This window comes from Streptomyces sp. NPDC054783, assembly GCF_053611725.1.
Map to the genome: position 1 here is coordinate 112,490 of NZ_JBSHAY010000003.1, position 57,671 is coordinate 170,160.

The 57,671-nt window shown below is 71.2% G+C and carries 48 protein-coding genes, 1 tRNA gene and 2 pseudogenes (1 of these 51 cut by a window edge); 22 read left to right on the forward strand and 29 right to left on the reverse strand.

Going from position 1 to position 57,671, the window contains the following annotated elements:
• A protein-coding gene (locus ACWGJ5_RS07445) for an antibiotic biosynthesis monooxygenase family protein (RefSeq protein ID WP_453308820.1) crosses the window boundary here: on the reverse strand, positions 1-258 show its 5' portion. 69 nt of this gene lie to the left of the window's left edge; the window shows 258 of its 327 coding nt (coding positions 1-258); the start codon lies at positions 256-258; the stop codon falls past the left edge of the window.
• A gap of 157 nt (positions 259-415) precedes the next feature.
• On the opposite strand from ACWGJ5_RS07445, the gene ACWGJ5_RS07450 reads away from it, so the two are divergent.
• Complete coding sequence (locus ACWGJ5_RS07450) at positions 416-1,486, forward strand: YIP1 family protein (protein ID WP_453308821.1); 1,071 nt, start codon at positions 416-418, stop codon at positions 1,484-1,486.
• Between the two features lie 418 nt (positions 1,487-1,904).
• Here the strand turns inward: ACWGJ5_RS07450 and ACWGJ5_RS07455 are convergent, their stop codons facing one another.
• Together ACWGJ5_RS07455 and dcd are read right to left on the reverse strand one after the other, a co-directional pair.
• Positions 1,905-2,414 (reverse strand): phosphoribosyltransferase, encoded by a 510-nt coding sequence (locus tag ACWGJ5_RS07455; RefSeq protein WP_453308822.1) that lies wholly within the window; start codon positions 2,412-2,414, stop codon positions 1,905-1,907.
• A 14-nt stretch (positions 2,415-2,428) separates the two neighbouring features.
• Positions 2,429-3,004: a dCTP deaminase gene (dcd, locus tag ACWGJ5_RS07460; RefSeq protein WP_055705140.1), complete on the reverse strand. Its 576-nt coding sequence runs from the start codon at positions 3,002-3,004 to the stop codon at positions 2,429-2,431.
• A 598-nt stretch (positions 3,005-3,602) separates the two neighbouring features.
• Between dcd and ACWGJ5_RS07465 the strand changes: the two genes are divergently transcribed.
• Positions 3,603-3,676, forward strand: a tRNA-Gly gene (locus ACWGJ5_RS07465).
• A 52-nt stretch (positions 3,677-3,728) separates the two neighbouring features.
• Here the strand turns inward: ACWGJ5_RS07465 and ACWGJ5_RS07470 are convergent.
• The 7 genes and pseudogenes from ACWGJ5_RS07470 to ACWGJ5_RS07500 form a co-directional block, all read right to left on the reverse strand.
• Complete coding sequence (locus tag ACWGJ5_RS07470; protein ID WP_453308823.1) at positions 3,729-4,334, reverse strand: FMN-binding protein; 606 nt, start codon at positions 4,332-4,334, stop codon at positions 3,729-3,731.
• A 44-nt stretch (positions 4,335-4,378) separates the two neighbouring features.
• Positions 4,379-4,651 (reverse strand): annotated as a pseudogene (locus tag ACWGJ5_RS07475) (ferric reductase); the annotation flags it as partial.
• Positions 4,652-5,023: 372 nt separating this feature from the next.
• Complete coding sequence (locus ACWGJ5_RS07480; protein ID WP_453308824.1) at positions 5,024-6,418, reverse strand: cryptochrome/photolyase family protein; 1,395 nt, start codon at positions 6,416-6,418, stop codon at positions 5,024-5,026.
• Between the two features lie 16 nt (positions 6,419-6,434).
• A complete protein-coding gene (locus tag ACWGJ5_RS07485) occupies positions 6,435-7,946 on the reverse strand; it encodes an SDR family oxidoreductase (protein WP_453309162.1) in 1,512 nt (503 codons plus the stop codon).
• 550 nt (positions 7,947-8,496) lie between these two features.
• Positions 8,497-8,691 (reverse strand): annotated as a pseudogene (locus tag ACWGJ5_RS07490) (tyrosine-type recombinase/integrase); the annotation flags it as partial.
• 154 nt (positions 8,692-8,845) lie between these two features.
• Complete coding sequence (locus ACWGJ5_RS07495) at positions 8,846-9,967, reverse strand: endonuclease/exonuclease/phosphatase family protein (RefSeq protein WP_453308825.1); 1,122 nt, start codon at positions 9,965-9,967, stop codon at positions 8,846-8,848.
• 892 nt (positions 9,968-10,859) lie between these two features.
• Positions 10,860-11,393 carry a MarR family winged helix-turn-helix transcriptional regulator gene (locus ACWGJ5_RS07500; protein ID WP_453308826.1) on the reverse strand — a complete coding sequence of 178 codons (534 nt, stop codon included), beginning with the start codon at positions 11,391-11,393 and terminating at the stop codon, positions 10,860-10,862.
• 205 nt (positions 11,394-11,598) lie between these two features.
• Between ACWGJ5_RS07500 and ACWGJ5_RS07505 the strand changes: the two genes are divergently transcribed.
• From ACWGJ5_RS07505 to ACWGJ5_RS07515, 3 genes are all read left to right on the forward strand, one after another.
• Positions 11,599-12,669 (forward strand): alkene reductase, encoded by a 1,071-nt coding sequence (locus ACWGJ5_RS07505; protein WP_453308827.1) that lies wholly within the window; start codon positions 11,599-11,601, stop codon positions 12,667-12,669.
• 87 nt (positions 12,670-12,756) lie between these two features.
• Positions 12,757-13,662, forward strand: a complete 906-nt coding sequence (locus tag ACWGJ5_RS07510; protein WP_453308828.1) for an NADP-dependent oxidoreductase — start codon at positions 12,757-12,759, stop codon at positions 13,660-13,662.
• Between the two features lie 81 nt (positions 13,663-13,743).
• Positions 13,744-14,535 (forward strand): alpha/beta fold hydrolase, encoded by a 792-nt coding sequence (locus ACWGJ5_RS07515; RefSeq protein WP_453308829.1) that lies wholly within the window; start codon positions 13,744-13,746, stop codon positions 14,533-14,535.
• 292 nt (positions 14,536-14,827) lie between these two features.
• Here ACWGJ5_RS07515 and ACWGJ5_RS07520 read toward each other — a convergent pair whose 3' ends face one another.
• The 13 genes from ACWGJ5_RS07520 to ACWGJ5_RS07580 all read right to left on the reverse strand — a co-directional run bounded on the left by ACWGJ5_RS07520 (position 14,828) and on the right by ACWGJ5_RS07580 (position 32,371).
• Positions 14,828-15,646, reverse strand: coding sequence for a phosphate ABC transporter ATP-binding protein (locus tag ACWGJ5_RS07520; RefSeq protein ID WP_453309163.1), 819 nt, complete (start codon positions 15,644-15,646; stop codon positions 14,828-14,830).
• An 87-nt stretch (positions 15,647-15,733) separates the two neighbouring features.
• Positions 15,734-16,663: a sortase domain-containing protein gene (locus ACWGJ5_RS07525; protein WP_453308830.1), complete on the reverse strand. Its 930-nt coding sequence runs from the start codon at positions 16,661-16,663 to the stop codon at positions 15,734-15,736.
• On the reverse strand, positions 16,660-17,985 hold the full coding sequence (locus tag ACWGJ5_RS07530; RefSeq protein ID WP_453308831.1) for an Ig-like domain repeat protein: 1,326 nt from the start codon (positions 17,983-17,985) through the stop codon (positions 16,660-16,662). Before ACWGJ5_RS07530 ends, ACWGJ5_RS07525 begins: the two co-directional genes overlap by 4 nt.
• Before the next feature lie 39 nt (positions 17,986-18,024).
• Positions 18,025-18,930, reverse strand: coding sequence for a hypothetical protein (locus tag ACWGJ5_RS07535; protein WP_453308832.1), 906 nt, complete (start codon positions 18,928-18,930; stop codon positions 18,025-18,027).
• Entirely contained in the window at positions 18,921-20,828 is a 1,908-nt protein-coding gene (locus ACWGJ5_RS07540; RefSeq protein ID WP_453308833.1) for a hypothetical protein, read from the reverse strand. Before ACWGJ5_RS07540 ends, ACWGJ5_RS07535 begins: the two co-directional genes overlap by 10 nt.
• Positions 20,829-21,005: 177 nt before the next feature.
• Positions 21,006-22,577 carry an Ig-like domain repeat protein gene (locus ACWGJ5_RS07545; protein ID WP_453308834.1) on the reverse strand — a complete coding sequence of 524 codons (1,572 nt, stop codon included), beginning with the start codon at positions 22,575-22,577 and terminating at the stop codon, positions 21,006-21,008.
• A gap of 35 nt (positions 22,578-22,612) precedes the next feature.
• Positions 22,613-23,611: a hypothetical protein gene (locus ACWGJ5_RS07550; protein ID WP_453308835.1), complete on the reverse strand. Its 999-nt coding sequence runs from the start codon at positions 23,609-23,611 to the stop codon at positions 22,613-22,615.
• 98 nt (positions 23,612-23,709) lie between these two features.
• Positions 23,710-26,265 (reverse strand): hypothetical protein, encoded by a 2,556-nt coding sequence (locus ACWGJ5_RS07555; RefSeq protein WP_453308836.1) that lies wholly within the window; start codon positions 26,263-26,265, stop codon positions 23,710-23,712.
• Positions 26,262-27,980 (reverse strand): phosphate ABC transporter substrate-binding protein PstS, encoded by a 1,719-nt coding sequence (gene pstS, locus ACWGJ5_RS07560; protein WP_453308837.1) that lies wholly within the window; start codon positions 27,978-27,980, stop codon positions 26,262-26,264. Before pstS ends, ACWGJ5_RS07555 begins: the two co-directional genes overlap by 4 nt.
• Positions 27,981-28,045: 65 nt before the next feature.
• Positions 28,046-29,299 (reverse strand): phosphate ABC transporter permease PstA, encoded by a 1,254-nt coding sequence (pstA, locus tag ACWGJ5_RS07565; RefSeq protein WP_453308838.1) that lies wholly within the window; start codon positions 29,297-29,299, stop codon positions 28,046-28,048.
• A 1-nt stretch (position 29,300) separates the two neighbouring features.
• Complete coding sequence (gene pstC / locus ACWGJ5_RS07570; protein WP_453308839.1) at positions 29,301-30,350, reverse strand: phosphate ABC transporter permease subunit PstC; 1,050 nt, start codon at positions 30,348-30,350, stop codon at positions 29,301-29,303.
• Complete coding sequence (locus tag ACWGJ5_RS07575; protein ID WP_453308840.1) at positions 30,347-30,856, reverse strand: hypothetical protein; 510 nt, start codon at positions 30,854-30,856, stop codon at positions 30,347-30,349. The genes pstC and ACWGJ5_RS07575 overlap by 4 nt, the downstream gene beginning before the upstream one ends.
• A 390-nt stretch (positions 30,857-31,246) precedes the next feature.
• On the reverse strand, positions 31,247-32,371 hold the full coding sequence (locus ACWGJ5_RS07580) for a polysaccharide deacetylase family protein (protein WP_453308841.1): 1,125 nt from the start codon (positions 32,369-32,371) through the stop codon (positions 31,247-31,249).
• Between the two features lie 1,091 nt (positions 32,372-33,462).
• Between ACWGJ5_RS07580 and ACWGJ5_RS07585 the strand changes: the two genes are divergently transcribed.
• The 3 genes from ACWGJ5_RS07585 to ACWGJ5_RS07595 all read left to right on the forward strand — a co-directional run bounded on the left by ACWGJ5_RS07585 (position 33,463) and on the right by ACWGJ5_RS07595 (position 36,367).
• A complete protein-coding gene (locus ACWGJ5_RS07585) occupies positions 33,463-34,722 on the forward strand; it encodes a nucleotide sugar dehydrogenase (protein ID WP_453308842.1) in 1,260 nt (419 codons plus the stop codon).
• Between the two features lie 164 nt (positions 34,723-34,886).
• Complete coding sequence (locus ACWGJ5_RS07590) at positions 34,887-35,060, forward strand: peptidase (RefSeq protein ID WP_107100563.1); 174 nt, start codon at positions 34,887-34,889, stop codon at positions 35,058-35,060.
• Positions 35,057-36,367, forward strand: a complete 1,311-nt coding sequence (locus ACWGJ5_RS07595) for a glycosyltransferase family 2 protein (RefSeq protein WP_453308843.1) — start codon at positions 35,057-35,059, stop codon at positions 36,365-36,367. The genes ACWGJ5_RS07590 and ACWGJ5_RS07595 overlap by 4 nt, the downstream gene beginning before the upstream one ends.
• Before the next feature lie 124 nt (positions 36,368-36,491).
• On the opposite strand, the gene ACWGJ5_RS07600 is transcribed toward ACWGJ5_RS07595, so the two are convergent.
• Positions 36,492-37,106, reverse strand: coding sequence for a TetR/AcrR family transcriptional regulator (locus tag ACWGJ5_RS07600; RefSeq protein WP_453308844.1), 615 nt, complete (start codon positions 37,104-37,106; stop codon positions 36,492-36,494).
• A 137-nt stretch (positions 37,107-37,243) separates the two neighbouring features.
• Here ACWGJ5_RS07600 and ACWGJ5_RS07605 point away from each other — a divergent pair, with 137 nt between their 5' ends.
• The 6 genes from ACWGJ5_RS07605 (at position 37,244) to ACWGJ5_RS07630 (ending at position 42,342) form a co-directional block, all read left to right on the forward strand.
• Positions 37,244-37,702 carry a cupin domain-containing protein gene (locus tag ACWGJ5_RS07605; protein ID WP_453308845.1) on the forward strand — a complete coding sequence of 153 codons (459 nt, stop codon included), beginning with the start codon at positions 37,244-37,246 and terminating at the stop codon, positions 37,700-37,702.
• A 49-nt stretch (positions 37,703-37,751) separates the two neighbouring features.
• Positions 37,752-38,570: an alpha/beta fold hydrolase gene (locus ACWGJ5_RS07610; protein WP_453308846.1), complete on the forward strand. Its 819-nt coding sequence runs from the start codon at positions 37,752-37,754 to the stop codon at positions 38,568-38,570.
• 14 nt (positions 38,571-38,584) lie between these two features.
• Positions 38,585-40,006 carry a DHA2 family efflux MFS transporter permease subunit gene (locus ACWGJ5_RS07615; protein ID WP_453308847.1) on the forward strand — a complete coding sequence of 474 codons (1,422 nt, stop codon included), beginning with the start codon at positions 38,585-38,587 and terminating at the stop codon, positions 40,004-40,006.
• 265 nt (positions 40,007-40,271) lie between these two features.
• Positions 40,272-41,648, forward strand: a complete 1,377-nt coding sequence (locus ACWGJ5_RS07620) for a hypothetical protein (RefSeq protein WP_453308848.1) — start codon at positions 40,272-40,274, stop codon at positions 41,646-41,648.
• Between the two features lie 146 nt (positions 41,649-41,794).
• Positions 41,795-41,941 (forward strand): hypothetical protein, encoded by a 147-nt coding sequence (locus tag ACWGJ5_RS07625; RefSeq protein WP_453308849.1) that lies wholly within the window; start codon positions 41,795-41,797, stop codon positions 41,939-41,941.
• 71 nt (positions 41,942-42,012) lie between these two features.
• A complete protein-coding gene (locus ACWGJ5_RS07630) occupies positions 42,013-42,342 on the forward strand; it encodes a hypothetical protein (protein ID WP_453308850.1) in 330 nt (109 codons plus the stop codon).
• A 495-nt stretch (positions 42,343-42,837) separates the two neighbouring features.
• On the opposite strand, the gene ACWGJ5_RS07635 is transcribed toward ACWGJ5_RS07630, so the two are convergent.
• Positions 42,838-43,155 carry a hypothetical protein gene (locus ACWGJ5_RS07635; RefSeq protein WP_453308851.1) on the reverse strand — a complete coding sequence of 106 codons (318 nt, stop codon included), beginning with the start codon at positions 43,153-43,155 and terminating at the stop codon, positions 42,838-42,840.
• Positions 43,156-43,370: 215 nt separating this feature from the next.
• Here ACWGJ5_RS07635 and ACWGJ5_RS07640 point away from each other — a divergent pair, with 215 nt between their 5' ends.
• The 6 genes from ACWGJ5_RS07640 to ACWGJ5_RS07665 all read left to right on the forward strand — a co-directional run bounded on the left by ACWGJ5_RS07640 (position 43,371) and on the right by ACWGJ5_RS07665 (position 52,384).
• Complete coding sequence (locus ACWGJ5_RS07640) at positions 43,371-44,747, forward strand: alpha/beta hydrolase family protein (protein WP_453308852.1); 1,377 nt, start codon at positions 43,371-43,373, stop codon at positions 44,745-44,747.
• Positions 44,748-45,052: 305 nt separating this feature from the next.
• Positions 45,053-47,305: a HAMP domain-containing protein gene (locus ACWGJ5_RS07645; protein WP_453308853.1), complete on the forward strand. Its 2,253-nt coding sequence runs from the start codon at positions 45,053-45,055 to the stop codon at positions 47,303-47,305.
• A 15-nt stretch (positions 47,306-47,320) separates the two neighbouring features.
• The gene (gene pgsB, locus ACWGJ5_RS07650; RefSeq protein WP_453308854.1) at positions 47,321-48,784 is read left to right on the forward strand and encodes a poly-gamma-glutamate synthase PgsB; all 1,464 of its coding nucleotides are present in this window, start codon (positions 47,321-47,323) and stop codon (positions 48,782-48,784) included.
• Positions 48,781-49,263 carry a poly-gamma-glutamate biosynthesis protein PgsC/CapC gene (locus ACWGJ5_RS07655; protein WP_228621430.1) on the forward strand — a complete coding sequence of 161 codons (483 nt, stop codon included), beginning with the start codon at positions 48,781-48,783 and terminating at the stop codon, positions 49,261-49,263. Before pgsB ends, ACWGJ5_RS07655 begins: the two co-directional genes overlap by 4 nt.
• Positions 49,264-49,375: 112 nt before the next feature.
• Positions 49,376-50,395, forward strand: coding sequence for an NlpC/P60 family protein (locus ACWGJ5_RS07660; protein ID WP_453308855.1), 1,020 nt, complete (start codon positions 49,376-49,378; stop codon positions 50,393-50,395).
• Positions 50,396-50,479: 84 nt separating this feature from the next.
• Positions 50,480-52,384 carry an ArnT family glycosyltransferase gene (locus ACWGJ5_RS07665; protein ID WP_453308856.1) on the forward strand — a complete coding sequence of 635 codons (1,905 nt, stop codon included), beginning with the start codon at positions 50,480-50,482 and terminating at the stop codon, positions 52,382-52,384.
• A 40-nt stretch (positions 52,385-52,424) separates the two neighbouring features.
• On the opposite strand, the gene ACWGJ5_RS07670 is transcribed toward ACWGJ5_RS07665, so the two are convergent.
• From ACWGJ5_RS07670 to ACWGJ5_RS07685, 4 genes are read right to left on the reverse strand one after another with little or no spacing between them, the layout of a single operon-like run.
• Complete coding sequence (locus ACWGJ5_RS07670) at positions 52,425-53,090, reverse strand: response regulator (protein WP_453308857.1); 666 nt, start codon at positions 53,088-53,090, stop codon at positions 52,425-52,427.
• Positions 53,087-54,370 (reverse strand): histidine kinase, encoded by a 1,284-nt coding sequence (locus ACWGJ5_RS07675; protein WP_453308858.1) that lies wholly within the window; start codon positions 54,368-54,370, stop codon positions 53,087-53,089. Before ACWGJ5_RS07675 ends, ACWGJ5_RS07670 begins: the two co-directional genes overlap by 4 nt.
• 45 nt (positions 54,371-54,415) lie before the next feature.
• Positions 54,416-55,267, reverse strand: coding sequence for an ABC transporter permease (locus tag ACWGJ5_RS07680; RefSeq protein ID WP_453308859.1), 852 nt, complete (start codon positions 55,265-55,267; stop codon positions 54,416-54,418).
• Positions 55,264-56,199, reverse strand: coding sequence for an ATP-binding cassette domain-containing protein (locus ACWGJ5_RS07685; protein ID WP_453308860.1), 936 nt, complete (start codon positions 56,197-56,199; stop codon positions 55,264-55,266). The genes ACWGJ5_RS07680 and ACWGJ5_RS07685 overlap by 4 nt, the downstream gene beginning before the upstream one ends.
• A gap of 311 nt (positions 56,200-56,510) precedes the next feature.
• On the opposite strand from ACWGJ5_RS07685, the gene ACWGJ5_RS07690 reads away from it, so the two are divergent.
• Positions 56,511-56,849: a MerR family transcriptional regulator gene (locus ACWGJ5_RS07690; protein WP_453308861.1), complete on the forward strand. Its 339-nt coding sequence runs from the start codon at positions 56,511-56,513 to the stop codon at positions 56,847-56,849.
• Between the two features lie 228 nt (positions 56,850-57,077).
• The gene (locus tag ACWGJ5_RS07695; RefSeq protein ID WP_007383480.1) at positions 57,078-57,281 is read left to right on the forward strand and encodes a cold-shock protein; all 204 of its coding nucleotides are present in this window, start codon (positions 57,078-57,080) and stop codon (positions 57,279-57,281) included.
• Positions 57,282-57,671: the final 390 nt, after the last annotated feature.

Here is a 57,671-nt window from a genome sequence, read left to right on the forward strand (position 1 = left end):
CTTCGGGCGCCCGGCGTCCTCGCCGCCGCCCTGGTGGGCGGCCTTCATCGGCCCCTCCAGCCACGCCTGGAAGGACTCGTCGTCACGCCAGCGCGTGTAGACGAGGTAGGTGTCGGTGCCCTCGACGGGACGCAGCAGCTCGAACCACTCGAAGCCGTCGGAGCTCTCCACCGCGTGGGCCCGGGAGGCGAACCGCTTCTCCAGCACCTCCCGCTGCTCGGCTGGGACGGTCAGCACATTGATCTTCACTACGCTCATGGCACCATCCTCGCCCACCACCACCGCGCTCCGCCGCCGCCCCGGGGTGTCGCGGCCTGTCGGACGCATGCATGAATGCCGGGGCCCCTGCCGGAGCGGGAAACCGGGGGAAACCCCTGAGCGCACCCTGGTCGATTCGCTGACGGTCCCTTAGGGGATGTCACAGGTCGGCCGCAAAGCCGGGCCCGGACGCCCGGGCCCGGCATGTCACTCTCCGGGACCAGGTACGTTCGATGACGTGGCTGGATTCAGGATCGGACGCGGGGGCCGGGACAACCGCACCCCCCAAGGACAGCAGGCGCCGCAGGGACCGTCGTACGGCCGGCCCGGACCGCAGCACGGGCAGCCGGGACCGTCGTACGGGCAGCCCGCGGGGCCCGCGTACGGCTACCCGCAGGCACCGCAGCGGCCGTACCCGCCGCCCGGACAGCGGTCGTACCCGCAGCAGGGGCAGCAGCCGTACGGACGGCCGGGACAGTCCTACGGCTATCCGGGCCCGGGCGACGACGGGCCGGAGTACTTCGGGGACGACGGCGGCCACCCGGGCGGCGGCGCTCCCGGTCCGGACCCCTACGCGGCCAACAACCCGGGCCACACCCAGGCGTTCTCGATCGACGAGGCCGCCGGTTACACGCAGGGCGCGACCTACCAGGCAGGCTCGACCGCGGCGCCCGCCGCCCCGCTGGGCCCGCGGCTGCACTGGAAGGAGCTGCTGAAGGGGATCATCCTCTCCCCCGACCAGACCTTCCTGCGCATGCGTGACTACACGATGTGGGCCCCGGCGCTCATCACCACCTTCCTGTACGGCCTGCTGGCCGTCTTCGGCTTCGACAACGCCCGCAAGGACGCCATCGGCGCCACGCTCGCCAACGCGGTGCCGATCGTGCTGATCACGGCGGTCGTGATGGTGCTCGGCCTGTTCGTCCTGGGCGTGGTCACCCACACCCTGGCCCGTCAGCTCGGCGGCGACGGCGCCTGGCAGCCGACGGTCGGCCTGTCCATGCTGATCACGGCCCTCACGGACGCGCCACGACTCCTGGTCGCCATGTTCTTCGGCGGCGACGCGACCTTCGTCCAGCTGCTCGGCTGGGCCACCTGGATCGGCGCGGGCGCCCTGCTGACCCTGATGGTCTCCCGCTCCCACGACCTGCCCTGGCCGCGGGCGCTGGGGGCGTCGGCGATCCAGCTGATCGCGCTGCTGTCGATCGTGAAGCTGGGCACGTTCTAGCCTTCCGCCTCACCAGCCGGAGGCAGGTGCGTCGGCAGATCGCCGGGGTGCAATGATGAGCCGCTCCGATCGGGCTTCCGGCCCCCTCGAAGCCTTCCGCGGGATGCGCCCGCGGCGAGCGGGGCCCGGATCCAGGCACCTTCCGTGGAACGTTCCCTGGACAAGGATCCCTCCGGCACGCGCCCGCGGACATCACCGAGCGGAACCGGATGGCGGTCGGCAGCGACGGCGAGAACTGCACTGACCGCCGGCGGCCGGTGCAGTGCTTCTGGTCCGGGGCGGCGCATCAGCGAAGGCTCGTCGTGCCGCCGACGGCGACCGGGTGCCGCCCCTGCTCCCCACCGGTTCACCTCGTCCCACTGCGCCGCGCCCTGGCGTACCTTGCGGCGCACCGGGCGCGAAGTGAATCGGGACCGGCTTACAGGGCCTCCTTGTTCGGCTTGGCGGCCTCCCCCGACCTACTTACCGGAGGCAGGACACTCCACGGGAAGTTGATCCAGTCGTCGGTCCGCTTCCAGACGTACTCGCACTTCACCAGGGAGTGGGACTTCTCATAGATCACCGCGGAGCGCACCTCGGCGACGGTGTCGAGGCAGAAGTCGCGCACGAGCTTCAGCGTCTTGCCGGTGTCGGCGACGTCGTCGGTGATCAGCACCTTCTTGTCGGAGAAGTCGATCACATTGGGGACGGGCGCCAGCATGACGGGCATTTCCAGGGTGGTCCCCACCCCGGTGTAGAACTCCACGTTCACGAGGTGGATGTTCTTGCAGTCGAGGGCGTACGCGAGACCACCCGCGACGAACACCCCGCCCCGGGCGATGCTGAGCACGATGTCGGGCTCGTACCCGTCGTCGGCGATGGTCTGCGCGAGGTCGCGGACGGCGGCGCCGAACCGCTCGTAGGTCAGATTCTCCCGAACGTCACTCATGTTTGTGGCTGACCTCACACCTGGGTCCGGTGGAAATTGACGTAGGACCGCGAGGCGGTGGGCCCGCGCTGCCCCTGGTACCGGGAGCCGTAGCGCTCGCTGCCGTACGGGAACTCGGCGGGCGAGCTGAGCCGGAACATGCACAGCTGGCCGATCTTCATACCGGGCCAGAGCTTGATCGGCAGAGTGGCGAGGTTGGACAGCTCAAGGGTGACGTGCCCGCTGAAGCCGGGGTCGATGAACCCGGCGGTGGAGTGCGTGACGAGCCCGAGCCGCCCGAGCGAGCTCTTCCCCTCGAGACGGGAGGCGAGATCATCGGGCAGGCTGATGACCTCGTACGTGGAGGCGAGCACGAACTCCCCGGGGTGCAGGATGAACGGCTCGTCGCCCTCCGGCTCGACCAGCCGGGTCAGATCGGGCTGCTCGACCGAGGGGTCGATGTGCGGGTACCGGTGGTTCTCGAACACCCGGAAGTAACGGTCCAGCCGAACATCGACGCTCGACGGCTGCACCATGGATTCGTCGTAGGGATCGATCCGTACCCGCCCGGCGTCGATCTCGGCCCGGATGTCCTTGTCTGAGAGAAGCACGTAGCGAGGATACGCAAGGCGCGCGGAGCCGTGACAATCGCGACGACTCCACGCGCCTGTGTTACCGCTGGCGTGTCTGTTACAGCTGGCCGTCTGTGTTAACCCTGCTGTCCATCGTTACCGCTGGTGTCTCTGGTACCGCTGCTGCGCTACCGCTTCTCCAGGGCGACCGGCACCACACTGCGGAGCCGGGCGCACCGGGGGCACCTCATGAGCCGGCCGGGGCCGAGCCGATCGGCCTGCTGCATCGGGAACGAAGCGGCGCTGAAGACGTGCCCGTCCGCACAGCGGACGACGGTGCGTTCCATCAAGTCCCTTAAGTCCCTTCCCCAAGAGCCTCGTCGGGCTTCCCGCCCTGACGACAAAAGCCACATTACGGGATCAAAGACACGACTCTCCAGGCGGCGCTCCGGCCTCCCTCGAGCCCTCCGCGAGCCTTCCGCGAGGCCTCCACGGTACGCCCCAACTCGCCCCACCCGCAGCCGGATCCCACCCCTGAAACAGGCTCAGACCCCCGGGCCCGAGCACCAGGGGTCTGCGATGATGTACAGTGAGCAAGGTCCGGACATCGACCCCGCGAGGATCATGTCCGACTTACGCGGGTGTAGTTTAATGGTAGAACATCAGCTTCCCAAGCTGAGAGCGCGAGTTCGATTCTCGTCACCCGCTCCACTGTGAACCCCCAGGCCAGTGGCCTGGGGGTTATTCGTTGTCCGGGGGCAATTCAGACGCCGGCCCGGTCCAGGGCGCTCTGCAGGGACTGCCTGTAGCCCTCGCTGGTGTACGTCGCGCCCGACACCGTGTCGATGTTCGCGCTCTGTGCCGTGAGGGCTTCCTGATTGAGCTTGGGGACGGCCGTGGAGTTGATGTCCTTGCTCCGCGCCGTCCCGTCGGGAGACTGGACAGCGGTCGCCCCGGTGATCCTGCTGCCTGTGAGGGTGATCCGTACCTGGACCGGACCGTACTTCGTCTGATCCGTGGCCCCGGTGACGGTGCGGGTGGTGGGTGCGGCCGACGTGGTCTTCGGGGCGGAGGGGACCCTACTGGTTCTGGTAGGGGCGGCCGACACCGCGTGCGAGGGCTTCGTGCTCGTCGCGGAAGGGGATGGAGTGCGCTTCTTCGTGGGCGCCTTCGACGGCGAGGGTGACGCTGACGCGGAGCGTGAAGACGCCGACGGGGAGGGGGACGCGGCGGCTCTCGACGTGATCGCCGGCTCGGCGTGGGCCAGCGACGGGTCCGTGGTCGGCTTGAGCGCGAGCAGCAGCACGATGCCGGAGACAGTGCCCACCGTGGCCAGCAGGGCGTGGCGGAACGGGTGCTTCTTCCTCACTGGGATACCAGCGCATCAGCAGTACGGGGTGTCACAGCTCCGCCTCAGAACTCGAAGGACTCGTGGTGGATGCGGCGGTGCGGGACGCCCGCCTCGCGCAGTGCGGCGTACGACTCCTCGGCCAGGCCCGGCGGCCCGCACAGGTACACGTCGTGCCGCGCGATGTCCGGCAGGATCCTGCGCAGCAGCTTCGCGGTGATCGCCGTGCGGCGGCCATCGGGTCTGTTCACGGCGTACAGCAACTGCGCCCCGCGCGCGTCCGCGATCGCCTCCAGTTCGTCCCGCAACGCCAGTTCCTCCGCCGTACGGGCCCGGTACCGTGGCGAGTTGGTGCCAGAAGGCCAGGTAGACCCCGGCATAGGTGAGCAGGTGCAGGTAGCGCGGCGCACTCGGAGCCCTCGCGACCGCCCCGGCTCCCGCCCCACAGACGCCGAAGCGGATGTGATTGACGTCACTCCGGAGAGCATGGTGTGAGCCGCTCGGTACGACGCCGGCACGCCCGTTCCCGCGAGCCCCGCGACCCGCGACCCGCGCCATTGTGTCGGCAGAATGAATCCACGCAGGTCAGCAGTCAAGCATCCGCTCACGCGCCGTCACTTCCCAGGCCGAGAAACGCGAGTTCATTCTCGTCGCCCGCTCCACGCGACACCCCGGGTCGGTGGCCTGGGGATTGCTGTTTGCGGGTTCTTCTACTTGCGTGCCGTACGTTGCCCGGCCGCTCCCCGCCCCTTCCTGAACCGGGCGGCAGCCGTCGCGAGATCCACGATGGGGGCGGGGTAGCCCAGGTCCGAACGAGCGGCGGCGTCGAGGTGCGGGACACGGTGGATCATCGGGGCGTCGAGGTTTCGGAGCTCGGGGAGCCAGCGGCGTACGTATTCTCCGTGGGGATCGAAACGACGGGCTTGGGTGAGTGGATTGAGGACCCGGTTGGGGCGGGTGTCCGTGCCGGTACCGGCCACCCACTGCCAGTTGAGCTGGTTGTCGGCGATGTCGCCGTCCACGAGGAGGCCCAGGAAGTGGCGGGCCCCCACCCGCCAGTCCACGTACAACGTCTTGACGAGGAAGCTCGCCGCCAGCAGGCGGGCCCGGCCCGGCATCCAGCCCTCGTGGCTCAGCTGTCGCAGGGCCGCGTCGACGGCGGGGTAGCCCGTGCGGCCCTCCTGCCAGGCTTCGACCTCCTCCATGGCGTGGCGCCAGCGGTCGTGCCGGGGGCGGTAGTCGTGGTCGGCGGCGTCGGGGCGGGCCGCCAGGACCTGATGGTGGAATTCCCGCCAGGCGAGTTGGCGGACGAAGGCATGCGCCCCGGGGTTGTCCTGGCCACGGGCCCGGTGCAGCAGTTCGGTCGGTGACAGGCAGCCGAAGTGGAGGTAGGGGGAGAGTCTGGAGGTGGCGTCGGCGGCCAGGTCGTCGTGGTGATCGTCGTATGCGGACAGCGGGCCCGCCAGCCATGACCGCAGCCTGCGGCGGGCCTCGGACTCCCCGCCCGCGGGCAGACCCGGCGAGGTGGGGCCCGCCGCGAGGGACTCCGCGCGCGGCAGGTCGGCCGACCGTACGTCCGGCACGGGAACCGCGTCCGGAGCCGGCAGGACGCCGCGTACGGAGAAGCCCTCCCACCGGCGGAAGTACGGGGTGAAGACCGCGAAGTGGTCCTTGTCCCCACCCGTGGGCGTCAGTGCGCCCGGCGGTACCGCCGTCAACGAGGCGGCGTGGACGCGTAGTTCACGCCTGTCGCCGCCCAGCTCCACGCGCAGCCGCTCCTCGCGCCATGCCGCGTAACGGCTGACCCCGGCCGCGATGTGAACCACCGCTGCCCCGGTCTCCGCCGCCACCCGGCAGGTCTCCTCGACCACGTCCCCGACGCGCACCACCAGCCGGCCGCCCCGAGCCCGCAGGGCCGCGTCCAGGTCGGCCAGGCTGTCGGCGAGGAACGCCGCCCGGTTGGGTACGACGAAGCCGGTGCGGCGGATGCCGGTGTCGACGACGAAGAGCGGGACCACGCGTTCCGCGTCCTTGAGGGCGGCCACCAGGACCGGGTTGTCGTGCACCCGCAGGTCGGCGGTGAACAGGGCGACCGAGACGCGCACGGTTCCTTGAGCCCCCTCAGTGACTACGGGCCGGTTCAGGGGCGGCCGATTCGGCCGCGGCGGCAATGTTGCGGGCCATGCCGCCGAAGACCGCGGCGTGGAAGGGCGCCACGCCCCACCAATACGCGTGCCCGGCCAATCCGTGTGGATGGAACAGTGCCCGCTGCCGGTACACCGTGCGCCCCTGTGGATCCCGGTCGACGGCCATCTCGAGCCAGGCCAGGCCCGGCAGCCGCATCTCCGCGCGCAATCGAAGCAGCCGGCCCGGCTCGATCTCCTCCACTCGCCAGAAGTCCAGGCTGTCGCCGACCCGCAGCCGAATCGCGTCCCGGCGGCCCCGGCGCAGACCGACACCGCCCACCAGAGTGTCCAGCCACCCTCGCAGGGACCAGGCCAGCGGTGAGGAGTACCAGCCGTTCTCGCCGCCGATCGCCTCCACCACCCGCCACAGCGCCTGCGGCGACGCCGCGACCGTGCGCTCGCGGTGATCGGTGTAGAGGCTCCCGCCCGCCCAGTCGGGGTCGGTGGGCAGCGGGTCGCTGGGGGCGCGCGGAGTCGAGGCCGAGGACCACCTGGTGGCGACGTCCGCGTCCTGCACGCGCCTCAGAGCCAGCCGGAGCGCCCGATCGAGGGTCACCGGTCCCTCCGGGGGGTCCGGCACGTACCGGACGATGTCCCGCTCGGCGCAGACCACCTCGTGCTTCAGCGACTCGACCAGCGGGCGCGCGAGGGCGCCCGGCACCGGGGTGACCAGACCGACCCAGAGGCTGGACAGTCGGGGGGTGAGCAGCGGAACGGGGACGATAACGCGCTTCGGCAGCCCGGCGACGACGGCGTACCGCCGCATCATCTCCTCGTACGTGACGGTGTCCGGTCCGCCGATGTCGAAGGTGCGGTTCACGTCGTACGGCAGCCGCGCGCACCCCACGAGGAAGCGCAGCACGTCGCGGACGGCGATCGGCTGGATGCGGGTGCGCACCCAGCTCGGAGTGACCATGACGGGCAGCCGCTCGGTCAGATATCGCAGCATCTCGAACGAGGCCGAACCCGACCCGATGATCACGGCTGCCCGCAGTACGGCGGTCGGCACGCCCGAGGCCAGGAGGATGCGGCCCACTTCGGTGCGGGAGCGCAGATGGGGCGACAGCCCGTGCTCGGGTACTCCGGACGGGGTCAGCCCGCCGAGGTAGACGATCCGACGGATTCCGGCGGCACGCGCCTGCTCACCGAAGATCCTGGCCGCACGCCGGTCGGTCTCCTCGAAGCCCCGACCGGTGCCCAGCGCGTGCACCAGGTAGTACGCGACGTCCATGCCGTCCATGGCCGCGCGCACGGCCCCCTCGTCCGTCACGTCCCCGCGCACGGCCTCCGCCTGCCCGGCCCACGGATGGTCCCGCAGCTTGCCCGGCGAGCGGGCCAGACAACGCACGGAATGCCCGCAGGCCAGCAACTCCGGCACCAGCCTGCCGCCCAGGTAACCGGTGGCACCGGTGACCAGGCAGCGCAACGGCCTGTCCTCGTCGGTCATGTCGATCGCACGCACGCCGGTCGCGTGCGCCCGGTCCGGCGACGGCCGGCGGACCGGACCGCAAGAAACGTCATGGCTCCCGTGCCTCCCCGGGGCGTGGCCCTCCCAAGGGCTCTGTCGCTGTCCGCCTGAGCCCATGTTTGGATCCGGGGACGATCGCCGCAACCTCAGCTGTTCCGGCCAGGGGCGGAAACCGGCGTCGACCCACGGACTCGTTCCCCGGAAGGGCCTTCGACATGACCAGGAGCGGAGCGCGGGCTGACCGCCGCGCCGGTTTCTTGCAGGTGCTCTGCCCACCAGTCTGCTCAGCCCGTGCCCACAGCGTGCCCGTAAGGGTGGTCAACCACGGTCATGAGCGGTGCGAGCAAGCACCTGCATCGGTGCTGCCGAACCAGCTTCCATGCAGGTCAGAGCGCATATTGTGCGGCAAGCGCCGTCGCTTCCCAAGCTGAGAGCGAGTTCGATTCTCGTCACCCGCTCCACGTAAAACCCCCAGGTCAGAGGCCCGGGGGTTCTTTGTTGTCTAGACCGGTGGGCGGGGGTTGCACCACTAGCCCGCCGATGACTCCGGCTTATGGTGCAGGCCGTTGCCCTTGCGGTGCTTCGCACGTTCGGCGCGGACCATGTCGTCCAGGCCGGCGGCGACCTCACGCTGACGCTCGTCGTCGGAGTGCTGATGGATCATGGCCGCCTTCTCGGAAGACTGTCCCGCGCGGACCTCCGTGTCTTTCAGGGTGGCGCCCGATCAAGGCCCGCACACTGCGCGGGCGCGCGCCGCCTCTGCGTCGCGCTACGTGCAGCGGGCGAGGAGGAAAATCCGCTGTGGCTGGGGCGGCCGGCTCCACGGCCTTAGGCAGCCACTTTGGCGCGAGCCCAAAGTCGTTCCACCGATTGCTATGTCAGCTAAGGCAGTGACAACTCTGCTTCTGCTTCTGCTCCTTCTCCAGACGCAGCGATACCGACACACCGGCGTGATCGGACGGCCACAGTCCATTGGGAGTTCGTTCGTTCACGCGGTCCCCGATGACTTTGGCCACTGACGCCGACAGCCGCGGGGGTTGGTAGAAGACGTAATCGATGCGGTGGTCCAGCTTGGACGGCACGTTGCGCAGATCGGGGTCCTGCTGGGCAGTGAAGCCGTCCCTGGGGCCGTGCACAACGTTCCACGCGTCGTCATAGCCGCCGGAGGTGAACGTGCCGTAGGGGCCCGTGGCATCCGTGGGCAGAGAGTTGAAGTCCCCGACAGCAGTGACCGGATACGGCGACTGGGCCAGTGAGGCGTACAGCTCCCTGCCCTGGGCGTTTCGAATGGGCGGCACCGTCGGCTCCAGATGCGTGGTAGCTACCCGTACAGTTTCCGACTGGTCCGTGTCCCGCTCATGGGCCACGTTGACGTCCACCGCCGACCAGCCGCGCGGGATGGTGAAAGTAAGGCCGGCCGGGGTGGTGACGACCAGTTTCGCCGCATAGAGATGCGACTGCGGATTCGTCACCGGGAGCCCGTCCTCCACCAGGATCGCGTCACGGTCGGTGAAGCTTGCCTTTTCGGCGGCGCTGATCGGCAGGGTGGCACTCAAGGTCGTGTCTACCGCAGCGGCATGGTAATGGAGACCGGCCGCACGCAGCTGCCGGAGCAGGATGTCCAGGAAGTCATAGGTGGTGTGGAGAGAACCATTCAGTGGTCCCTTCTTCCACAAGGCGACTTCCTGCACACCGATGACATCGGGGTGCTCCCGCCGCAGCAGGCGGGAAATTGCTTGAGCACGGGACGGGAAGTCGGTGGCCACCATTTGGTCATAGGCGATGCCGGCTCGCCTGACGAGTTCCTGAAGGTTGGGGGCAGTCAGCAGCGGCGTGAGATCGGCGCCCTGATAGACGTTGTACGTGGTGACCCTGAGTTGCCGCTGGGAATCGGCCTGAGCGGGGGCGGTCAGGCCAAGCACCATAGCCACCAGTCCCACGACGGCGAAGAGTGCCGTCATCCTGCGTGCCAATGCGCTCTCCTTCTCGTACTGATGCAAACCACTGGCATGTGTGGATATCGGCGCGTGCTTCCGAGAGGGCGACGGCCGCAACTCGCGATCACCCGTTTACTGCACAGGTCGGACAATATGTCCAAATTCTCGTATATCGATCGGCGCGGCTGATCATCAGTTCAACAGGCGCGCGGTGGTGGTTGCTGCACAGCAGCGAAATACAGCAACCGACCACGACCGACAGCCACTCTCAGGGACCAAACGATGCCCACATGACCCCCGTTGACCGATCCATGTAGAGCTACGGATCAGAAGGCGCCGTGCCCCTCCTGTGCCCGATCGAGCGGGGAACAACGGGGAACCACGGTGAAGGTGACGGGGCCCGAAAAGGCCGCATCACGACCGTTCGCCCAGCTCAGCGCCCAAACCGGCCCCGAATGATCGCAGCTTCCCAAGCTGAGAGTGCGAGTTCGGTTCTTGCAGGTGGCACGCCCTCCCGACGGGCCGCCAGGCGCGATTTACAGCCGGAAGCGCCTGGTGCCTCTCAAATGGCGAGATGGACTTTCCGCGGCCTGCGCCACGCCACACGCAAGCGCCGAGGAAGTCGCTTATGCAGAGGCCCTGTTGACACGGCGGCATGGCCCGAGCGCCGTCGAGCTCGCGCCGGTCGGCCGACCGCTTGCGGTACGTGCACGGCGCCCCCGTGTGCGAGTCCGAAGCCCTTGCGGTGGTGGGCACTTGGGAGGGAAACCCCGGGTGGCCGCCGGTGCCCTGGTCCAGAGGTGGCAGCAGATCCGGCGCCTGCCCTGAGCCGAGCGTGGCTCGGGTGCGTGATGCGCGTCTGTCTCTCCCGGCCAGGGCCGAGAGTGCCGGGGCGGTGGAGGAGCCTGCCGCTTCGGGCCCGGAGGCCGTCGGCACGCGGCCAGGCGCCGACGGTCTAGCGCTCGACGTCCACGCCCGCCGGATCGGCGGCGGCCTGTACGAGGTTCTGTTCCAGGCGTTCCAGGGTGTGCAGGGCCGCGGTGCGTTCGTCGTCCGAGAGGCCCGCCGTCGAGATGTCCTCGAGCTGGCTCCAGACCCGCTCGACCTCCCGGCGCAGGGCATGGCTGGCAACCGTGGGTTCGATGAGTGACGCGCGTCTGTCGGTGGGGTCGGGCCGGCGGCGGACGAAGCCGGCCTGCTCCAGTCGCCGGACGGTGCGCGTCATGGTGGCGGCGTCGGAGTCCATCAGCCGCACCAGGTCGGCCTGCCGCTGGGGGCCGAGCTCCCACAGGTGCATCATGACCAGCTCCTGGCCCGGATGCAGACCGATACGGCGCAGCAGCTGACCCGCGAACATGCGGTGCAGGCGGGCCAGGCGGAAGATCGCGTGGCTGACCGGCCCACCGCTTGCCGCGCCCGGCACCGGGACCGTGGCCGCCTGCCCCGCCTCCCGGGGAGCCTGCCCTGCCTCGGGTCTGGACTGTGCCATCTCTTCCTCACTTTGCTGTCTGGGCAACTTAATCCTACCTCCCTGATCAAACGCCGCCTGTTGAACGCATCTGCCCTTGGAGGCACATGGCCAGGCGGGAAGGGTGACCTGCTTCACACGCTGCCTCGGGAATGGATTGCCGGATTTACCTGTTCGGACAGGTGATTTACTTGTTCGGACAGGCATTCACTGTGAGGGAGAGACCATGACCACTGCTTTCGAACCGATCGTCCTGGGCGGCAAGCACCTGGCCAGCCGCGTCGTGATGGCGCCGATGACCCGCAGCCGTGCCTACGGACCCGGCGCGGAACCGACGGAGCTGATGGCGACGTACTACGCGCAGCGCGCCGGCGCCGGGCTGATCGTCACGGAGGGCATCCAGCCCTCGGCGGTCGGCCAGGGCTACCCCGACACCCCCGGCCTGCACACGCCCGGGCAGGTCCGGGCATGGCGGACGGTGACCGATGGCGTGCACCGCGAGGGCGGAGTGATCTTCGCTCAGCTGATGCACACCGGCCGGATCGGTCACCCGAGCCTGCTGCCCGACGGCCTGGCGCCGGTGGGGCCGTCGGCGGTGGCCGCCAAGGGCCAGGTCTACACCCACGAGGGCCCGAAGGACTTCGTGACGCCGAAGGAGCTGGGCGAGGTGGAGATCCGGCAGACGATCGCCGACTTCGCCGACGCGGCCCGCAACGCCGTCGAGGCCGGGTTCGACGGCGTGGAGATCCACGGCGCCAACGGCTACCTGATCCACCAGTTCCTCGCGCCCGGCACCAACCGTCGCACCGACGCCTGGGGCGGCGGCACCGAGGGCCGGATCCGCTTCGCCGTCGAGGTCGTCACGGCCGTGGCCGAGGCGATCGGCGGCCACCGGGTCGGTCTGCGGATCTCGCCCGGAAACCCCTACAACGACATGTCCGAGGACAACCTGGGCGAGGTCTACACCGCCCTGCTCGACCGGGTCACCGGCCTGGACCTTGCCTACCTGCACCTGATGGAAGGGCCGGACCGCGATCTGACCGCGTCGCTGCGCAGGGCCTGGCCCGGCACATTCGTCCTCAACCCGTTCACCCACCCCGACGCCACCGGCCCGGACGCGCTGAAGCTGATCGAGGACGGCAGCGCGGACATGGTGGCCTACGGGGCGCTGTTCCTGGCCAACCCCGACCTGCCCCGGCGTCTCGCCGCGGGTGGTCCGTTCAACACCCCGGACCCGGCCACCTTCTACGGCGGCGACCACCGCGGCTACACCGACTACCCCACCCTCACCGCCTGAGCGGCGGCCGGCCCCGCCGGCCCGGCCGCACAGTGAGTCAGAGCGCGTGCGGCTGTCTTCACCCCCTGCTTCTCCCTGGAGTTCCCGATGTCCAAAGCGATCACCTTCTCCGAGTACGGCACCCCCGAAGTGCTGCAGCTGTCCGAGGTCACCCCACCGGAGCCGGGTCCGGGCCAGGTCCGGATCCGGGTGCGGGCCGCCTCCGTGAACCCTCTCGACCTGAAGATCCGGTCCGGTCTGATGGCCGGCGCCGTCCCTGCGCACTTCCCCGTCATCCCCGGCCTGGACGCCGCAGGTGTCGTCGACGCCGTCGGCGAGGGAGCCAACGCATCCGTGGGCGACGAGGTCCTCGGTGCGGCCGCCGGTGGCAGCTACGGCGAGTACGCCCTGCTCGACCGGCCGGTTGCCAAGCCCGAGGCCCTGTCGTGGGAGGTCGCCGCCTCGCTGGTCACGGTCGGCCGGACTGCTTTCCGTGTCCTTGCGGAACTGGATGTGCAGGCGGGGCAGACGCTGCTCGTCCACGGCGCCGCCGGCAGCGTGGGCTTCATCGCGGTACAGCTGGCCGCCGCGCGTGGCATCACCGTCGTCGGAACGGTCGGCGAGCACGACATCGAGCGCGTCACCGCACTCGGAGCCACCGCGGTCCGCTACGGCGACGGCTGGGCGGAGCGGGTGAGGGCGGCGGCGCCGCAGGGCGTCGACCTCGTCCTCGACGCCTCCGGCGCGGGCGTGCTCACCGAGTCCGTCGCCCTGACCGGTGACAGCGCACGGGTCATCACCATCGCCGACATGTCGGCCGCGCAGCACGGTGTGCGCTTCAGCGCGGGCAGTGCGGAACAGGCCCGGGAATCCCTGCCGGAGCTGGTGCGGCTGGCCACTGCCGGCAAGCTCACCGTGCCCATCTGGCGCACCTACCCCCTGACGGAAGCGGCCCAGGCCCACACCGACCTGGAAGCCCACCGCAACCACGGCAAGGCCGTCCTGCTGCCCTGACCCCTCTCCGCCACCGACCGTCGTCACCGCGCAACGCGGCGGCGCCGGACTCACTGCACGATCCGAGAAGGACCATCCGCCATGTCGGCACGCACCCTGCCCGAAGCAACCTTCGCCCGCACCGTCCTGGGCTCCGGCCCCGGCCTCGCCCTCGCCCACGGCGCCGGCAGCAGCATCGACAACACCTACGGCCCGATCCTCCAGGGCCTCGCCGCCCACCACAAGATCGTCGGCATCGACTACCCCGGCAGCGGCGACACAGCCCGTTCCGCCACGCCGCTGTCGCTCGACGACCTGGCCGACCAGCTCGTCGCCGCCGCCGTCGCCGAGGGCCTGGACACCTTCGCGGTCTCCGGCTACTCCCTCGGCGGCACCGTCGCCGTCCGCGCGGCCGCCCGCCACCCCGAGCGCGTCACCGCCCTCGTGCTGACCGCCACCCTCCCGCACCACGACAACCGCCTCGCCCTCGCCACACCGATCTGGGCCAAGCTGGCCGAGACGGACCGCGAACTGCTGGCCAAGTTCCTGGTCATGATGGCCATGGGCGTCGACGCGCTGGAGGCCATGTCGGACGAGCAGATCCAGCAGGCCCTCGCATTCACCGCCGCCGACATCGCCGACGGCACCCCCGAACACGCCGAACTCGCCGGCCGGGTCGACGTCCGCGACGACCTGGCGGGCATCCAGGCACCCACCCTGGTCATCTCCACCACCCAGGACTGGTTCACCTCCACCCGCCTCCACGGTCAGATCGCCGGCACCATCCCAGGCGCCCAGCTCGTGGAGATCCCCACCGGCCACCTGCCCATGGTGGAACGGCCCGAGGAATGGCTGAAGCTCATCACCGACTTCCTCGACCGGCACAACGCCTGACACCGGTCGTCACCCGGCCCGGACCGCAGAACCCATCCGCGTTCCGGGCCGCTTGCCCGCGACGACCACGGCTACGTGGCCGGACCCCGCCGGCACGCGTCCGGCCACGCCTGCGCTCAAGGACGTCGTCATGCTCCCCGGCTCGGCACCGGTCGGCAGCCGACTCGTCCAGCTGCTGCCGCACCTCCGCGTCGATCCCCTGGGCCGGCCTGCGCTGGTGCTTCGCGCCAGAGAGAAACCCCAAGTCGGTGGCCTGGGGTGTGTGTTGTTCGGGTCTGATCCGCTGGGCGGGTCAGCCGAAGCGGCCCTCGACGTAGTCCGCTGTGCGGGGGTCGGCGGGGGCGGAGAACATCGTGGTGGTGGGGCCGTGTTCCACGATGGCGCCGGGGGTGCCCTGTTCGGCGAGGAAGAAGGCGCACTGGTCGGAGATGCGGGCCGCCTGCTGCATGTTGTGGGTGACGATGACGATCGTCACCTCGTGGGCCAGCTCGCGGATCGTCTGCTCGATGCGGAGGGTGGAGGTGGGGTCCAGAGCGGAGCAGGGCTCGTCCATCAGCAGGACCGCGGGGCGTACGGCCAGGGAGCGGGCGATGCACAGGCGTTGCTGCTGGCCGCCGGAGAGTGCGCCGCCGGGCTGGCGGAGGCGGGACCGAACCTCCTGCCACAAGCCCGCCTTCGCGAGGCACTCCTCGACGAGGTCGTCGCGGGCGTCGCCGTTCACGTGCGTGCCGGTGAGCTTGAGGCCCGAGGTGACGTTGTCGTAGATCGACATCGCGGGGAAGGGGTTCGGCTTCTGGAAGACCATGCCGATGCGGCGCCGGGTCTCGGTCAGACGGCGGCCCCGGGCGTAGATGTCCTCGCCGTCCAGGAGCACCTCGCCGGCCAGGGAGGCTCCCGGGATCAGCTCGTGCATGCGGTTGAGGATCCGCAGGAAGGTCGACTTGCCGCAGCCGGAGGGGCCGATGAGCGCCGTCACCTGGCCGGCCGGCATGGTCAGCGACACGCGGTCGAGGACTTTGTGGTCACCGAACCAGGCCGAGATCCGGCGCGTGTCGAGGGTGGCTCCGGCGGGGGCGGGGTGCGGCGGGAGGGGGAGAGTCGTCTCCGTCACGGTGTCACTGCTCTGTTCGGTCAACGCAAGTCCTCGATCGGTTTCGCGTCGCGTGTCGCATCACGCGTCACATCTGGGCATCTGGAGTCACATCAAGTTCGGCAGGAGCCGTGCCGCCTGGTCGGCGACCGTGAGGCCCAGCACGGCGAGCAGTGGCGCGCCGACCACCCAGGTCGGCCGGCGGCCCCAGCGGGCGTGGGTCCAGGCGACGGCCGCCGCCGCGAGCAGGAGGGCCTGCCCCCACAGCACCAGCGGCAGCCAGGCCGAGCGCTGGACGGCCATCGGCGTCTCCTCCTCGGGCAGGGCGCCCGGAGGGACGCCCGGGGCGGGTGTGGCCTGGGCCCGGGAGACCAGGTCCGCGTCCACGCGCAGGATCCCCCGGGGCATGAACGGCGTGCCGTCGGCCGTGATCAGGGTCAGGCGGCCGTGGCCCGCCGTGAGCGCCGGCGGTTGCGGGTCTCCGGCGCGGCGGAGGCCGAGCACCCGGTAGGTGTGCTTTCCCTGGCCCGTCGTCACGGTGAACTCGTCCCCCGCACGCAGCTCGCGCAGGCGCAGGAACGGGCCCCCGAACGTCGTCTGGCGGCCCATGAGGACGCTGACCCCGGCCTGCCCGGGAAGGACCGTGTCCCGGCGGTGGCCCGGACCGCGGGCCAGGTCCTGCGCCGTCGTACCCTCCCGGACGACCTCGCGCAGGTGGAGGGCGGGGATGTCCAGCAGCGCCACCGGCGTGCCGGGCCCGACCGGGCCACCGACGGGGGCGACCCCGTTGGCGAGGTCGCCCCGGAGGGCGGCGTAGTCGACCTGCCGGTCACGGACATGGCGGAGGTCGCCCAACGGGCCGACGTCCAGGACGAACCCGAGCAGCAGTGCGCCGAGAATGCTCAACGCGACCCCGAGGACGCGCACTGCGGGACCGGCCGGGCGGGGCCGGCGTACCCGGCCGGGCTCCCCCCGCGGCGGGTCGTCGGACGACCCGCCGGCGAAGGGAGCCCGCACCACGGTGGTGGGCGAGGTCATCCCACCCTCACCGAGGACGACGTGGCCGTGCCGTTGGCATATCCGGTCCGCTTCGCGACGACGGTCACCGTGATCCGGTGGCCCTTGTCCGCGCGGGTGAGGACGTAGGTGGAGTGCGTCGCGCCGCGGATCGCGTGCCCGTCGCGCTTCCACACGTAGGTGTACGTCGTGGCCGCCGGCGTCCAGCTGCCGGGCCTGGCGGTGAGCCGCTTGCCGACCCGGGCCGTCCCGGAGATCGACGGGTGCACCGTGTTCCTCAGGGCCGGGCCCAGGGCCACGGTCACCGAAGGGCTGGTCGCCGTGGTGCTGCCCGTGCTGTTGGCGGCGGTCACCCGGCACGCGAGCCTGTGGGCGTAGTCGGCGGCGACGAGGGCGCGGGTGCGACCGGTCGCGCCGCTGATCGCGGCGCCGTCCCGCAGCCAGGCGTACGTGTAGGAGGTCGCGCCGCTGAAGGTCGCGCTGCACGTCACCGTGGAGCCGACCCGCACCGTGCCCGTCACCTTCGGCGCCGTGACGACCTGCGGTGCCTTGATCTTGACGGTGTAGGACACCGCCGCCGAGGTGGAGGCTGTGTACGCCGAGGCGTCGGACGGCGTGAACACGACGGTCAGCGAGTGGCTGCCCGCGGCCAGGGCGCCCGTGGTGAGCGTCGCCGTGCCGCCGGACACGGCGACCGGGCCGCCGAGTGCCTGGGTGCCGTCCTTGAACTGCACCGTACCGGCGGCGGTGTTCGGCGCGACCGTCGCGGTGAGCTTGACGGACGTGCCCTCGACGACCGGGCTCGCCGGGGACACCGCCAGGGAGGTGGTGGTCTTCGCGGCCGGTTCGGTGTTCTGGTACGCCGTGTTGGAGGTGAACCAGATCGGGGCGCCGAAGTCGCCGTACGTCGCCGAGCCGAAGGCCCCCCGGCAGGTCAGCGTGAAGTCGTACCGCCCCTGCAGGGTCGTGAAGCCCGCCGTGTTCGCGTAGTCCCGCATCGTCTGCGTCAGCGGCACCACTATGCCGCCGTTGCTGGTCGTCTGGTACGCGCTGACCGGTGAGTTGCCGACGACGTTCTGGCCGCCGGCCGGGAACCCGGAACCGGTCACCGAGACGATGAGGTTGGTCGCCGGGCTGGGGCACGGGCCGGACGTGGTGAGGGTGATCCCGGTGGTGTCCGTGCCCGTGGCCGGACCCACGTCCAGGGTGCCGAGGGAGGCCGCTTCGGCTCCGCTCGCGCCGAGGCTGATCGCGCCCGCGACGAGTACGGCGGCCACGCCGGCCGGCACGGCGCGGCGTACTCGGCGTACGTGGCGTGCTCGGCGTACTGAAGTGAACATCATGGCTTGTGTCTTCTCCTGGCCTCAGTGGTGCAGGGGGTCTCAGTCCTGCGGGCGGTCGGTCATGTGGTGCGGGGTGTCGGCGAAGGTCAGCAGTCCGCGCCGGCGGACCGACCGGACGAGGACAGCGCCCACCAGGACGAGGGCCGCGGCGGCGGAGGAGAGCAGGGCCGCGTTGCCGCCGGTGTGGGCCAGGGTCCCGCCGCCTCCGGTGGAGCCGCCGCTGACCTTGGTGCCGACGTCCTCGGAACCGCCGGAGGTGCTGCCGCCCGAACCGCCGCCCGTGGTGGGCGAGTTGGTGGGAACGGCCGAGTCGGTGGGATTCGCGGTGTCCGTGGGCGTGGCGGTGCCGGTCGGCGACGCGGTGCCCGTCGGGCTCGCGGTGGCCGTCGGCGAGGACGACTTCGTCGGCTCGGGGGTCCCGGTGGGCGTCTTCGTGGCGGGCGGGGTGGTCGTGGACCCGCCGCTGGGGTCGGTGTTCTGGTAGTCGGTGTTGGAGGTGAACCAGATCGGCGCGGTGAAGTCACCGAGGCTGGTGCCGTTGAACGCGGTACGGCAGGTGAGGGTGAAGTCGTACCGGCCCTGGAGCGTCTTGAAGCCGGCCTCGTTCGCGTAGTCCCGCATCGTCTCCGTCAGCGGGACGACGTAGCCGCCGGCGGGCGTCGTGCCGTACGTGCCGAGCGGCGAGTTGCCGACCACGATCTTGCCCTCGGCCGGGAAGCCGGCGCCCTTCACCGACACGATCAGGTTGGTGGCGGTCGACGGGCACGCGGCCGCCGAGGTCAGCGTGACGGTCTCGGTGTCCTTGCCCTTGGCGGGGCCCACCTCCAGCTTGCCGCCGGCGGCGGCCTGCGCGCCGGGCGCGGCGACCAGGGCCGCCGCGCCGCAGGCCAGCAGCAGGGATCCGAGGCCGGCGGCGGCCGGCCGGGACAGACGTTTCATCGACACGGTGTTGTCTCCTCTGGCTCAGGTTGTGGTGTTCGGTCGCCCGATACGGCTGTGGTGGTGCGGGTCCGGCGCCCCCGGGTCCAGTAGGCGGCGCCCGCGAGCAGGGCCAGGAAGGCGACGACGAACCCGGACACCGACAGGGCGATGAGAGTGGTGTGGGAGTGCTGGACCGGGGGTTCGGCGGCCGTGTTCGTCCTCGTGCCTCCGGCCGCGCCGGTGGGCGTCTTTGAGGCGTACGGCGATGCCCCGCTGCTGCCCGGGCCGGCGGCCCCCGGCGTGGCGGTTCCGCCCGGCGCACCGGACGCGCCCGGCGCGGACGGCGGCTGCGACGACGCCCCCGTGCCCGCCCCCGCGCCCACGCCCGTCGGGGCGGCCTCGGCCTTCGTACCGTCCCGGTAGGCCGTGCCCGAGGAGAAGCGGAGCGAGCCGGTGAAGTCCCCCAGGCCGGTACGGGCGAACGCCCCCTTGAGGCAGGTGAGCGTGAAGGTGTAGGTGCCGCGCAGGGTGCGGAATCCGGCGGTGGTGGCGTAGTCCCGCATCGTGTAGATCAGCGGGATCGACGGGCCGCCTGCGGCCGCCTTCGGGTAGGTGGCGAGGGGCGCGTTGCCGACGACGATCTGTCCGCCGCGCGGGAATCCGGCGCCGGTGACACGCGCGATGACGTTCGACGTGCCCTGCGGGCAGGGTGCGGACGCGGTGAGGGTGATCGGCTGGGTGTCGCTGCCGTGCTGCGGGGAGACCGTGAGCTGCCCGGAGTCGGCTGCTCGAGCGGAGGGAGCGCTCACGAGCAGCGTCGCCGCCGTCACAGCCGTCGCCGCCGCGCGCCCGGCCGAGACCCGCCCCGGCCCGGAGGGAGCCGTGCGGCGGCTCGCGGAACCGGCGCTCCGCCGCCGGCGACGCACGAGGGCCACCGCCACGCCCGCCCCGAGGAGCAGGATCAGGCCCAGTGCCGTCCACGGCACGGCCCAGAAACCGGCGGACGCGGTGACGCGGGGCCGCACGGGGGGCGGGACGTCGCCGCGTACCGGAACCGGGTCGACGGTGACCGTCGCCGAGTCCCGCACCGTGGGCAGGACCCCCGTCGCGGTGGCGGTGACCTTCAGGGCGGAGCCGGGCAGGAGTTCGGGGATGTCGCGGAGGCCGCGCACGGTGGCGTCGCCGCCGAACAGGTCGCTCACGCGCAGCACTTGGTGTGCGGCGAGCCGGACGTTCCCCGTGTTGCGCACGGTGTACGTGACCGTGGCGGATCCGGTGCCGAAGGGGTTGAGCGTGCCGTGGTACTCGGTGTGCGGGCCGTCGACGACGAGCCGCGCGCTGAGCGTGCCGGAGACCCGCAGGTAGATGCGCGCGCCCACGCGCTGGTCGACCTTGACCTTGTCGCCCCTGGCGTCCGTGCCCGTGCCGGAGAGCGAGGCGACGATGCCGCCCGCGTGGTCGCCGGGGGTCGCGCCCGGCGGGACGGTCAGCGTGAAGGGGACGATGACGTGCGACCGGCCGGGCACTCTCACCTGCCCCCTGCCGAGCTTCACCCAGGACCCCACGAGAGTCGACTTCCTGCCCGCCGCGAGCACGTCGAAGCCGCCGTCGCCGGTGATGAAGGCGTCGCCCGCGTACAGCCGCAGGGTGAGCGGGGCGGTGCCGTAGTTCCACACGGCGACGTGGTCCCGCAGGGCCGCACCCGGGGTCACGCTGTACGAGAGGTTCGGCCGCCGGTCGGGTTTCTTCGCCGCCGACGGCTGGATGCCGAAGGTGGTGCGGCCCCGCGGGGCGGCCGCCGGAGTCGAGGGGGCGGCCCACGCGCTGCCCGCACCGGCCGGGAGGACGGCGAGGACGGCAAGGACGGCGAGGACGCAGGCGGCGAGGAGGGCGGCGAGGCGGTGGGCTGTCGTGCTGATCATGTCGGGTCGTCCGATCGGGCGCGAGCGCGGGTGAGGGACGGAGGCGGAGGTACGGCCGCCCGCCCCGGCCGGCGGTCGGGGCGTACGGCTCGCGGGGGTGAGTCCGGGGCGGGTGCGGGGCCCGCCCCGGACTCGGGGGCGACGCCGGGGGTGGCGCCGGCCCCGGCCATCCGGGGGTCAGATGGCCGTCAGGGTCAGCGTTGCGGTGTAGGTGCCGGCCACGGTCGAGGTCGGCACGTTGAGCGCGAGGTCGGCGCCGAGGTGCGCGGTGCCGAGGCCCGTGCCGGTGGCCAGCGAACGGGACGACTTCAGCCCGGCGCTGCCCGCGTCGGCCGGCGCGACACCGTTCGCCGCGGCGATGGCGGCACCGGCGGTGACGGTCTGGGCCGTGGACTTGTCGACCACGTTCGGGGTCCAGCCGAGGTTCTGGCCGTTGATGGTGTGCGTTCCGCCGTCGGAGAAGTCCGACACCTGGCCGCTCACCGACCAGCCGGGGTTGCCGGCCCGGGTGTCGGTCAGCGTGACCGGGTTGATCTTGCCGGCGGTGGTCATGAGGTCGCCGCCCGTGTCGAGCGCCGGGGACGGCAGGGTGACGTTCGGGTTGGCCACGCTGATGACCAGCGCACCCGGGTTGACGGTGGTGGTGATGTTCTCCGCGGCGGTGACGCCGGCGAACGGGCCGACCGTGTACGCGACCTGGGCCGAGGCCGACCCGGTGTACGCGGTGGTGTCCGTCGGGACGAAGACGGCGGAGAAGGAGTGGTCGCCGGGGGTCAGGCCGGAGGTGCTGTACGCCGCCTGCCCGCCGGCGACCGGCACGGTGGCCAGCGTGGTCGTGGTGGTGCCGACCGTGTCCTGGAACTTCACGGAACCGGCCGCGCCGTTCGGCGTGACGGTGGCGGTGAAGTCGACCGGGCTGTACTGGGCCGCCGTACCGGCCGGGGAGACGGCGAGCGCGGTGGTGGTCGCCCGGGCCGGGGCCGGGTCGACCGTGTAGGAGACCGCGGTGGAGGAGGACGCGGCGGAGGTGGTGTCCGTCGGCGTGAAGTCCGCGGTGAGCGAGTGGGTGCCCACGGCCAGCGCGGTCGTGCTGAACGTGGCCGTGCCGCCCGTCACCGTCGCGGGGGCGCCCAGCGCGGTGCCGTTGTCGCGGAACTGCACGGTGCCCGCGGCGGAGGCCGGGGCCACGGTCGCGGTCAGCGTGACGTTCGTGCCGGCGGTCGCGGGGCTCGCCGGGGACACCGCCACGGAGGTGGTGGTGGGGGTCTTCGCGGCCGGGTCGGTGTTCTGGTACGCCGTGTTGGAGGTGAACCAGACCGAGGCGGGGAAGTCACCGAGGCTGGTGCCGTTGAACGCCGTACGGCAGGTGACGGTGAAGTCGTACCGGCCCGACAGGGTCGTGAAACCGGCCGTGTTGGCGTAGTCCCGCATGGTCTGCGTCAGCGGGATGATGTAGCCGCCGCCGGACGTCGTGCTGTACGTGCTGATCGGCGAGTTGGCGACGACGTTCTGGCCGGCGGCCGGGAAGCCGGAGCCCGTCACCGACACGATGAGGTTGGTCGCGTTCGCGGGGCAGGGGCCCGACGTGGTCAGGCTCATGCTGGAGGTGTCGGTGCCGGTCGCCGGGGTGACGGTCGCGGTGCCGATGCCGGCGGCGGATGCCGACGGGGCCGCGAGGCCGACCGCCAGCAGCGACACGAGGCACGCGAGACCGCCTGCCATCACCCGCGAGGGTCTGAGCTTCCACACGGTAGTGCTCTCCTTCTGCGCAGGGTTCAGGGGTCTCAGGGGGTCTGCTTGGTGGTGTCGCCGCAGTTCGGGTTGGTCGCGAACCCGTAGGTGTTGATCACGTTGGCCTGCTGGCAGATGAGGGAGCCGGAGCCGACGAACACCGTGCTCCAGGGCGCGGTGCCGATCCTGCTGGTCGGGATCACGTTGTAGACGTCGCGCTTCACGCCGAAGTTGCCGTTGAGGGTGGTCGGCGCCACGTCGTCGATCGTGCCGAGGATGGCCCGGCCGCGGACGTCCGCGATGGTCTGCGAACTCTGCGCGCTGTACTGGGCGATGGAGAACGGGGCGATCGACTTGTCGTCGAGGACGCGGCCGTCGTGCTCCTCGACGGGCGAGCCGTTCTTGGTGTCCTTGATGCACGGGTAGACACCGGCGACCACGTCGGCGTCGGTGATGCCCATCGTGGACTCCCAGAACTTGCGCGTCCCGGAGCCGGCCTGCGGCAGGTACACGGTGAGGCTGTAGTTGGGCCCGGTCCCCACGTAGTTGGGGTCGCAGTGGTAGATCGCCTTGAGGTCGCCCAGGGCGAGCTTGCGCGGGACGGTACTGGTCGGCGTGATGGCGTAGCTGACCGCGTCCACGGCGAACGGGACGTAGGTCAGGCCGGGCGTCGCGGCCGACAGGTCCAGGCTGGAGGAGCGGGAGTAGTCCAGGCAGCCGTTGTTCGCCTGGAGCGAGTTCTGCAGGGCGGTGCGGCCGGCGCCCGAGCCGTTCGGCCGGGCGATGGTGCAGCCCGGCGTGGTGGCGGGGTCCTTGGTGGTGATGTTCGCCGAGCCGGTGGCGTCGTACGAGCCGAGGACCTTGGTGCCGTTGACCGTGATGGTGTTGGCGAGGCCGTTCATCACGCCCTGGGTGGTGTCGGAGCCCACACCGGCCAGCTGGCGGTAGGTCGGGGAGCCGGACGGGTCTGCGACGGCGACGCTGGCGCAGACGGTACCGGTGAGGAGACCGGCGGCGCCGAGGGCGGCGACCGCAATCTTCGTTCTGTTCACGTGGGTTTACCCCTCGGATAGGCTTGCGCCGGGTGATGCCCGGCGCCGGTTTCGGACAGTTCGTTGGCGCGGACCTGTCGAGCGTTCGGGTTCGGGCATCACCTCTCTCGGTCGTGGGGCGTTCGGCCCCTCGCGCGCCAGGCCGCGACGGCTGCCGCCAGCTGCGGTGCCACCCTCGGCAGGAGGGGGCCGCTGACGGCGGCGGCGAGCCCGACGACAAGGGCGATCAGGAGGGTGTAGCGCAGGAGGCCGAGCGCCCAGGCCGGAGTGAGCGGCAGGGGACTCGCGTTGCCCGCGGGAGTGGCCTTCGGCGCGCCGGACGGCTTCCCCGACGGCGGGGAGGACGAGGGGGACCTGCCGGACGTCCCGGACCCGCCCGCAGGGGGCCCGCCGGACGTCCCGCCGGCACCGGCCCCGCCACTCGTCGCACCGCCGTCGCCGCCGCCCGACGCCCCGGAGCCGCCCGAGTCACCCGAACCACCACTTGCGCCGCCGGATGTCGAGCCGGGGGCCGTTCCCGCCCGGGACGCGATCGAGTCCGCCGCCGCTTCGGTCTGCCGGCGCAGTGCCGTCGGCAGGGGCGCGTACCCGTCCGGGAGGGTCCCCGCGGACACGCCGGGCTGCTGCCCGCTGCCCACCGCGAACTTCAGCAGCGCGGCGAAGTCCTGGCCTTCCTTCTTGGTCAGCTTCTCCGGCACGGTCGCGGCGTAGGTGAGCAGGGTCAGCGGATAGGCGCTCGCGGATGTCGTGCGCGGGCCGGTCTCCAGCACGCCCGGGACACCGCCGGGTTTCATCGTCGCCTCGCCCGCCAGCAGCGCGGACGTGGTCGGGGCGACGAAGCGGCCTGACGCGTTCTGCAGCTTCGCCGTCACCAGCCCGTAGCGGCTCGCGGTCGCCGTGTCGGTCACGGCGAGCACGGCCCGCTGTCCCGCGGCCTGCGGCGGGTCCTTCTTGTAGACGGGCGGGACGGCGGTGTTGTCCCAGGTGGTGCGGGCCAGGGTGTCACCGCGGGCGACCGCACGGGCTGCGGCGTGCATGTCGGAGGCGTACGGGTGCTTGTCCTGCACGCACAGCGGGTTGTCCTTGTGGTCCTGGAACTGCTGGCAGAACGGGTCGCTCTTGGGGAAGTCGCTGACGGGCAGCTTGATGCCCTTGTAGGCCGGGTTGACCGTCATCCCCGAGAAGGAGGCGTCGCCGTACTTCCCCTTGGTGTCGGGGGTTCCGTCGAGGAACTCACGGGCGGCCGGGTCCTGGCCGACCCAGTTCCACAGCTGCCAGGCCGCGTCGGACAGCGCCTCGGGCACGAGGGCGTCGCCGAGGGAGCCGCCGAAGTCCAGGTCCGCGTAGTCGGGGTTGTACTTGGCGAACTCGGGGTCGTGGGCCAGGTTGAACGGGTTGTTCCGGGTGCTCGGCGCGAAGCGGGAGTTGCCGTCCTGGTACGACTCGGTGAGCAGCTTGGCGATCAGCCTCGGGGTGAGGTTGAGCGAGGTGAGGCGGGTGCCGTTGCGCGCCTTGACGCCCGCGGGGGCGTTGAAGCCCGCCCGGCTCTCGACGAAGAAGCCGAAGGTCAGCCCGGACAGCGTGACGGGTGCGTAGACGGGTCTCTGTCCCGCGGGCACCTGGTCGCCGGTGGCCGGGCGGTCGAGGAAGACCATGCCCGGGCTGCCGGAGACCAGCTTGGCGCGGGCGGTGTCGTCGGTCACCTGGGCGTAGCCGTAGATGGCCTTGCTTCCGGTCTGGCACAGGGCGGGCTGCCAGCGCAGCACCGCCTCGGCGACCGTCTCGTCGCCGAGGGTGCTGCGCTCGTCGGCGCCGATCGGGCAGAAGTTGCCGATCGGCTCGAACGACAGGGGTACGACGATGCGCTGCTTCCAGTTGGTGGCGCTGAGCGGCGACGACTGGAGCAGCCCGTTCGGCTGGGACGTGTACGCGCCGCCGTCGACCTCTTTCTCGCCGCGCGGCACGATGACCAGCCAGCACGTGCGTCCGGTGACCGGATTCCGCTGCCCCGCCGGCACCGCGCCGCAGCCGAGGCCCGGCGCCTCGAGGGACGTCTGGACCTCGAAGTACACCTGGCCCGTGCCATCGGTACCGCTGCGGGCGTACGGCACTTCGTTGGTGCTGTTCACGTCGTAGAACTCGTTCCAGTTGCCCTTCTTGACGACATCACCGGTCACCGACCGGAAGGGCATGTACGAGATGCCGGTCGGCGTCGGCGGCGGGAGCTGCTGGGCGGGGTCCTTCAGGCCGCCGTAGGTGAGCTGCCGGGTGTTGCTGTACGCGCCGGCGGCCTGGCTGCCCGCGCCGGCACCGAGCGCGGACGAGCCGCCGAACTGGCACTGCTCCGGGTCCGGGCCGTCGGCGCCGTCGCCCCAGCACTGCATGATCTGGAGGTAGTCCGCGGCGTAGTTGGTGTCCGAGACGGTGGGGGTGGCGCCCTTCCAGGAGATCTTCACCACCTGGTTGACCAGATGCGTGGTCTGACCGACCGTCACCTTCAGGTTCGCGTAGTCGCCGTGCCCGGAGACGGTGACCGGGGATCCGGATCCCGCCGCTGCACTCGGGGCCGCCGACTGGACGGCGGCGCCGGTCGCCGCGAGGGCGAGGGCGAGGGCGACGAGCAGGACGGCGAGGGACCGGCGGCGGGCGCTCATGAGCGTCCCCGCTTGGCGCGCAGCCTGGAGTTGATCAGGGGCGGCCCGACCGTGAGGGCCAGCAGCAGTACGCCCGCCAGCACCATCAGCGCCTGCTGCACGCCGTCCCCGATGCTCTTGGACGTCGCCACGGGCACGGCGTACGCGCCGCTGCCGCCACCGGCCGCCGTGCCGTTGGTCCCGATCACCTGGCCGGTGTCCGGATCGACCGACGGGCTCGCGCTGCCGCCCCCGGCACCCGTGGTGGTACCGCCCGAACTCCCGCCGCCCGCGCCGGAGGCGGGTCCGCCCGAGCCGCCTCCGGTGGCGCCCCCCGTGGCGCCGCCGGAGGCCCCGCCGGACCCGCTGGTGCCACCGGCGCCCGCGCCACCGGAGCCGCCGCCCACATTGGTCGGGGTCTTCGCGCCGCCCGTACCGGTGTCGCACTGCGTCGCGCCCTTCTTGTCACAGGCGGGCGGGTAGGGGGCGGTCTCGGCGAGGGTGTTGCCGCCGTCGCCGGAGAAGGTGGGGTTGTGGCAGTTCTTGATGTCGATCGACTGGACGTCGACCCCGGGGATCCTGCGGACCTGGTTGAGGCCGGCCTGCACGAGGTTGATGGGCAGCGGGGAGTAGCCGAGGTCGTCCACGTGCTGCTGCCCCTGGCAGAGGAAGTAGTACGCGAAGGCGCCGAGGGTCTTGCCCTTCTGGGTGTTGAAGTTCGACTCCAGCGCGGTCGGCAGGATCATGTAGCTGTAGCTGGAGAGCGGATAGGCCCGCGGGTCCTGGTCGGTGTAGACGTCGTCGAGGATCTGCGTGAGATAGCCGGGCGACGAACTGTCCTCGTTGATCCGCGCCTTCAGCAGCGACACGGCGACGTTCTTGGCGGTCGGCTCCACGTAGTACCCGGCCGAGTTGAGCACCTTGGCCACCGGGAACCCCGTGGTGTACACGGCGTACGAGTACTCGACATAGGTGATCGTGCCGACGTTGCCCGCCTGGGCGACATAGCCGGAGACGCCGTTCGAACCCGACTGGGCGACGAAGCCGCTGCCGGGTACGAGCGGGAAGTTGGAGGTCGTCCCGCACGGAGTGCTGCGTCCGGCTCTGCCGCAGTAGGCGTCCCACAGGGAGCCGTACTGCTTGCTCAGCCAGGTCGAGAACTGCGCGGTGGTGCCCGAGCCGTCCGAGCGCACCACCGGCACGATCCGGCGGGCGGGCAGCGCCGCGGCGAGGGCCGGGTTGTCGGCCTTGATCGCCGGGTCGTTCCAGGTCGTGACGGCCCCGGTGAAGATCTTGGCGATGACCTCCCCGGACAGCCGGAGGTTGGTCACCCGGCGGCCCGCGATCGTGAGGTTGTACATGAACGAGGTGCCGCCGGCCACGATCGGCATGTACGCGTAGTGGCGGGACGGCGGCGGGTCGACCACGCCCGAGTCCTTGATGCCGTACGGGATCTCGGACACCGCGTAGTCGACGGTGCCGTTGCGGAACTGGTTGCGGCCGTCGGAGGAACCGGTGCCGTTGTAGTTCACCGTCATGCCGTACTGCTTGACGTTGGCCCGCCACTGGTCGAGTGCGTTCTGGCTCCACGTGGACCCGGCCCCGGAGATCGGGACGTACGTCGCCGCGTTCGCGGGCACGAGTGCGCAGTGGAGGAATGCGACGACAAAGGCGGCAAGGGCGGTCAGGGCCCTGGCTCGGGCGCGTGCCCGGGCTGCCGGGCGTGATCCGGACATGGCGGGTTGACTCCTGGCTCCTGGTTTCCGGGTGGTGGGGTCGGTCTGGTCCTGCTCGGGCCTGGTCAGCGGTGCTTCGGGCGGGAACGGGCGGCGGACGGTCCGGTGCGGCGGGCCGCCATCCGCTCGGCGTCCCGGCGGGAGGCCAGCACCCTGCGGTGCTGCTGGGACCGGGTCAGCTCACCCGGCCCGCGCCCGCCGATGATCCGGGCCGCGACGAAGAGCAGCAGCACGAGGGCCATCAGGAGCGCGGCGGCCCCGAACCCCCGGGCGATGTAGGCGGGTTGGGGCGAGCGCACCAGATCGAAGGTGGCCAGCGGCAGCGAGATCTGCGGGTCCCTCAGCGGGTTGGCGTTCAGTCCGGCGTTGACCCCGGAGGTGAGCAGCACGGGCGAGGTCTCGCCGATCCCGCGGGCGGTCCCCAGGATCACCGCGGTGGTGAGGCCGGAGCGCGCGGTGGGCAGCACCACGGTCCACAGCGTCCGCCACTGGCTCGCACCCAGCGCGTACGACGCCTCGCGCAGCGAACCCGGCACCAGCCGGATGACCACGTCGGCTGCGCGGATGATGATCGGCAGCATCATCACGCCGAGCGCCAGCGCGGCGGCGAACCCGGACTTGTCGACGCCGAGGATGAGGATCACCGTGGCGTAGATGAACAGACCGGCCACGATCGACGGCAGCGCCGTCATCGCCTCGACGATGGTCCGTACGAAACGTGCGTAGCGTCCGGGCACTTCGTTGAGGAACACCGCGCAGGCGAGCCCGAGCGGGACGGTGACGGCCAGGGAGATGGTGATCTGCTCCAGCGTGCCGACGATCGCGTGCACCACGCCGCCGTCGGTGAGCGGCTGGAGCGGGCCCGTGCTCGACATGTCCTGGGTGAAGAAGTTGAGGTGCGCCAGCGCGCTGTGACCGCGCCACAGGGTGAAGCCGATCACGAAGACCAGGGCGGTCAGCAGCAGCACGGCCAGGCTGTGCCACAGCACCGCGGCCACCCGGTCCCGTACCGCGACGCCGTTCTCGTCGAAGGAGACGAGCACCGCGTACAGACCGAGGAAGAGCACATAGGTCACCACCACGAAGCCCAGCACCGAGTCGAACGGGGCGATGCGGACGAACAGCAGGGCCGCCAGGGCGACGGCTCCCACCGCGGCACCGGCCAACGCGAGGAGATCGGTGGCGTGGACGGTCGAGGTGCTGCGCCGCACCTCGGGTCCCCCGGATCCCTCGGGTCCTTCGAGGGGCGGGCCGGCCCTGCGGATCGGTTCCTTCTCGAGGAGGTCGCCGTCGGGGTCGCTGTTGAGGAGGTCGCTCATCTCAGGCCTCCGCCCCCGCGCCCGAGCGGCTGCGTGCCACGATCGAGGAGGCGATGAAGTTGACGACAAGGGTCATGAGGAAGAGGGCGAGTCCGGCGGCCATGAGGGCGGACATGCCGAAGTCGCTCGCGGAGCCGTAGCGCAGCGCGATCAGCGCCGACACGGAGTTGGCGCCGTTCTGCAGGATGTGCGGCTGGACGGCGAAGACCGGGGAGATGATCATGTAGACGGCGATCGTCTCGCCCAGCGCCCGGCCCAGGCCCAGCATGGTGCCGCCGATCACCCCGCCCAGGCCGAAGGGCAGCACGACCGTACGGATCACGCCCCACCTGGTCGCCCCGAGTGCGAACGCCCCCTCCCGCTCGCCCCCGGGCGCCTGGGAGAACGTCTCGCGCATCACCGAGCAGGCGATCGGGGTCACCATCAGGGCCACGACCGTCCCGGCGATGAACGTGGACGAGGTGTAGACCGTGCTCGTCGCCAGTGGGTCGTGCGGGTCGGTCCCGTCGACCCTGAAGACCGGGATCCAGCCGAAGTACGTGGAGATCCACCGGGACAGCCCCACCACCCGGCTCTGCAGGAAGAAGGCCCCCCACAGCCCGTACACCACGCTCGGTACCGCCGCCATCAGGTCCACGAGGCTGACCAGCGTCCGCCGCAGCCGGCGCGGCGCGTACTCCGAGATGTACAGGGCGGTGCCCAGCGCCAGCGGCAGGGCGATGGTGATCGCCACGACACCGATGAGCGCGGTGCCGGTCAGCACCGCGGCGATGCCGAAGTGATGGGAGTCGGGCTCCCAGGCCGACGTCGTCAGGAACGAGCCCTTGGCCACGCGCAGCGCCTGCCACGCGCGGTAGCCGAGGAAGACGCCGACCAGCAGCATGATCACCAGCACGACGCCACCACTGCCGCGCGCCGCGCCACGGAAGAGGCGGTCCGCCAGTTCTCCTCTGGCCCGGATGTCACGCGGTACGTCAGGAAGATCCGGGTCCGCCGGACCCGTCGGGTTCAACGGATTCGGCTGCCCGAAGCCGGACGTGGCAGCGCTCACGGCGTCCCCGCCCCGGCCTGGATCCGCAGGGGAACCGTGGACCCCAGCGGGTCGGCTCGCTCACCGGGGGCGTCCGGCGGCGCGGTGCCCGGGACCCCCGGCGGCACGGGCCGCACCGGGCCGGGCACGTGCAGACCGCGCAGCCGCGGCAGGCTGACCAGCCCGGAGCTGAGCTCGGCCACCGGCAGCGCGGCGAGGAACAGGCCCAGGTTGTGCTGGCACTCCCGGTGCCGCTGGTAAGGCCGTCCGGATGTGGCGACGTTCTGGCCGTCGAGCGCGACCCGCCATGTCCAGGTGCCCGCGATGTGGGCCATGGCGAGGACCGGCCGTACGTCCGCTATGCGCTCGCGGAGCTGGTTCACCGCGGCCTGACACGCGGCCAGGCTCTCGAACGTGGCGGCGCAGCGGCCGAGTTCACGGTTGTTGGCGCCGATCAACCGCCAGCCGACGGGTCTGGACCCCCCGTCCGGTCTGGCATGTCTCTGTTGGCTGAGCGACGGGGCCATGCCAAATTCCTCCGTCGGCACATACAGAAAGCGCGGGCGGACCATACGGACCGACCCCCCTCCACCTTTGCGAAAACTTCTCGCCCCTGACCGAAAGGCATCCCCCTAGCGCACCTGAGAGTCACCGGCTGTGGGGTGTCTGTGCGCACGGTCATGCGAAGGCCGAACGGAGCGAAGATGAACGGGAGATACTTGGGAACCCAACGTGACAACGATCAAGCGGTGGTCACGCTGCGCCCCGATGCCGGCATTGGCAGGGGAGGTCAGCCGGTCGGAGGCGGGTGTTCGGCCCGGTGGCGCAGGTGCTCGGCCCGGTGTCCGGACTGCGCCTTCGTGAAGACGCTGTGGAGGATCCGGGCGCCGAGAAGAGGCGGCCCGACGCGGGGCGCATTACGTGTAGTACTCGATCACCTCACCGACGGTCGCGACGGGGATGTGCCGGTCCGAGATCGCCTTCATCAGCGCCGCCAGGCCGCTCTGGCTGATCTCGGTGCTGCTGCGCGGCCGCCCGGCAACGACCCGGTGCAGACACAGGATGAGCCAGTCGCCGTTGGTGGCGCAGCGGTCGAGTCTGCCGCCCGGGCTCGTCAGCCGGGACAGAACCGTGCCGCCGATGCCGTTGCCGTCGGTGATGCCCGTCAGCGCCTTCAAGCGGTACGGCATGGCCGGTGCGAAGGACTCGGTCGTCTCCGAGATGATCGACCGGGCCGTGGTGAAGTGCCTGCCGGCCATGAGATCCACCGGTACGCCGTCCTTCGTCTTCCCGAAGGCGCCGTGCGGGTAGGCGAAGTGCTCGCTGGTGAAGCCGTTCGACACCAGCCACTCGCGCACTTTGCGGAAGTCGTCGTCGACCTGTCGGGCGGTCAGCGCGCTGTAGCCCGCCGCATGAGCACTCGACGCGTACGCGTGCCCCGCCATCTCCCATCCCGAGTGGTCCTGCAGCGACCGCATCCTGCCGATCGTCAGGGAGCCGCCGGCACCGATGGCGTCCGCGATGTTGTAACTCGTGCCCGGGAACCCGTAGGGGTCCATCACCGGCCGCGCCAGATCGTGCACCGAGCCGTGCGAGTCGTCGAAGGTGACGGAAACGACGCCCTTGGGGAAGACGGACGTGGTGTCGGGGACCAGCTCCACTGCCTGCAGCCAGTACGTCACCGGCCCACCGGCATTGTCGTACACGGCGAACGACATGTCGGTGAAGCCGGCCTTGGTGGAAGGCGCCCCCGTCGGGCCGATCGAGCAGGTCCCGGCCGCCGAGGTGACGTCGGCCCACTGCAGGTGGACCGTCACCCACTCCCCTGACTGGACATAGTTGGCTGCCGTCGCTGAGTGCGCATGGAACTGCCAGACGAAGTGGTTGGCGAACGAGTCGGTGCCCACGTAGAAGGCGAGCCTGGCCAGTTGGGTGGTGTCCTCGACACGGAAGATCAGGCGGATCATCCTGCCGGTGAGGTTCAGCTCGGTCATGCCGGTCCTGCGGACGTACGACTGCCTGCCGCTACCGTTGGTGGTCACTCGCACCGACTGGCTTCCGCGGGCGAAATCCAAGTTGTCGCCGAGGTCGGTGGACGCGGTGCCGGCTCCGGCGGCCGTCCACCCGTGACCCCGCTGGAGCTGCTGCGACCACGCGGCACGGCGGTACCGCGGGCGGCGCCCGGAAGGGGCGTGGGCCGGCGTCGTAGCGCCGTTGAGCACAGCGGCGTCCCCCAGTAGTGCGCCCCCTGCCACGAACAGGCCGGATGCTCCGGCAAGGCGCAGAGCCGACCTCCGGCCGAAAGACGGTGCGCTCACGACGTGCCCCCTGTACGCATTTCTGCTCCCCGGCGCTGCCGAGCCGATCCGGTCGCGCGCTCCCCACTCGCCCCGATTCCCCGTCGTCCGGGATGCGACCGCGCCTCCTGGCACAGCGTCGCGCAGCCGACCCCGGCTTCGCGGCGACTCTCGAAGATGACTGCTCGACATTCGGCAGCACGACCTCGGGCAGTGGTACATGGGCGCACACAACGGCGCGCGGCCACTGCTCGTGCTTCCGCTCACGGGTAGTGATATGGGAACACCGCTTCCGTTTGAGGGGCACATCTTGAAACCCTGACCAAGCACGAACGGGAAGAAATCGTGAAGATCAACCGACGGGTCGGGACTGGGCCCGCACCGGTGGATCACGGTCCCTTGTCGGCGCCGGGCAGCTCCAGACCGGGCATCCGTCGAAGGCCTCACGGTGGATCACCCGTGCATGCGGGGCACTTGGCCGTCTGTCGGGTGCCCGCACAGACCTCAGAGGCGATTCGTAGGTATCGGCTCGGCAAAGAGGGTTCCACGCCGAGGTGGCCTATTGAACCCTTAAGGTCCACATATAGGGGGGAATTGTGAAGATCATCTCGCGGTACCGGACACGAGGTCCTCAGACCCGCGATTGAGATGGCGGTGCATCGAAACCAGCGACCGCAGTGGCCCGACGGGGGGCTCCGGCCGAGTCGCTGACACACCGCGGTTCATGCAGTACCCGACGCCGCGGTTGCCTGCTTCAGGAACAGGCAGCCGCACTTCAGGGGCGCCGTTTTCCGGTCTGCGCTCGTTCGCGGGCCGGCTCAAGGGGAGGAACCACCATGCACATCTGCGTGCTCGGGCAGGGCTATGTCGGCCTGCCCTTAGCCCTCAGTGCCGCCGAAGCCGGACACGTCGTGACCGGCTACGAACCCGATCGGAAGCGTTGCGACAAGCTGGCTTCCGGCATGTCGTACGTCGAGGACATCCCGTCGAACCGACTCAAGGCGGTGCTGAGTTCGGGCGCCTACCGGCCCAGCTCGGATCCGAAGGACCTCAAGGGCTTCGACGTCGCGGTCATCACCGTGCCGACACCCCTGACCGACAGAGCCCCGGACCTCACCTGCGTGCGTGAGGCCGGGCGGACACTGGCGACGTGGCTGGAGCCGGGCGCCACCGTGGTGCTGGAGTCCACCACGCACCCCGGCACCACCCGCGACGTGCTCATACCCCTGCTGGAGGAGGGCTCCGGCCTCATCGCAGGGCGGGACTTCCATGTCGGGTTCAGTCCCGAGCGCATCGATCCCGGCAACGCCGACTGGCGCCTGGAAAACACACCCAAGATCGTCGCGGGTCTCACCGACGCGTGCCTGCAACGTGTGAAGACCTTCTACGACTCGGTCACCGACGTCACCGTGCCCGCCTCCGGGCTCGAAGAGGCAGAGCTGGCCAAGGTGTTCGAGAACACCTACCGGCACGTCAACATCGCCCTGGTCAACGAGCTCTCACGCATGGCTCACACGCTGGGAGTCGATGTGTGGCACACCCTGGAGCTGGCGGCGACCAAGCCGTTCGGCTTCACCAAGTTCCTGCCCGGCCCAGGTGTCGGCGGGCACTGTCTGCCCATCGATCCCGTCTACCTCAGCCACCACGTCAAGGCACGGCACGGGCAGACCTTCCGGCTCATCGAACTGGCCCAGGACATCAACGAGAGCCAGCCCGACTACGTCGTCCGGCGTCTGCAGGACGCCCTCAGCAGCCGCTTCCGCCGCAGCGTGCACGGAGCACGCATTCTGGCGCTCGGCGCGGCCTACAAGCCGGGTACGTCGGACGCCCGGCAGTCGCCGGCCGTCCAGGTCATCGACCGGCTGCGTGCCATGGGAGCCGAAGTCGTCGTCGTCGATCCCCATCTGCCCGACGGCGGTTGCCGGCACATTCCCTTCGCCGGAGCAGCGGGCGGCGAGAGCGTCGCCGACTTCGACGCCGTCGTGCTGCTCACGCCGCACGCCGAGTTCGACCTCGCCCAGCTCGCCGACGAGGCCGCCTACGTGCTCGACACCCGTGGGGCCATGGCACGCGCGCCGCACGTCGAGCGGCTCTGACCCACCCGTAGAACAGCCGCCTGGGCAAGCGACGGCCGGCAGGCGCCGTCGGGACACCCGAAGCACGGACGACTCCCGGCACGGATCTCCTTTCCACTGGCAGTGGACGTCTCCTGCCTGGCCGATGCTCACGGCGCGTTCGACACCCCGACAAGGACCGAAGCATGTACGGACACAACGGTGCGGGTGCCGCGATCGGCACCGCAGCAGGAGGAGCAGCACTGGCCGCCACCGGCGGCACGGGGCTGGGATGGATCGTGCTGGGAGCGATGCTCCTGGTGATCGGCGGGGCGGCGGTCTTCCGCCTGGCGACCCGCGGCAGGCGGGTGTCCGCTTGAGCACCTCATCACGGGCCAGGTTCACCGTGGTGACCGCTGTGGTGGCGGCGGCTCTCGCCGCTGCCACCGTGGTGGTCCACCTTCGGTCGAAGAGCCCGATCCTGACGTTCTACTGGTGGCTGGGCATGGTCGTGATCCTGCTCTGCCTGCTCTCGTTCCTCAAGGGCCGGTCCTTCGCTCACCTTCCGGTCGCTCCCGGCCGTACGGTAGCGATCGTCCCGGCCTTCGAAGAACCCACGGAGAATCTGCACCGCACGGTGCGGTCGCTCCTGGCGCAGACACATCCGGTCGACGAGATCCACGTGATCGACGACGGCTCCCGGCAACATCCCGTGCAGCCCTTCGGCCACCCCCGGGTCTTCTGGCACCGGCAGGAGAACAAGGGCAAACGCGGGGCCCAGGTCACCGTGCTCCGCCATCTCCAGGCGGAGGGGAAGCACTTCGACTTCGTCCTCACCATCGACTCGGACGGCGAGCCGTTCCCCGACGCCCTGGAGCAGCAGCTCCGCGCCATGAGCAACCCGAAGATCCAGGCCACCACCGGAATGATCTACATCCGCAACTTCGAGGAGACCTGGGTCTCCCGGGCCGCGGACATCGACATCGGCACGTCCTGCGTGATGATGCGTTCCTCGCGCTCCATGCTCGGAGCCCTGGAGACGACGTCGGGAGCACTGGCCCTCTACCGGGCCGGCCTGCTCTACGACCACCTGGACGCCTACGAGGTCGAGTGCGGCACGGGTGACGACCGGTGGCTCGCACTGAGGGCCCTCATGCGCGGTGAGGTCGTGGCCGTCAACGAGGCCGGCGTGGTCACCGACATGCCGACCACCCTCGGCAAGACATACCGCCAGCGTCTGCGCTGGGCGCGGTCCTGGTGGTGGATGCTGCCGTTCGTGTACGCACGGCTGTCCTTCAAGCAGCTCATATCGCCGACGTTCGGTCTGCTCCAGCTGGTCATCACCCCGATCATGCTGGCCTGGACCGTCGTCATGACGGTGCTGACCCTCGGTGGGCGCTACCACGATCCCGGCGTGGCCCTGGTGTACCTGGCGACGTACGTCGTCGTCCGGTACGGCCAGGCGGGTCTGTACGTGCTCATGCGGCCGGACCTGACCACACGCCAGCGCTGGCGCTCCTGGCTCGTCGGGACACCCGCGGCCGTGTTCATGAACATCGTGCTGCTGTGCCCCACCCGCTACTGGGCACTGTTCAAGCTCCGCGACAACGCCTGGCAGTCGCGCGGGCTGACGGCCAGGACGGCCCTGCCGGGCGGACGCCACCGCACAACTCCGCGGACCCCGTAACAACAGCCGGCCAGGCGGGCCATCCCGACCCTTCGCCCAGGTCAGCCAGAACCGCCGAAGCCCCAGGCCAGTGGCCTGGGGCTTGTGCGTTGCCGGGAACGCTTCGGAGCTCTGCGTGCTCGGCTCACCCGCGCGGGGTCGTCCGCTGTGCGGCTTCGGTCAGCGTGGTCGCCGTGTGTACCGCGCTGGCGATGGCGTCGTCGGGGGCGAGGCCGCACAGGTCGGTGAGGGAGAAGAGGGCCTCGGCGCTGACGACCACGGCGAGGTCCCGCTTGAGCTGGGCGAGGGCTTCCGGATCCGTCACCCCCAGCTTCTCCTCCAGGGGCTGGAGGGCGAGGTCGATCAAACCGAATCGGATACCCGGTCTGGCGGTCGCCGCCTCGGGGCGGGTGATGGTGGCCGCGATCATGGCGCGCACCGCTCCCTGCCTGAGGAGTACGCCGCGCAACAGGAACTCGCAGGCGAAGGCCACCCGTTCGACGGGGTCGGCGGAGTCGGCGACCGGCGCGAGCGCCTCGGCGGGGGGCGGCCAGGCGCCGGCCAGGGCCTCGCTGATCAGCGAGGGGAGGTCGGGGAAGTATCGGTAGGCGGTGGCCTCGGAAACCAGGGCCGCGCGTGCGATCGCGGGCATGGTCACCTCGCCGCCCGTGCCGATGAGTTCGCGGGCGGCTTCGACGATCGCCGTACGCGTGCGCCTCTTCTGATTGCTGCGGCCGGTGTCCGTCCGAGTCGTCGCCACCGGTACGTCCCCTTTCGCGTCCGTCCATCCGCCGTCACCTTATCACTGGCTACCCTCGTCATGAGAGTTCACTTGCATAACGAGATGCCGCCCTCTAACCTTCTTCGTGAGAGCTGACTCTCACGAAGGAGATGGCGATGACCGAGGTTTCCGTGGTCGGCCCGGACGACGGCGAGACGATCCGTCTGGGGCCGGCGCAGATCCGCATCCTCGAGGACGGCAGCACCACCGGGCACCGTCTCGGCATTGGCGAGATCACCCTCGCCCCGCACAGCGAAGGCCCCCCGCAGCACCGCCACGCCCAGCACGACGAAGGCTTCTACGTGGTCTCCGGCACCGTGCATTTCACCGTCGGGGAGACGACCCATGTCGCACCGGCCGGCACCCTCGCGATGATCCCGCCCGGCGCCCCGCACACCTTCGCCAACCTCGGCGACGAGCCGGCGGTGATGCTCAACACCTTCACCCCCGACCTGTACGTCCAGTACTTCCGCGACCTGAGGGACATGATCGCCGGCGGCCGGGAACTGACCCCGCAGGCGACCGCCCAGGTGATGAGCCGGTACGCCACCGAGCCGGCGACCGACTACGCGTGACGGCCCGCGTCAGTAACCCCCGTCACCGACAACCGACTTGGAGACTCACATGACCAGCACCGCCCGCACGATCACCCTCACCCTCGACTCCGGCGACGTCGACCTCAGCTTCACCGTCGACGAGCGGGACGAGGGTCACCCCTTCCTGCTCCTGCACGGCGGCGGCGGTCCGCAGACCGTCACGGGGTTCGCCGCCCTCCTCGCCGGGCAGCGGCCGGCGCGGGTCATCACCCCCGTCCACCCCGGCTTCGGCGGCACCGCCCGGCCCGACTGGCTGACCGACGTGCCCACCCTCGCCCAGGTCTACGTACGACTGCTGGACGAGCTCGGCCTGGAGGACGTCACCGTCGTCGGCAACTCCATAGGCGGCTGGATCGCCGCCGAAGTCGCCCTGCTCGGCAGTGACCGGATCAGCAGCGTCGTCCTCGTCAACGCCGCCGGCATCCAGGTCCCCGGACACCCGGTCGCCGACCCCTTCACCCTGACGCCCGCCGAACTGTCCGCTCTCTCCTTCCACGACGTCGAGAGGTTCCGCATCGACCCCAGCACGTTCTCCGACGAGCAGCGCGCCCTGGCGGCCGCCAACCGCGCCGCGCTGCGGGTCTATTCGGGCCCGCACGCCATGGCCGACCCCACCCTGCGCGAGCGCCTGGCCAAGGTCGTGCCCCCGCTCCTCGTCGCGTGGGGCGAGAGCGACCGGGTCGTCGACGTCGAGTACGGACGTGCGTACGCCGCCGCCGCCCCAGGCGCCGCGTTCGAACTGCTCCCCCGCACCGGTCACATGCCCCAGATCGAGACCCCCCAGCAACTCCTGCCCGTGGTCTGGGACTTCGCCGACGCGCACGCCGCCCATCGGCCCACCCACTGAGCGCGGGAGCCCACGTGCCCGATCCCGTACCGGGGCGGCGCGCCCCCGTCCTGGCCGTCTGCTGCCTGAGCGTGCTGCTGGTCAGTCTCGACGTCACCGTCCTCAACGTCGCACTCCCCTCGATGCAGCGGTCCCTGCACTCGTCCGTCCCAGGTCTGCAGTGGACGCTCGACGCGTACACCATCGTCCTGGCCTCGCTGCTGACCCTGGCCGGTGCCACCGCCGACCGAGTCGGACGGCGGCGCGTCTTCCAGCTCGGTCTCGTGCTGTTCACCGGTGGGTCGGCCCTGTGCAGCCTGGCGCCCACGACGGGCTGGCTGGTCGTCTTCCGTATGGTGCAGGCGGTGGGCGGCAGCATGCTCACCCCCGTCGCCATGGCCATCCTCGCCAACACCTTCACCGCACCACGGGAGCGGGCACGGGCCATCGGCGTCTGGGGCGCGGTGGTCGGCCTGAGCATGGCGGCCGGGCCGGTTCTCGGCGGGGTACTGGTGGAGTCGGCCGGATGGCGGTCGGTGTTCGGGCTGAACGTGCCGATCGGGCTGGCCGCGCTGGCGCTCGCCGCACTGTTCGTCCCGGAGTCCCACGCACCGACGGCCCGACGCACCGACCCTGTGGGCCAGTTGCTGGTGATCATCCTGCTCGGCACGCTGACGTACGCCGTCATCGAGGCGCCCGGCGAGGGCTGGACCGCCCCGCCGATCGTGGCCTGCCTGATCGTGGCGGCGGGCACGCTGGCCGCCTTCGTACCGTACGAGAACCGGCGCGCCGAACCGCTGATCGATCCGCGGCTGTTCAGCAGCGCACCTTTCAGCGGGGCCACCGCGACAGCCATCCTCGCCTTCGGCGCGCTCGGCGGCTTCCTGTTCGCCAACACCCTCTATCTGCAACGGGTGGTGGGACTGAGCGCCCTGGGCGCCGGGCTGCACCTGCTGCCGATGGCGGTACTGTCCCTGGTGTGCCCGCCGCTGTCCGGGCGGATCGTCGGCAGCCGCGGTCCGCGGATTCCGCTGCTGCTCGCGGGGGCCGGCATCGCCGCCAGCGGTGTACTGGCCGTCGTCGTCACCCGCTCCGCCCACCCCTCGGACCTCCTGCTGTACGTCACGTACGCGCTGTTCGGTGTCGGCTTCGGCTTCGTCAACGCCCCGATCACCTACACGGCGGTGTCCGGCATGCCGCGCGCCCAGGCCGGGGTCGCCGCCGCGGTCGCGGCGACGAGCCGTCAGGTCGGCTCCTCGCTCGGCATCGCGGTGATCGGCGCCGCGGTCGCCTCCGGTGCGCGGCCTGCGGCCTGGTGGATCGTCACCGGGTGCGGGGCGGCCATCCTGGCCCTGGGCACCGTCACCACCGGCCCCTGGGCCACCGCCACCGCCGAACGCGTCGCCGCCCGGCTCAAGCCCAGCCCGCCGCTCGCCACGGCGGACACGGCGGGGTGACCGCCGTCGGATCCTGATCCGCAGGCTGTCGAGGTCCGCGGATCACGGCGGCCCAGTGGTCCCACGACGCGGAAGCCGTGTCGATCGAGGGTGAGGACGGCGTTGCGATCGAAGGTGTGACGTCCGGCTGGGCCTCTGCGCTGGATGAGTGCCGCTTGTTGATCAAGACGCCGGCGGCGACGAGCAACACGCCCGACCGCTCTGCTTGTCGTGCCTCCTGCCTGGCTCACCTGCAGACGTCCTACTGAAGGAAGCGACCGGACACTTGCGCATAGGACAGTTCGCCGAAAGAGCAGCACTCTCGGGTGCCCTGGGCCTCTCGCTCCTCGGCTTCGGTGTGACCACGGCTGCCGCGGACACCAGTACCTCACTGCCGATCAGCTCGTATCGTGACATCGCTGTCGACGCAGCTCATCAGCATGTGTTTCTCAGCGACCCGTCCGGTGGCAGCGTTGTGGTGACGGACTACACCGGCCAGGTCGTGAAGCAGTTCAACGGTGAGGCCGGCGCCTGGGGAATGGCGCTGTCCAGCGACTCCGGCACGCTGTACGTGGCACTCCGCGACGCCGGCGCGATCGCCGCGATCGACACCGCCACTCTGCAGGAGACCGCCCGGTACGACACCGGCACCGGCGCGGGCGCCTACGCCGGCCCGACCTCCCTCGCGCTGGCCGGGGGGAAGATCTGGTTCGGCTACAGCGTCGACACCTGGAACGGTGCCCTCGGCTCCCTGGACCTGAGCGGAGCCCAGCCGGTCGTCGCACGCGGCCAGGGACTCGACACGTTCCGCGACGCGCCCCTCCTGGCCGCCACGCCGCAGCATCCGGACACCCTCGTCGCCGCCGAGTCGGACGGCAACTACGCCACCGTGGCGGTGTACGACGTGAGTGCGGGCCAGGCCGGCGTACGGGCCGAGCGCGTCAATCCGGGGCCGGACGGATGCGAGAGTCTGCAGGACCTCGCGCTGACGCCGGACGCCGGGCAGGTCGTCATCGCCTGTGCCTCGGCCCACTACCACCAGGTGTTGCGCACGGCCGACCTGTCGGACGACGGCCTCTACACCACCAGTTGGTCCCCCAGCGCGGTGGCCGTCGCCCCCGACGGCACGATCGCGGCGGGCGTCTACGGACCCTCCGGGCCCGACGTCCAGCTGTTCACGCCGGGCAACTCCACGGCCTTCGCGGCCTGGGACTTCCCGCCGCCCTCCGCCTACGCCGCCACCACCCTCGAGCCCGGCGGTCTGGCCTGGACCCCGGACGGCAGCCGGATCTTCGCCGTCACCCAGGCCGGCAGCTCTTCGTCCCTGAGCCTGCAGGTCCTGAACCACCCGCAGGTCTCCACCACCGTCACCGTGCAGGCACCCGCTTCCTCACCCCGCAACCAGGACCTCACCCTCACCGGAAGGCTCGAAGCGCCCGTGGGGTTCGGCGCGGGGAGCACCGTCGACATCTGGCGGCTCGACGACCCCACGGCGGGTGAGGGCACGCTGATCGGGTCCGCGCCCGTCGCCGCGGACGGGACGTTCAGCTACACCGACCGTCCGAGGGCCAAGGGCGATGTGCAGTACACCGTCCAGTACGCGGGCGACGCGCGGCACGCCAGTGCCTATGGCACCGTCACGGTCGACATCACCTCCGACTGAGTCCAGGAGCACTTCGGGCAAGCGCTCGGCTGGGATTCCCAGCCGGGCGTTCTGCCTGGGCGGCTGTCGGGTTCGGGTCGGCGACAGCGTCGAACTCAGCACCCGCTCCATGGGAAGCCCCAGGTCAGTTGCCTGGGGCTCAGCTGTTGTCCAGTCCGGACGCCGGTCGGGTCGCCGAAGCCGGCCGGATCATCGTCATGGACCAGGGCCGGGTCGTCCAGCAGGGCCGGTACGAGGAACTGCTCGCCGGCCGCGACGGACTCCTCGCCCGCCTGGCGAGCCGTCAGATGTAGCCGGTGCGAAGGCGCGGGCGCCGACCGGAAGGCACCTGGAAACCGCTGGGCCGACTGGAGAGGGGAGGACCATGGAATTCGCGCTGCCGGTCTTCGGGCAGGAGTCGGACTGGGACCGGATGACCCCGCAGGAGCGCGAGGAGCGCTTCACCGCCAACCGCGCGTACGGCCGCGCGATGACGGAGGCGGGTGTCCGGATCGTCTACGGAGCACGGCTCGCCCGCCCGGCCGCCGCCGAACACGAGGAGCGCGCCGGCGAGGGGGTGCTGGAGGTCGGCGGGCTGTGGATCACCGACGTCCCCTCCGAGGAGGAGGCGCTGAGCCGGGCGGAACGGGTGCCGCTCAGCGATTCGGGCCGGGTGCAGGTCCGCCGCTGCGACGGGCCGCCGCGAAAACCGTGAAACGGCGTCGGCCGTCTTCTACTCGTCGTCGTCCCGCTCGCCCCGGTCATCCCGCTCACCCCGCGCACTCGAGGACGGCTTGGCAATGATGACCTGCCCCGGCCTGCCGTTCCTCCCCCGTGGGCCGGGACGACCCCTCCTGCCGGGATGACCGGGACGCCCGTGGTGCCCCGGTCTGCCTGTCGGGCCGGTGGGGCCGGGCGGACCGGAGGGACCTGAGGGGCCGGGCGAGCCGAGCGGGTCGTGCTTGATGCCGTTCCCCTGGAGGTCGATGCGCCGTGCCTGGAGCTCGTCGAGCCGCTGTTGATGGCCGACGAGCGCAGCTGACTGCACGATGAGCAGGACAGTCAGCACTGCGCCGAGCACAAGGCGGCGCCGCGGGCCACGCAATGCCTCGTTCACGCTGTTCACATCGCTCCTCATGCTGTGTGACACCCAAAGTGAAAGTCGGGTGCTGCAGTTCGCCCAGGGTGCTGTCCGCAGCCGACCGAACGTCTAGCTCGACGCCGGTGGGCAGACGGCGTCCTTCCCGTCCGTCCCGTCCTTCCCGGAACGGCCCTCGGTCCCGTTCTGTCCGTCCTGGCCGTCCGTCCCGTCCTTGCCCGGCGGGCCGATGGGACCGGCAGGTCCCGGCGGGCCGGGGGGGCCCGACGGAGTGGTCTGGAGGCGCTCCTGGAGGCCGACCGGCTGTGTCTGCAGATCGTCGATCCACATCTGCTGGGCGATGAGCACGGCTGACTGCACGACGAGCGCGACGGTCAGCACCGCGCCGAGCACAAGGGGGCGCCGCGGACTACGCAGCGCTTCGAGCACGCTTCTCACATCCATCATCACCCTCTGTGGAATGATCCTCACCCTATGTGACAACCAGAGTGTAAATGAGAAGGGCTTGGCGGCGGTGGACCCCCACGCCGAGTGTGTCCGCTCCGGTGGCATCCGGGGGAGCGTGGGTCCGTCGGCCACTGCGGCGGTACGGTGTGCGGCAGTCGGTCGCCCGTTCTGCGATCGCTGACCAACAAGGGGGTCCCATGAAACACCGCCGCCCGCGCCACCGTCGCAGAGGGATAGCCAGAGCGGTCGGTACGGCGGGTGCGCTGGCCGTCGCCCTGGGTGCGGGGATGACGCCGGCGATGGCCGCCGGGAAGACGTCCGACAAGCCCGCGGCCACCGGGTACTCGCCCGACCAGCCCGACCAGCCCGAACAGACCGACCAGCCCGGCCAGAAGACACCCTGGGCGCCCGAGAACGACGACGCGCCGTTGCACCACAAGGCCGTACACCCCGAGGCCCTCTCGTCCGGCCGCACGGGTGCGTCCGCCCTCCAGCTCAACATGCCCGCGCCGACCGGGCCGTACAGCGTGGGCATGGTCGGCCTGCACCTCGTCGACAAGTCCCGTACGGATCCGTACGTGCCCGGCAGTACGTCTCGCGAGTTGATGGTGTCGCTCTGGTACCCGGCCACCGCCACCTCCGGGCACTACCAGGCGCCGTGGATGCCGTCGCTCTCCGGCGCCCACTTCCTCGCCACGCGCGGGCTGTCGCCGCAGCAGGTGACCCTGCCGAGGACCGCGGGCCATGTCCTCGCCCCGGTGAACACCAAGCTCGGCAAGCTGCCCGTCCTGCTGTACTCGACCGGGCTGCACTCGGACCGCGCGATGGGCACCGCGCTCGCCCAGGACCTCGCCAGCCGCGGCTACCTCGTCGTCACCGTCGACCACACCCACGACGCCAACGAGGTGCAGTTCCCCGGCAATCGGGTCGAGGTCAACACGATGCCGGCGGGCACCCACTCCTCCGACACGCTGAAGGTCCGCGCGGCCGACATCCGGTTCGTCATCAACCAGCTCGGCACGATCAGCAAGGGCGGCAACCCGGACCCCGGCCACCCCACGCTCCCCACCGGGCTGTCGGGCGCCGTGGACATGTCCCGCATCGGGATGTTCGGCTGGTCGCTGGGCGGCGCGGCGGTCGACACCGCCATGCAGCTCGACTCCCGTATCAAGGCCGGCGCCAACCTGGACGGCCAGTTCTTCGGGACGGCGCCGAGCAAGGACCTGGACCGCCCCTTCATGCTCTTCAGCTCCGGCACCCACAACCGCAACGACGACGGGTCGTGGCGCACGCTGTGGTCGCATCTGAAGGGCTACCGGGTCGACGTCCAGCTCCATGGCGCGGCGCACCTGTCGTTCAGCGACAACGAGTGGATGGTGCCGCAGGAGGCGGGCCTGCTCGGGCTCTCCCAGGCTCAGCTCCAGCAGCAGTTCGGCACGATCGATCCGGACCGCGCGGTCGCGGTCCAACGCGCCTATCTCGCGGCCTTCTTCGACCAGGAGCTGCGCCACCAGCACAGCAGCCTGCTCGACGGGCCCAACCAGAAGTACCCGGAGATCTCCTTCGTCCGCTGACCGGACAGCCGACCGGGCATCCGAAGGGCGGGATCTGTTCGTGGTCCGCCCTTCGACGTGTCCGGGAGGCAGTGGCGGAGCGGCCCCGCTTCCGCCGGTCGTCGCCCGGTGTCCCCGGCCGCACGTACGACACGGGGACGAAAGTGTGATGGTTATGTGATCGCATGAGGCTAAAGTGTTCGCACTGTCGAACATTCGGGCGCTCGGCGCCAATTGAGGAAGGACCCGCTGCCCTGCCCTCCGCACCCCGGGCGCCGCGCCGGCACCGCATCCGACGCCGCGCCGATATGCCGATGCTTGGCGGGGTGCGCCCGCCGATAGCCGCGCTCGTCGTACTCCTGCTGGTGGTCGCCGCCCTGACCGTGATCGGCCTCGACGGCGTACACGCCGAGCGGGTGCCGCAGGCCGTGCTGAACGGCGAGCAGCAGATCGCCGCGGACACCGCGCAGTCGGTGCGCACCACGATCGACGTCGAGGCGAGCACCGTACGCCGTTCGGCGGGCGCGTACCCGGCGACGAGCACCTCGACCCCCGCGGCCGCGCTCAAGGCGCTGACCTCGGCCAGGAAGGCGGTCCTCGGCAGTGCGCTGCTCGACCCGCACACCGGCAAACTGCTGGCGGCCGGCGGCAGACCGGTGCCGCTGGGCGGGGTGGACGTCCCCAGGACGGCGTCCGGGCACGGGGCGGTCCCGCCCCGGCTGGTGACCTCGGGCGGCACGCGGCAACTGCTGTACTTCGCCAGGGTCACGCTGCCCGCGCAGCAGGAGGACGCCAACCAGGACCAGTTCCAGGCGCCGAGCCGGCCCGAGCGGCAGTGGCTGCTGGTGGTCTGCGAGACCCTCCCCGCCCTCACGACGTACGGCGACGGACGCACCGCCGAAGTGCTGGACGCGAGCGGCACGTCGCTCGCCACCACGGCCCACGGCGCGGCGTCGCCGGCCGCCGCCGACAGCGGTCTGCCCGCGTCGGCGGCCCGCGCGGCGAAGGGGGCGGGGCGTGACACCGACGCCTCGGGAAGCCTGCTGGGCGCCGCCACGGGCAGCCGGCGCACGGTGGCCGGCTGGGCCCAGGTCGCCTCGGCGACCGGTTCGGGCGACACCGACGACCTCGGTCTGGTGGTGTTCACCTCCCGCGCGGTGCCCGCCACGACCACCGCCGCCGACTACTCGGGCTTCGCGCTCGAGGCCGCAGGGGCGCTGGCCGCGCTCGCGCTGCTGCTCGGGCTGGTGCTGCACTTCTTCGTGCAGCAGCCCCTGCTGCGGCTGTACCTGTCCGCCGGCCGCCTGGCCCGGGGCGCGACCGAGGACGGGCCGGGCGCACTGGAGGAGCTGTTCCGGCCGGTTCCGGTGCACGGCTTCGGGGAACTGGCCCGGATCGGGCGGGCCCTTGAGTCACTGCGCCGGCAACTGCTCGGCGAGAGCGGCCCGCAGGAGTTCCCGGCCCGGCGCGGACCGGGCTACCGGGCGCTGGCCGTGGTCGGCGTGGTGGTGCTGGCCTGCTGGGCGGTGCCGATGATCTTCATGCTGAACCGGGCGGACACCGCGACCGCGGTTCCGGTCCCGGTCCTCGCCGACCAGCAGGCGCGCACCCAGATCGCGGCGAACCGGATCCGGCAGTCCCTCGACCAGTCGTACACCGACCTGAGCGACGTGGCGGCGGGTCTGCCGGGCCGGAGCCGCGCCGCCCAGACCGAGGTTCTGCGGCACACCCTCGCCGACCACAAGCAGTACCGCTCGCTGTATCTCCTGGACCGCTCGGGCGGCATCACGCTGAGGGTGGGCGACACACCGCTGCGCACCCTCGTCCACGTGCCCGACGGCGGCGGGATCACCACCGTCAACACCTCGGGCCGGATCCCGGCGATCGCCGCCTACGCCCAGGTCCGGGCCGTCAAGGGCAAGGCCCCGGCGGCCGGGGTGGTCCTGTTCGGCGAGATCGACGTCAAGGCACTCAACTCCGTTCTGGCCAGGCCGAAGCTGGGCAGCGTCTGGGTGACGGACGACGACACCAGGGTGCTGGCGGCGAGCGTGGGCTACCGCGCCTTCCAGTCGCTGCCCGACTCCGGCATGACCCGTCTCGCCCGCGCCACCCAGGGCGCCGCGGGTACGGCCGGCACCGCGACCTCGGCGGTGCTCCGCACGTCCTCCGGCCCGTCGGTCGACGCGGCCGCGCCGCTGGCGCAGAGTGGCCCGACGGCCCGTCTCGGCTGGCACGTGGTGACCGCGGAGCCCGCGGCCGCGCTCCAGATCCCCGCGGTGCAGGCCGAGCAGCGCACCATGCTCGCCGGGATCCTGGGCCTCAGCCTGGGCGCGGCCTGCCTGGGCTGGCTGCATGTCGTGGTGATCCGGCCGCTGCGCGCCGTCGCCGTGCTCGTCGAGCGGCTCGCCGGCGGAGACCGCCGCACCGTGCTGCACCCGGTCAACCACGACGAGATCGGCTCCGTCACCCGCGGCCTGGAGCTGATACGCCAGGCCCTGGCGGACCGCGACCGGGCGGCCAGATCCGGCCACGCCGCCAGGGCCTCCGGGTCCCTGCGCGAGAACACCCTCCAGCGGTAGAAGGACGGAATCGGCATGCTCTTCCTCTATGTCATAGTCCTGCTGTCCTGTGCCGCGCTGTGGATCGCCGGAATCCTGGAGCAGCAGCGGCACTTCGCCTCGCTGGAGCAGATACCGACGCGGGTGCTGGTCAACGGCATCCGCGGCAAGAGTTCGATCACCCGGCTGTGCGCGGGCGCGCTGCGCGGCGGCGGCCTGGTCACGGTGGCCAAGACCACCGGCACCGCGGCCCGGTTCATCCACCCGGACGCCACCGAGGAGCCGGTGTACCGCAAGTTCGGGCTGTCCAACATCGTCGAGCAGATCGGCATCGTGCGGCGGGCGGCGACCTACCGGCCGGACGCGCTGGTGATCGAGTGCATGGCGGTGATGCCCGCACTGCAGGAGATCAACCAGGAGAAGCTGATCCGGTCCACGATCGGCGTGCTGTGCAACGTCCGCGAGGACCATCTGGAGGAGATGGGGCCGACGCTGGACGACGTCGCCCGCTCCCTGTCCCGCTCGATGCCGGTGGGCGGGGTGTGCGTGACGGCGGAGAAGGACCGCTTCCACATCCTCCAGGAGGAGGCCGACGCCCGTAACTGCAAGCTCGTCTACGCCGATCCGGAGACGGTCACCGACGAGGAACTGCGCGGCTTCAGCTGGTTCACCTTCAAGGAGAACGTGGCGATCGCGCTCACCGTCGCCGAACTGCTCGGCGTGGACCGGCAGACCGCGATGCAGGGCATGTGGGACGCGCCGCCGGACCCGGGCGTGCTGTCGGTGGAGCGCTACGTCACCCCCGAGGGCAAGCGGCTGCGGTTCGCCAACGTCTTCGCGGCCAACGACCCCGAGTCGACGCTGATGAACGTCAAGCAGCTGGAGGATCTCGGCGCGATCAGACGGCCGCTCAACGTGGTCATCAACTGCCGCCCGGACCGGGTGGAGCGCAACGGCCAGATGGGCGCGATCGTCCCCGACCTCGCCGCCGAGACGGTGTTCCTGATCGGCCACCCCACCAAGAGCGCCCGCGACGCGATCCCGGCCTCCTTCACCGGGCGGGTGGTGGATCTCGGCGGCGACCGCCGGGACCCCGAGGAACTGACCGCGGCGATGCTCGCGGAACTCGGCCCTGCCTCCTCGCTGGTGGCGATCGGCAACATCCACGGCCAGGGCGAGCTGTTCCTGGAATGCCTCGCCGAGCTGCCGCTGGACGAGTCCGAGGACCCGCTCGACGCCGTACCCGACGGCGACGGCCTGGACCAGGAGACCATGCAGATCGCCGTGCCCCGGCCGCGGATCGCGGTGGCCCGGCCGCCCGAGCCGGAGCCGTACAGCTGGGTGGCACCGCTGGAGACACCGGCGTACGGCTTCCACATCCCGGAACAGCGTGAACTGGCCCGCCGGTTCGCCGCCCGCCAGGGCCGGCCCGACGGCGAGCGCGCCGCGGACGCCCCGCACCCCTCCTACGACCCGCACCAGCCCACGAGGAACCCGTGATCCCCGCCAACCTCACCGCACAGACCGCCGCGCTCGGGATCGCCCTCGGGCTGGTCTTCTCGCTCGTCTGCTACCTGACCACCAACCTCTCCCCCGGAGGGATGATCACCCCCGGCTGGATCGCCCTCACGCTCGTCACCGACGTGCAGATGGCCGCCCTGATGGTCGGCGTCGCGGCGCTCACGTACTTCGCGACGAAGCTGGTGCAGCGCACGGTGATTCTCTACGGCAAGCGGCTGTTCGCCGCGGTCGTGCTGTGCGCGGTGCTGATGCAGACCACCGTGATGCTCGCCCTCAGCCACGAGTTTCCGCTGCTGTACACGTCACAGACCCTTGGCTTCATCGTCCCCGGCCTGGTCTCCTACCAGATGGTCCGCCAGCCGATGGCGGCCACACTGATCTCGACCACGGCGGTGACGCTGGCCACGTACGTGGTGCTGGTCTCCGGTCTGCTGATCGGCGTCCTGCCCACCGGCTGACCTGACCACCGCCCCTCACCTCGCACTTCCAGGAGGACCGGCCATGCACTCCCAACCCGTCGGCAGAGGCAGCCGCCCGACTCGCCGCGCCGTGCTCGGGACGATCGCAGGCGTGGCAGCCGCCGGAGTGGCGGGCGGGTACGCCTGGGACCACCTCGGGCACGACCGCGGCGGCGGCGACCTCGGCGGTACGGCCGCCGACGGCACGGGCACCGGCCCGAGCGCCCGGCCCACCGGGCCGCACACCTTCGAGCGGCTGTCCGCCCCCGACCGGACCGTGGTCCGCGCCGCCGACGGCGGCACGCTCGCCACCTTCACCGACGGAGCCCGTACGGCCGTACTCACCGGGCCCAGCCGCACCTTCAGCGAGCCGCGGACCACCGAGGTCAAGGTGACCACGGACGCCTGGGTGCGGGTGCTGCCGCACGAGTGGCGGCAGGGCATGGAGAAGTCCGCCTGGTTCAAGGGCTGGTTCCACAAGGCGCTCGGCGACAGCAGCCCGGACGTCTTCGCGGTGGCGTTCGAGTACTCGAGCGCCGGGGCGCCCGACAAGCACAACGCGTCCGGCGTGCGCTACGCGGGCACCGCCCACTTCGGCCCGCGCAACTCCAAGGTCAACAACCCGCTGGACTTCGCCTACCACGACGAACAGTCCGACTTCTACGACTATCTGGGCATTGACTGGACCTTCCCGGACGGCACGCGCGTGCAGCCGGAGCAGGCCCGCTACGGCGACGTCGACTGCTCCGGCTTCCAGCGTCTGGTGTGGGGCTACCGCATGGGCGTCCCCCTGCACAACACCAACACCCGGGGCACCGGCCTGCCTCGCCGCGCCTTCGCCATCGCCGCCTACGGCCCCGGCCGCCTGGTGATCCCCGACACCGGCGCGCAGCCCACCGACCTGGGCGCCCTGCAACCCGGCGACCTGGTCTTCTTCGCCATCATCAAGGACCGGCCCGACTTCATCGACCACTGCGGCATGTACATGGGCCTCGACGACCAGGGCCGGCACCGCTTCTACTCCAGCCGCTCCGCCGCCAACGGCCCCACGCTGGGCGACCTGTCGGGCCGCTCGCTGCTGGACGGCACCGACTTCTACGCCCGCGGCTTCCGGGCGGCCCGCCGCCTGTGACCCCGCGCCTGTGACCCCCGCCCGGTGATCCCACCGCCTGAGCACCACCGCCTCACCTGACCTGCTGATCCGAGGACCACTGCCATGACCGCCATCCCCGCCGCCCAGCCCACCGGCGCGCACCGAGGCCGCCGGGCGGCGAACCGCCGCTCCGGCCCGCCGGAAGACGCCCCGCGCTGGGAGCGCCCTGCGCTCGCCGCGGTGCTGGTCCTCGCCACGGTGCTGTACTCCTGGGGCATCGGGCACGCCGCGCTCCACCCCTTCTACGGTGCGGCGATACGGTCGATGGCCGACAGCTGGCGGGCCTTCTTCTTCGGCGGGCTCGACGCGAGCGGTTCCATCAGCATCGACAAGCTGCCCGGCGCCTTCTGGCCCGACGCCGTGTCCGTCTGGCTCTTCGGCCCGCACACCTGGGCGGCCGCGCTTCCGCAGGTCGTCGAGGGGGTGCTCACCGTATGGCTGTTGCATCGGATCGTCCGGGCCTGGGCCGGGCCGTTCGCCGCGCTGGTCGCCGCGCTGACGCTCACCCTCACCCCGGTCACCGTGGCCCTCGACCGGGCCACCATCCCCGACACCGCGCTCACCCTGCTGCTGGTGGCGGCCGCCGGGGCGCTGCAGAAGGCGGTGCGCACCGAGCGGCTGCTGCCGCTGATCACCTGCGGGATCTGGGTCGGGCTCGCCTTCCAGGCGAAGATGCTGCAGGCGTGGCTGGTGCTGCCGGTCTTCGCCGCGGTCTACCAACTCGCCGCGCCCGGAACCCGGTTGAACCGGGGCCTGCGCGTCCTGCTGGCCGGTGCGGTCGCCCTGGCGGTCTCCTGCTCCTGGGTGCTGATCACCTGGGTGACACCGGCCGCGAGCCGCCCGTACCTCGACGGCACGTCCGACAACGATCCGTTCACCCTGGTCTTCGGCTACAACGGCCTGAGCCGCTTCAGCAGCGACTCCACCGCGTTCGGCGCCGTCGCGGGCACCGCCGCCAGCCGCACCACCGGCAACACCGGCTGGGACATGCTGATCAACCACACGGTCGGCCCGCAGATCGCCTGGTTCCTGCCGCTCGCCGTGCTCGCCGCGGTCCTGGGCGTCGTCTGGCGCACCGGACAACCGCGAACCGACCCGCTGCGCACGGGATTCGTGCTCTGGGGCGGCTGGCTGGCCGTGCATGCCGTGGTGTTCAGCGTCTCCAACGGCAACCACGCCTACTACACGGCCGTCATCGCCCCGGCACTGGCCGCACTGGCCGGCGGCGGGCTCGCGCTGTTCCGGTCGGAGTACGACTCGGAGTCCGAGTCGGGCGCCCGGCGGCGCACGGCCCTGCCGGCGGCGATCGTGCTGACAGCGGCGTGGGCGCTGGTGCTCGACTGGCCGACCCGGTTCGTCTCCTGGCTGCTGCCGGTCGCCGTGATGCTCGCACTGTGCAGCGCGGTGGGCCTGTGGACCAGCGGGCCGCGCACCTCCCCGCGGATGGTCCACGGCGCCCTCGCCGCCGGCATCGCGGCCACCCTGGTCGTACCGGCCGGCTGGGCCTTCGCCGGCCTCGACCCGCTCTACGCGGGCGCCGCCACCTCGCCGATGACCGGTCCGGTCGGCAAGGCGTACCACCCCCGCCACGCCCCGCGGAGGATAGGGCTCGACCAGCCCGGCGCCCGCGACACCGCCCTGCTCGGCTACCTCACCACGCACCGTCACGGCGAGAAGTACCTGCTCGCCACCCAGGCCGCCTACACCGCCGAGCCCCTGCTGCGCGCGAAGTCCGAGCCGATCCTCGTCATGGGCGGCTTCACCGGCAGCACGCCCTTCCCCACCGCCCAGCAGCTCGGCAGCCTCGTCACCGCCCACCAGCTGCGCTACGCGCTGCTCACCACCGCACGCCCCACCACCCCCGCCACCACCTGGGTGAAGTCCCACTGCACCCGCGTCCGGCCCTCCGCCTACGGCCGCCGCACCGGCGGCAGCTTCACCCTGTACGACTGCAGCCCCCAGAGGTGAGCCGGGTGCACAGGTGCCTGCCCGTGGCCGAAGGCGCCGGTCAGTCCGAGTGAGGCCGGGCCAGGCCGTGGTCGTAGGCGAAGATCACCGCCTGGATGCGGTCACGGGCGCCGATCTTGGACAGGACGCGGCCGACATGCGTCTTCACCGTGGACTCCGACAGGACGAAACGCGTGGCGATCTCGCCGTTGGTCCAGCCCTTGCCGATGGCGACGAGGATCTCGCGTTCGCGGTCGGTGAGGGCACCGAGGCGCGGGTCCTCGGCGGAGCCGCCGCCGGGTGGCACGAGACGGGCGAACTCGTGCAGCAGGCGGCGGGTGAGCGCGGGCGCGATCACCGCGTCGCCGACGGCCACCGCGCGGATGCCGGCGAGGAGTTCCTCGGGGCGGGCGTCCTTGAGGAGGAAGCCGCTGGCTCCGGCGCGCAGGGCCGCGTGGACGTACTCGTCGAGGTCGAAGGTGGTCAGGACGAGGACGCGGGAACGGTCGCCGGCGGCGGCGATACGGCGCGTGGCCTCGATGCCGTCCATGCCGGGCATGCGTACGTCCATGAGGACGACGTCCGGGCGGAGTTCGGCGGCCTTGCGCACGGCCTCGGCTCCGTGTGCCGCCTCCCCGACCACCTCCGTCTCGGGTACGGAGTCCAGAAGCATGCGAAAGCCGTACCGCTGGAGCGGCTGGTCGTCCACGACGAGCACGGTGGTCACCGGGCACCGCCCTGGGGAGCGAGGTCGAGGGCGGCGCACACCGTCCATCCCGGGCCCGCGGGACCCGCGCTCACGTCTCCGCCGTAGAGCGCTGCTCGTTCGCGCATGCCCACCAGGCCGTGTCCTTCCTCGTCCGCCGTACCGGGACGCTCGGCCGGTGCGGTGGGGCCGGAGTCCTGGACGGTGATGGTCAGCCGTGCGTCCGCCACGACGATCGCCAGGTTCGCACGGGCGCCCGCGCCGGCGTGTTTGAGGGTGTTCGTCAGGGCCTCCTGCACGATGCGGTAGACCGTGAGCTGCACCCCGCTGTCGAGGGCGTCGACGTCACCGGCGGTCCGGTAGACGACTTCCAGGCCGGCGGCGCGCACCCCCTCGCACAGCGCGTCGATGTCCGTGAGACCGGGCTGCGGGCTCAGTTCGGGCTCGCCCCGCGGGCCGTCCGCCTCACGCAGCACGCCGAGCACGCGGCGCAGTTCGCTCAGGGCCTGGCGACCGGTGTCGCCGATGAGGTGCAGGGCCTCCTTGCCCCGCTCCGGGGCGGCGGCGGTGGCGTAGGCACCCGCGTCGGCGAGGGTGATGATGACGGACAGGTTGTGGCCGACGATGTCGTGCATCTCGCGGGCCACCCGCGCCCGTTCGGCCGCGACGGCGAGCCTGCCGCGCTGGTCGCGTTCGATCTCCAGCCGGGCCGCGCGTTCCCGCAGCCCGGCCAGCTGAGCCCGCCGGATGCGGATCATCAGGCCGAGCGCGAGGGCCGCGGTCGCCGTGCTGAGCAGGAAGAAGAGCGCGTCCCAGACCGGCACCGCGGCCGAGACCCGCGCCGCGACCAGGCCCAGCGCACCCGCCACGACCGCACAGGCCCACGACAGCTGCCGTAGCCGCCCGTGCAGGGCCAGGCTGTACAGGGCGACGAAGAGGGCGACGTCCGCACGGAGCACGGCGCCGAGGGACCACTGGACGACGAACACGGCCGTGACGGCGCCGAAGGCCACCGCAGGCGCCCGCCGCCGCCACAGCAGCGGCAGCACCAGCCCGGCCTGCAGGGCCAGCATGCCGAGCGTGGGCAGCTGGGTGAACGCGAGGCGGAAGCGGCGAGGGCCGTCGCCGTCCCCATGGACTCCGTGCAGCAGGTCCGGCAGGCAGAACATCAGGAAGACCAGCACCACCACCGCGGTGTCCAGCACCCACGGACGGTCCCGGTCGGCGTGCCGGAGCCGCTGGCCGGCCCGGCCGAGCCGGGCGACCAGCGGCCCCATCCCGCTGAGATCATCGGTGGTCACGGAATTCACCCGTCCATGATGCGGGTGCCGTCACCCGGACGTCGCTCAGACGTCGCTGCGCAGCAGCCGGTACGCCGCCCCCGCCAGCGCCAGTGCCGTCCAGCCGAGGAAGACCAGGAGCCCGGCGGAGGGCGACAGGGTGGTGGAGTCATGGGTCAGCGCGAAGATCGACTCGCCCGCGTGGCTCGGCAGGTAGGGGTCGATGTCGCCCTGCCAGGAGGTGGGCAGCAGGGAGACCAGTCCGGGCACCAGCATGAGGGCGGCGACCAGGACCGAGATGCCGCCGGCGACGGACCGCAGCAGTGCCCCGAGGGCGGCGCCGATCACGCCGACCAGGCCGAGGTAGAGACCGGCGCCCAGCAGGCTGCGTACGACGCCGGCGTGCGAGAGGCCCATGGCGGCGGGCGTGCCGGACACGATCCGGCTGCCGACGAGGAAGGCGACGAACGCGCCGGCGGTCGCGACCACCAGTGCGACCAGTCCGTACACCGCCGCCTTGGACCACAGCACGGGCAGCCGGCGCGGTACGGCCGCGAGGGTCGAGCGGATCATGCCGGTGGAGTACTCGCCCGCCGTGACCAGCACGCCGAGCACGCCGAGGGCGAGCTGGGCGAAGTTCGTGCCGAAGAGGGACAGGCTCACTGCCGTCGCGGAGGCGAAGTCGCGGTCCATGTGCCGGCCGGAGTCGAGGTTGGACTTGTAGTGGCTCGCCGCGATGACGCCGAAGGCCACGAGGAACAGCAGGCCCAGGCCGAGGGTGATCCAGGTGGACCGCAGGGACCAGAGCTTGGCCCACTCCGAGGCCAGCACGCGCCGTCCGGTCACCCGGTAGACGGGGCGGGCAGGAGCCTGAGCGGCGGCTTCGGGGGTCTCTGGTGTCGCCGTGAGGGTGCTCATGCCGCGCTCCCGGAGGTCTCGGTGCCGGTGGAGCCGTGGTACTCCACGGCGTCCCTGGTCAGTTCCATGAATGCCTCCTCCAGCGACACCGCCTTCGTGGTCAGCTCGAACAGCGGGATCCCGTGCTCGGCCGCCTTCAGCCCGATCTCACGGGCGCTCATCCCGGTGACCTGCAGTTCCTCCGTGCCGATGCGGCCGGTGATCTCCACGCCGGGCCCGGCCAGCACGTCCCGCAGCCGTGCCGGATCCTGCGTGGCGACCTTCACGGTGTCGCCGCCCGCCTCGCGGACCAGGTCCCGTACGGTCGTGTCGGCCAGCAGCCGGCCCCGGCCGACGATGATCAGGTGGTCCGCCACCAGCGCCACCTCGCTCATCAGGTGCGAGGAGACGAACACCGTCCGTCCCTCGTCGGCGAGCGAGGTCAGCAGGTTGCGGATCCAGAGCACGCCCTCGGGGTCCAGTCCGTTCACGGGCTCGTCCAGCATCACCGTCTGCGGATCGCCCAGCAGCGCGGCGGCGATGCCGAGCCGCTGTCCCATGCCGAGGGAGAAGGCACCGGCCCGCTTCTTCGCGACGCTGCCGAGACCGGCGAGTTCGACGACCTCGTCGACCCGGCGGCGCGGAATGCCGTGGGTCAGTGCGAGCGCACGGAGGTGGTTGTAGGCCGAGCGGCCCGGGTGGATCGACTTCGCCTCCAGGAGCGCCCCGACCTCCTGCAGCGGCGCCTGGTGACGGGCGTAGCGGTGACCGTTCACCGTGACGGAGCCGCTCGTCGGCGCGTCGAGCCCGACGATCATGCGCATGGTCGTGGACTTGCCCGCCCCGTTGGGGCCGAGGAAGCCGGTCACCGTACCCGGCTTCACGGTGAAGTCCAGACCGTCGACGGCCGTCTTCTCCCCGTACCTCTTGGTGAGCTGCTGTGCCTCGATCATTCGCGTTCTCTCTCTCGGACTCCGGCGCCCGGCACGGCCGACGCCTCCTCCACCACGCTAGGTCGGCGATCTCCCGGATCCGGTGGTACCGGGGGCTGAACACTGCCGGGCGGGTGGTACCGGGGTACTACGGCTCCGGCGGCCTCGCCGGCCGGTGCGGCGGCCGCGTACGCGGAAGTCTGTAGCGGCGAGGCCACATGTCCGCCCACGGCGGAGTTAGGGTTGCTGCACGAGGCAGATGGCGCCGGGTCTTCGGAGCGCGGGTGCCACGCAGGCCTGGGTTCCCCGCCGCTCTTGGAAACGAAGGTGTCATGCCCGCCGAGAACGCCCCTGTCGCCGGCAACCTCGACGACGACGACTACCCCGCCTACACCATGGGACGGGCCGCGGACGTTCTCGACACCACCCCCGCCTTCCTCCGTGCCGTCGGCGAGACCGGGCTGATCACTCCCCTGCGTTCGGAAGGCGGCCACCGCCGGTACTCCCGCCGCCAGTTGCGCACCGCCGCCCGCGCCCGTGAACTGGTCGACCAGGGCACCCCCATCGAGGCCGCGTGCCGCATCGTCTCCCTGGAGGACCAGCTCGACGACGCCCGCCGGCTGAACCGGGAAATGCGCCGGAAGCTGGACCAGCACGACGCGGATAGCTAGTCCCGCCGGTACAGAATTACGGACTGCGGTGGGGCGCGAATTACCGGACGCCCCGCTAAACACATGGGCCCTGCCACCCACCTGTGTTAGCGTGATAGCAGTTGCAGTTTTGATTGCCAGAGAACTTTTCTTTGCAGAGCTTTCCGGATCTTTCCGGAGGGGTGATCATCGCGGCGACTCGACTCCGCAAAGTGCGGGGTCGGCACTGCCCCCCAAGGGAGATTCAATATGGCATCTGGCACCGTGAAGTGGTTCAACGCGGAAAAGGGCTTCGGCTTCATCGAGCAGGACGGCGGCGGCGCTGACGTGTTCGCCCACTACTCGAACATCGCCACCAGCGGCTTCCGCGAGCTTCAGGAAGGCCAGAAGGTGACCTTCGACGTCACGCAGGGCCAGAAGGGCCCGCAGGCGGAGAACATCGTTCCCGCCTGACGCTGACGCGAACCACCGGCTCGCGCATGATGTGGCTGAGGCCCGCACCCTCGGGGTGCGGGCCCCAGCTTTTGTCTTTTTTTCTTCGGCTCATTCTTGTGATTCCTCGTGCGGCGCCCGCCGCCGACGGGAATTCCTCGGTACGCCACATCGAGGAAGGTCCCCCATGAACCGAACCCGTCGTACCAGCGGCTTTTCCAGGCGCTACCGCACAGACAAAACCTCCGCCCGTACGGCGCTGCGCACCGAGGGCGTGACCGTTCCCTTCCCGATCCAGGCGGCCACACTGCCGAACGCACGGGCGGGCCGGGACGTCCTGGACGTCTGTGAGCGGGATCATGCCCGAACCCGTCACCGGCGTGGCCGTGACCATCGAGGGCCGCGTCCACC

Coding starts and splice junctions, on each gene's coding strand:
- ACWGJ5_RS07450 (WP_453308821.1), top strand. CDS start 416: ATGTCACAGGTCGGCCGCAAAGCCGGGCCCGGACGCCCGGGCCCGGCA.
- ACWGJ5_RS07455 (WP_453308822.1), bottom strand. CDS start 2,414: ATGAGTGACGTTCGGGAGAATCTGACCTACGAGCGGTTCGGCGCCGCC.
- ACWGJ5_RS07485 (WP_453309162.1), bottom strand. CDS start 7,946: ATGACCGACGAGGACAGGCCGTTGCGCTGCCTGGTCACCGGTGCCACC.
- ACWGJ5_RS07500 (WP_453308826.1), bottom strand. CDS start 11,393: ATGGCACAGTCCAGACCCGAGGCAGGGCAGGCTCCCCGGGAGGCGGGG.
- ACWGJ5_RS07505 (WP_453308827.1), top strand. CDS start 11,599: ATGACCACTGCTTTCGAACCGATCGTCCTGGGCGGCAAGCACCTGGCC.
- ACWGJ5_RS07510 (WP_453308828.1), top strand. CDS start 12,757: ATGTCCAAAGCGATCACCTTCTCCGAGTACGGCACCCCCGAAGTGCTG.
- ACWGJ5_RS07515 (WP_453308829.1), top strand. CDS start 13,744: ATGTCGGCACGCACCCTGCCCGAAGCAACCTTCGCCCGCACCGTCCTG.
- ACWGJ5_RS07525 (WP_453308830.1), bottom strand. CDS start 16,663: ATGACCTCGCCCACCACCGTGGTGCGGGCTCCCTTCGCCGGCGGGTCG.
- ACWGJ5_RS07530 (WP_453308831.1), bottom strand. CDS start 17,985: ATGATGTTCACTTCAGTACGCCGAGCACGCCACGTACGCCGAGTACGC.
- ACWGJ5_RS07540 (WP_453308833.1), bottom strand. CDS start 20,828: ATGATCAGCACGACAGCCCACCGCCTCGCCGCCCTCCTCGCCGCCTGC.
- ACWGJ5_RS07555 (WP_453308836.1), bottom strand. CDS start 26,265: ATGAGCGCCCGCCGCCGGTCCCTCGCCGTCCTGCTCGTCGCCCTCGCC.
- pstS (WP_453308837.1), bottom strand. CDS start 27,980: ATGTCCGGATCACGCCCGGCAGCCCGGGCACGCGCCCGAGCCAGGGCC.
- pstA (WP_453308838.1), bottom strand. CDS start 29,299: ATGAGCGACCTCCTCAACAGCGACCCCGACGGCGACCTCCTCGAGAAG.
- ACWGJ5_RS07575 (WP_453308840.1), bottom strand. CDS start 30,856: ATGGCCCCGTCGCTCAGCCAACAGAGACATGCCAGACCGGACGGGGGG.
- ACWGJ5_RS07585 (WP_453308842.1), top strand. CDS start 33,463: ATGCACATCTGCGTGCTCGGGCAGGGCTATGTCGGCCTGCCCTTAGCC.
- ACWGJ5_RS07590 (WP_107100563.1), top strand. CDS start 34,887: ATGTACGGACACAACGGTGCGGGTGCCGCGATCGGCACCGCAGCAGGA.
- ACWGJ5_RS07605 (WP_453308845.1), top strand. CDS start 37,244: ATGACCGAGGTTTCCGTGGTCGGCCCGGACGACGGCGAGACGATCCGT.
- ACWGJ5_RS07610 (WP_453308846.1), top strand. CDS start 37,752: ATGACCAGCACCGCCCGCACGATCACCCTCACCCTCGACTCCGGCGAC.
- ACWGJ5_RS07630 (WP_453308850.1), top strand. CDS start 42,013: ATGGAATTCGCGCTGCCGGTCTTCGGGCAGGAGTCGGACTGGGACCGG.
- ACWGJ5_RS07640 (WP_453308852.1), top strand. CDS start 43,371: ATGAAACACCGCCGCCCGCGCCACCGTCGCAGAGGGATAGCCAGAGCG.
- pgsB (WP_453308854.1), top strand. CDS start 47,321: ATGCTCTTCCTCTATGTCATAGTCCTGCTGTCCTGTGCCGCGCTGTGG.
- ACWGJ5_RS07665 (WP_453308856.1), top strand. CDS start 50,480: ATGACCGCCATCCCCGCCGCCCAGCCCACCGGCGCGCACCGAGGCCGC.
- ACWGJ5_RS07680 (WP_453308859.1), bottom strand. CDS start 55,267: ATGAGCACCCTCACGGCGACACCAGAGACCCCCGAAGCCGCCGCTCAG.
- ACWGJ5_RS07685 (WP_453308860.1), bottom strand. CDS start 56,199: ATGATCGAGGCACAGCAGCTCACCAAGAGGTACGGGGAGAAGACGGCC.
- ACWGJ5_RS07690 (WP_453308861.1), top strand. CDS start 56,511: ATGCCCGCCGAGAACGCCCCTGTCGCCGGCAACCTCGACGACGACGAC.
- ACWGJ5_RS07695 (WP_007383480.1), top strand. CDS start 57,078: ATGGCATCTGGCACCGTGAAGTGGTTCAACGCGGAAAAGGGCTTCGGC.